Source organism: Rhodococcus daqingensis (assembly GCF_042665615.1).
Lineage (GTDB): Bacteria > Actinomycetota > Actinomycetes > Mycobacteriales > Mycobacteriaceae > Rhodococcus_G > Rhodococcus_G daqingensis.
Genome location: NZ_JBHTCS010000013.1, coordinates 1 through 56,164 on the forward strand (window position 1 = coordinate 1; position 56,164 = coordinate 56,164).

General features: G+C 69.4%; 49 protein-coding genes and 1 pseudogene. 25 read left to right on the plus strand and 25 right to left on the minus strand.

What is annotated here, in order from left to right:
• A partial coding sequence (locus ACFQS9_RS11455) for an amino acid adenylation domain-containing protein (protein ID WP_378404645.1) occupies window positions 1–12,637 on the minus strand: 12,637 nt, incomplete at its 3' end.
• Window positions 12,638–12,862: 225 nt separating this feature from the next.
• Between ACFQS9_RS11455 and ychF the strand changes: the two genes are divergently transcribed.
• Both ychF and ACFQS9_RS11465 read left to right on the plus strand, forming a co-directional pair.
• Window positions 12,863–13,942: a redox-regulated ATPase YchF gene (gene ychF / locus ACFQS9_RS11460; RefSeq protein ID WP_378404648.1), complete on the plus strand. Its 1,080-nt coding sequence runs from the start codon at window positions 12,863–12,865 to the stop codon at window positions 13,940–13,942.
• A gap of 211 nt (window positions 13,943–14,153) precedes the next feature.
• On the plus strand, window positions 14,154–15,089 hold the full coding sequence (locus ACFQS9_RS11465) for a glycoside hydrolase family protein (RefSeq protein ID WP_378404913.1): 936 nt from the start codon (window positions 14,154–14,156) through the stop codon (window positions 15,087–15,089).
• 30 nt (window positions 15,090–15,119) lie between these two features.
• Here the strand turns inward: ACFQS9_RS11465 and ACFQS9_RS11470 are convergent, their stop codons facing one another.
• From ACFQS9_RS11470 to ACFQS9_RS11480, 3 genes are all read right to left on the minus strand, one after another.
• The gene (locus ACFQS9_RS11470; protein ID WP_378404650.1) at window positions 15,120–16,415 is read right to left on the minus strand and encodes an HNH endonuclease; all 1,296 of its coding nucleotides are present in this window, start codon (window positions 16,413–16,415) and stop codon (window positions 15,120–15,122) included.
• A 64-nt stretch (window positions 16,416–16,479) separates the two neighbouring features.
• Window positions 16,480–17,457, minus strand: coding sequence for a pseudouridine synthase (locus tag ACFQS9_RS11475; RefSeq protein WP_378404652.1), 978 nt, complete (start codon window positions 17,455–17,457; stop codon window positions 16,480–16,482).
• 30 nt (window positions 17,458–17,487) lie between these two features.
• Complete coding sequence (locus ACFQS9_RS11480) at window positions 17,488–18,117, minus strand: TetR/AcrR family transcriptional regulator (RefSeq protein WP_378404654.1); 630 nt, start codon at window positions 18,115–18,117, stop codon at window positions 17,488–17,490.
• Window positions 18,118–18,272: 155 nt separating this feature from the next.
• Here ACFQS9_RS11480 and ACFQS9_RS11485 point away from each other — a divergent pair, with 155 nt between their 5' ends.
• Window positions 18,273–19,094 carry a thioesterase family protein gene (locus ACFQS9_RS11485; protein ID WP_378404656.1) on the plus strand — a complete coding sequence of 274 codons (822 nt, stop codon included), beginning with the start codon at window positions 18,273–18,275 and terminating at the stop codon, window positions 19,092–19,094.
• A gap of 45 nt (window positions 19,095–19,139) precedes the next feature.
• On the opposite strand, the gene ACFQS9_RS11490 is transcribed toward ACFQS9_RS11485, so the two are convergent.
• The gene (locus tag ACFQS9_RS11490) at window positions 19,140–19,280 is read right to left on the minus strand and encodes a hypothetical protein (RefSeq protein ID WP_378404657.1); all 141 of its coding nucleotides are present in this window, start codon (window positions 19,278–19,280) and stop codon (window positions 19,140–19,142) included.
• 557 nt (window positions 19,281–19,837) lie between these two features.
• On the opposite strand from ACFQS9_RS11490, the gene ACFQS9_RS11495 reads away from it, so the two are divergent.
• A complete protein-coding gene (locus ACFQS9_RS11495; RefSeq protein WP_378404659.1) occupies window positions 19,838–21,520 on the plus strand; it encodes an alkaline phosphatase D family protein in 1,683 nt (560 codons plus the stop codon).
• A 27-nt stretch (window positions 21,521–21,547) separates the two neighbouring features.
• On the opposite strand, the gene ACFQS9_RS11500 is transcribed toward ACFQS9_RS11495, so the two are convergent.
• The 3 genes from ACFQS9_RS11500 to ACFQS9_RS11510 form a co-directional block, all read right to left on the minus strand.
• A complete protein-coding gene (locus ACFQS9_RS11500) occupies window positions 21,548–21,964 on the minus strand; it encodes a hypothetical protein (protein WP_378404661.1) in 417 nt (138 codons plus the stop codon).
• A 102-nt stretch (window positions 21,965–22,066) separates the two neighbouring features.
• Entirely contained in the window at window positions 22,067–22,879 is an 813-nt protein-coding gene (locus ACFQS9_RS11505) for an alpha/beta fold hydrolase (protein WP_378404663.1), read from the minus strand.
• Window positions 22,880–23,038: 159 nt separating this feature from the next.
• Window positions 23,039–23,902, minus strand: coding sequence for a cutinase family protein (locus tag ACFQS9_RS11510; RefSeq protein WP_378404664.1), 864 nt, complete (start codon window positions 23,900–23,902; stop codon window positions 23,039–23,041).
• Between the two features lie 91 nt (window positions 23,903–23,993).
• Between ACFQS9_RS11510 and ACFQS9_RS11515 the strand changes: the two genes are divergently transcribed.
• Window positions 23,994–24,359, plus strand: a complete 366-nt coding sequence (locus ACFQS9_RS11515) for a VOC family protein (RefSeq protein WP_378404666.1) — start codon at window positions 23,994–23,996, stop codon at window positions 24,357–24,359.
• A 7-nt stretch (window positions 24,360–24,366) separates the two neighbouring features.
• On the opposite strand, the gene ACFQS9_RS11520 is transcribed toward ACFQS9_RS11515, so the two are convergent.
• The gene (locus ACFQS9_RS11520) at window positions 24,367–24,852 is read right to left on the minus strand and encodes an SRPBCC domain-containing protein (RefSeq protein ID WP_378404668.1); all 486 of its coding nucleotides are present in this window, start codon (window positions 24,850–24,852) and stop codon (window positions 24,367–24,369) included.
• A gap of 2 nt (window positions 24,853–24,854) precedes the next feature.
• Complete coding sequence (locus ACFQS9_RS11525; RefSeq protein WP_378404915.1) at window positions 24,855–25,106, minus strand: ArsR/SmtB family transcription factor; 252 nt, start codon at window positions 25,104–25,106, stop codon at window positions 24,855–24,857.
• Between the two features lie 39 nt (window positions 25,107–25,145).
• On the opposite strand from ACFQS9_RS11525, the gene ACFQS9_RS11530 reads away from it, so the two are divergent.
• The 4 genes from ACFQS9_RS11530 (at window position 25,146) to ACFQS9_RS11545 (ending at window position 27,255) form a co-directional block, all read left to right on the plus strand.
• Window positions 25,146–25,358: a DUF4287 domain-containing protein gene (locus tag ACFQS9_RS11530; protein ID WP_378404670.1), complete on the plus strand. Its 213-nt coding sequence runs from the start codon at window positions 25,146–25,148 to the stop codon at window positions 25,356–25,358.
• 34 nt (window positions 25,359–25,392) lie between these two features.
• Entirely contained in the window at window positions 25,393–25,980 is a 588-nt protein-coding gene (locus ACFQS9_RS11535; RefSeq protein ID WP_378404672.1) for a methyltransferase family protein, read from the plus strand.
• A gap of 76 nt (window positions 25,981–26,056) precedes the next feature.
• The gene (locus ACFQS9_RS11540) at window positions 26,057–26,656 is read left to right on the plus strand and encodes a ClpP family protease (protein ID WP_378404917.1); all 600 of its coding nucleotides are present in this window, start codon (window positions 26,057–26,059) and stop codon (window positions 26,654–26,656) included.
• A gap of 2 nt (window positions 26,657–26,658) precedes the next feature.
• Window positions 26,659–27,255, plus strand: coding sequence for an ATP-dependent Clp protease proteolytic subunit (locus ACFQS9_RS11545; RefSeq protein ID WP_378404674.1), 597 nt, complete (start codon window positions 26,659–26,661; stop codon window positions 27,253–27,255).
• A gap of 17 nt (window positions 27,256–27,272) precedes the next feature.
• Here the strand turns inward: ACFQS9_RS11545 and ACFQS9_RS11550 are convergent, their stop codons facing one another.
• Entirely contained in the window at window positions 27,273–27,647 is a 375-nt protein-coding gene (locus tag ACFQS9_RS11550) for a helix-turn-helix domain-containing protein (protein WP_378404676.1), read from the minus strand.
• Between the two features lie 167 nt (window positions 27,648–27,814).
• Here ACFQS9_RS11550 and ACFQS9_RS11555 point away from each other — a divergent pair, with 167 nt between their 5' ends.
• The 5 genes from ACFQS9_RS11555 to ACFQS9_RS11575 all read left to right on the plus strand — a co-directional run bounded on the left by ACFQS9_RS11555 (window position 27,815) and on the right by ACFQS9_RS11575 (window position 33,857).
• Complete coding sequence (locus ACFQS9_RS11555) at window positions 27,815–28,291, plus strand: SRPBCC family protein (protein WP_378404678.1); 477 nt, start codon at window positions 27,815–27,817, stop codon at window positions 28,289–28,291.
• Window positions 28,292–28,366: 75 nt separating this feature from the next.
• A complete protein-coding gene (locus ACFQS9_RS11560) occupies window positions 28,367–29,785 on the plus strand; it encodes a WS/DGAT domain-containing protein (RefSeq protein ID WP_378404680.1) in 1,419 nt (472 codons plus the stop codon).
• A gap of 298 nt (window positions 29,786–30,083) precedes the next feature.
• Entirely contained in the window at window positions 30,084–32,030 is a 1,947-nt protein-coding gene (gene htpG / locus ACFQS9_RS11565) for a molecular chaperone HtpG (RefSeq protein WP_378404682.1), read from the plus strand.
• 101 nt (window positions 32,031–32,131) lie between these two features.
• The gene (locus tag ACFQS9_RS11570; protein WP_378404684.1) at window positions 32,132–32,482 is read left to right on the plus strand and encodes a hypothetical protein; all 351 of its coding nucleotides are present in this window, start codon (window positions 32,132–32,134) and stop codon (window positions 32,480–32,482) included.
• Window positions 32,483–32,513: 31 nt separating this feature from the next.
• Window positions 32,514–33,857 carry an MFS transporter gene (locus ACFQS9_RS11575; RefSeq protein ID WP_378404686.1) on the plus strand — a complete coding sequence of 448 codons (1,344 nt, stop codon included), beginning with the start codon at window positions 32,514–32,516 and terminating at the stop codon, window positions 33,855–33,857.
• Between the two features lie 15 nt (window positions 33,858–33,872).
• Here ACFQS9_RS11575 and ACFQS9_RS11580 read toward each other — a convergent pair whose 3' ends face one another.
• From ACFQS9_RS11580 to ACFQS9_RS11590, 3 genes are all read right to left on the minus strand, one after another.
• Complete coding sequence (locus ACFQS9_RS11580) at window positions 33,873–34,493, minus strand: hypothetical protein (RefSeq protein ID WP_378404688.1); 621 nt, start codon at window positions 34,491–34,493, stop codon at window positions 33,873–33,875.
• A 163-nt stretch (window positions 34,494–34,656) separates the two neighbouring features.
• On the minus strand, window positions 34,657–36,354 hold the full coding sequence (locus tag ACFQS9_RS11585; protein ID WP_378404690.1) for a fumarate hydratase: 1,698 nt from the start codon (window positions 36,352–36,354) through the stop codon (window positions 34,657–34,659).
• 56 nt (window positions 36,355–36,410) lie between these two features.
• Complete coding sequence (locus ACFQS9_RS11590) at window positions 36,411–37,022, minus strand: DNA glycosylase AlkZ-like family protein (protein WP_378404692.1); 612 nt, start codon at window positions 37,020–37,022, stop codon at window positions 36,411–36,413.
• A gap of 53 nt (window positions 37,023–37,075) precedes the next feature.
• Between ACFQS9_RS11590 and ACFQS9_RS11595 the strand changes: the two genes are divergently transcribed.
• The 4 genes and pseudogenes from ACFQS9_RS11595 to ACFQS9_RS11610 all read left to right on the plus strand — a co-directional run bounded on the left by ACFQS9_RS11595 (window position 37,076) and on the right by ACFQS9_RS11610 (window position 40,967).
• Window positions 37,076–37,897, plus strand: a complete 822-nt coding sequence (locus ACFQS9_RS11595; protein ID WP_378404694.1) for a CPBP family intramembrane glutamic endopeptidase — start codon at window positions 37,076–37,078, stop codon at window positions 37,895–37,897.
• 62 nt (window positions 37,898–37,959) lie between these two features.
• Window positions 37,960–39,363: pseudogene (locus ACFQS9_RS11600) on the plus strand (chloride channel protein); the annotation flags it as partial.
• Between the two features lie 51 nt (window positions 39,364–39,414).
• The gene (locus tag ACFQS9_RS11605; protein ID WP_378404919.1) at window positions 39,415–40,023 is read left to right on the plus strand and encodes a CBS domain-containing protein; all 609 of its coding nucleotides are present in this window, start codon (window positions 39,415–39,417) and stop codon (window positions 40,021–40,023) included.
• Window positions 40,020–40,967: an antibiotic biosynthesis monooxygenase gene (locus ACFQS9_RS11610; RefSeq protein ID WP_378404696.1), complete on the plus strand. Its 948-nt coding sequence runs from the start codon at window positions 40,020–40,022 to the stop codon at window positions 40,965–40,967. Before ACFQS9_RS11605 ends, ACFQS9_RS11610 begins: the two co-directional genes overlap by 4 nt.
• Before the next feature lie 61 nt (window positions 40,968–41,028).
• Here the strand turns inward: ACFQS9_RS11610 and ACFQS9_RS11615 are convergent, their stop codons facing one another.
• From ACFQS9_RS11615 to ACFQS9_RS11625, 3 genes are all read right to left on the minus strand, one after another.
• Window positions 41,029–42,165 (minus strand): NADH:flavin oxidoreductase, encoded by a 1,137-nt coding sequence (locus ACFQS9_RS11615; RefSeq protein WP_378404698.1) that lies wholly within the window; start codon window positions 42,163–42,165, stop codon window positions 41,029–41,031.
• Window positions 42,166–42,214: 49 nt separating this feature from the next.
• On the minus strand, window positions 42,215–42,577 hold the full coding sequence (locus ACFQS9_RS11620; RefSeq protein ID WP_378404700.1) for a PLD nuclease N-terminal domain-containing protein: 363 nt from the start codon (window positions 42,575–42,577) through the stop codon (window positions 42,215–42,217).
• A gap of 142 nt (window positions 42,578–42,719) precedes the next feature.
• Window positions 42,720–42,947: a maltose regulon activator MalT gene (locus tag ACFQS9_RS11625; RefSeq protein ID WP_378404702.1), complete on the minus strand. Its 228-nt coding sequence runs from the start codon at window positions 42,945–42,947 to the stop codon at window positions 42,720–42,722.
• 263 nt (window positions 42,948–43,210) lie between these two features.
• Between ACFQS9_RS11625 and ACFQS9_RS11630 the strand changes: the two genes are divergently transcribed.
• On the plus strand, window positions 43,211–43,936 hold the full coding sequence (locus tag ACFQS9_RS11630; RefSeq protein WP_378404704.1) for a DUF1906 domain-containing protein: 726 nt from the start codon (window positions 43,211–43,213) through the stop codon (window positions 43,934–43,936).
• Between the two features lie 21 nt (window positions 43,937–43,957).
• Here ACFQS9_RS11630 and ACFQS9_RS11635 read toward each other — a convergent pair whose 3' ends face one another.
• Window positions 43,958–44,782 (minus strand): oxygenase MpaB family protein, encoded by an 825-nt coding sequence (locus tag ACFQS9_RS11635; RefSeq protein WP_378404706.1) that lies wholly within the window; start codon window positions 44,780–44,782, stop codon window positions 43,958–43,960.
• A 90-nt stretch (window positions 44,783–44,872) separates the two neighbouring features.
• On the opposite strand from ACFQS9_RS11635, the gene ACFQS9_RS11640 reads away from it, so the two are divergent.
• A complete protein-coding gene (locus tag ACFQS9_RS11640; protein WP_378404708.1) occupies window positions 44,873–45,505 on the plus strand; it encodes a TetR/AcrR family transcriptional regulator in 633 nt (210 codons plus the stop codon).
• Between the two features lie 10 nt (window positions 45,506–45,515).
• Here ACFQS9_RS11640 and ACFQS9_RS11645 read toward each other — a convergent pair whose 3' ends face one another.
• Complete coding sequence (locus tag ACFQS9_RS11645; protein ID WP_378404710.1) at window positions 45,516–45,962, minus strand: hypothetical protein; 447 nt, start codon at window positions 45,960–45,962, stop codon at window positions 45,516–45,518.
• A gap of 48 nt (window positions 45,963–46,010) precedes the next feature.
• Between ACFQS9_RS11645 and ACFQS9_RS11650 the strand changes: the two genes are divergently transcribed.
• Window positions 46,011–47,252, plus strand: coding sequence for an MFS transporter (locus ACFQS9_RS11650; protein ID WP_378404712.1), 1,242 nt, complete (start codon window positions 46,011–46,013; stop codon window positions 47,250–47,252).
• 179 nt (window positions 47,253–47,431) lie between these two features.
• Here ACFQS9_RS11650 and ACFQS9_RS11655 read toward each other — a convergent pair whose 3' ends face one another.
• From ACFQS9_RS11655 to ACFQS9_RS11665, 3 genes are all read right to left on the minus strand, one after another.
• On the minus strand, window positions 47,432–47,944 hold the full coding sequence (locus ACFQS9_RS11655) for a nuclear transport factor 2 family protein (RefSeq protein ID WP_378404921.1): 513 nt from the start codon (window positions 47,942–47,944) through the stop codon (window positions 47,432–47,434).
• A 74-nt stretch (window positions 47,945–48,018) separates the two neighbouring features.
• Window positions 48,019–48,354 carry a hypothetical protein gene (locus tag ACFQS9_RS11660; RefSeq protein WP_378404714.1) on the minus strand — a complete coding sequence of 112 codons (336 nt, stop codon included), beginning with the start codon at window positions 48,352–48,354 and terminating at the stop codon, window positions 48,019–48,021.
• An 80-nt stretch (window positions 48,355–48,434) separates the two neighbouring features.
• The gene (locus ACFQS9_RS11665) at window positions 48,435–49,193 is read right to left on the minus strand and encodes an Rv1157c family protein (RefSeq protein ID WP_378404716.1); all 759 of its coding nucleotides are present in this window, start codon (window positions 49,191–49,193) and stop codon (window positions 48,435–48,437) included.
• A gap of 359 nt (window positions 49,194–49,552) precedes the next feature.
• Between ACFQS9_RS11665 and ACFQS9_RS11670 the strand changes: the two genes are divergently transcribed.
• Window positions 49,553–50,815 carry a mannosyltransferase gene (locus ACFQS9_RS11670; RefSeq protein ID WP_378404923.1) on the plus strand — a complete coding sequence of 421 codons (1,263 nt, stop codon included), beginning with the start codon at window positions 49,553–49,555 and terminating at the stop codon, window positions 50,813–50,815.
• Here the strand turns inward: ACFQS9_RS11670 and ACFQS9_RS11675 are convergent.
• Entirely contained in the window at window positions 50,757–51,047 is a 291-nt protein-coding gene (locus ACFQS9_RS11675) for a 4a-hydroxytetrahydrobiopterin dehydratase (protein ID WP_378404718.1), read from the minus strand. The genes ACFQS9_RS11670 and ACFQS9_RS11675 overlap by 59 nt on opposite strands.
• Window positions 51,048–51,077: 30 nt before the next feature.
• Here ACFQS9_RS11675 and ACFQS9_RS11680 point away from each other — a divergent pair, with 30 nt between their 5' ends.
• From ACFQS9_RS11680 to ACFQS9_RS11690, 3 genes are all read left to right on the plus strand, one after another.
• Entirely contained in the window at window positions 51,078–51,479 is a 402-nt protein-coding gene (locus tag ACFQS9_RS11680) for a (deoxy)nucleoside triphosphate pyrophosphohydrolase (RefSeq protein ID WP_378404720.1), read from the plus strand.
• 209 nt (window positions 51,480–51,688) lie between these two features.
• Window positions 51,689–53,050 carry a lipase family protein gene (locus ACFQS9_RS11685; protein ID WP_378404722.1) on the plus strand — a complete coding sequence of 454 codons (1,362 nt, stop codon included), beginning with the start codon at window positions 51,689–51,691 and terminating at the stop codon, window positions 53,048–53,050.
• A 104-nt stretch (window positions 53,051–53,154) separates the two neighbouring features.
• Window positions 53,155–54,366 carry a lipase family protein gene (locus tag ACFQS9_RS11690; protein ID WP_378404725.1) on the plus strand — a complete coding sequence of 404 codons (1,212 nt, stop codon included), beginning with the start codon at window positions 53,155–53,157 and terminating at the stop codon, window positions 54,364–54,366.
• Window positions 54,367–54,393: 27 nt separating this feature from the next.
• Here ACFQS9_RS11690 and ACFQS9_RS11695 read toward each other — a convergent pair whose 3' ends face one another.
• Window positions 54,394–54,570: a hypothetical protein gene (locus ACFQS9_RS11695; protein WP_378404727.1), complete on the minus strand. Its 177-nt coding sequence runs from the start codon at window positions 54,568–54,570 to the stop codon at window positions 54,394–54,396.
• A gap of 135 nt (window positions 54,571–54,705) precedes the next feature.
• The gene (locus ACFQS9_RS11700) at window positions 54,706–56,112 is read right to left on the minus strand and encodes an FAD-binding oxidoreductase (protein WP_378404729.1); all 1,407 of its coding nucleotides are present in this window, start codon (window positions 56,110–56,112) and stop codon (window positions 54,706–54,708) included.
• Window positions 56,113–56,164: the final 52 nt, after the last annotated feature.

A 56,164-nucleotide genomic window follows, 5' to 3' on the forward strand; every position in this document is an offset into this window, starting at 1 on the left:
CGATCATGGTTTCGATGCCGGGGATGTGGGGTGGGCGTCCGGAGACGGTGGTGCCGAAGACGACGTCGGTGCGGGAGGTCATGGTGCCCAGGACGATTGCCCATGCGGTCTGGACGATGGTGTTCAACGTCAGGTTGTGGTCACGGGCCACCGCGCGTAGCGCATCGGTCTGGTCGGTGCCCAGCGAGGTGACCCACTCCGCCGGTGGCCCGGAGGATGTCCGTGTGCGATCGATGCCCGGGAGCATCGTTGGTGCGTCGATGCCGGCCAGCGCCCGTGACCAGGCAGTCACGGAGGTCGCATTGTCCTGTCCCGCAAGCCATGTCAGGTAGTCGCGGTAGGGGGTGACGCGGCGGAGTGCGGTGGTGTCGCCGTCTCGGGTGTAGAGGGTGAGGAGTTCGCTCAGGAGCAGGGGCGTGGACCAGCCGTCGAGGAGGAGGTGGTGGTTGGTGATGACGAGGCGGTGTTCGTCGGTGCCGGTCTTGATCAGGTGCAGCCGTAGTAGTGGTGGGTGGCTGGGGTCGAATCCGGTGGCGCGGTCGGTGTCGGTGATGGTGTGGAAGGTGTTCTCGCGCAGGGCCGGATCGAGGTGTGTCAGGTCGGTTTCGGTCCAGGGGAGTTCGGTGTGGTCGGTGATGATCTGGACGGGTTGGCCGTCTGGGGTGTGGGTGAAGGCTGCGCGGAGGTTGGGGTGGCGGTCGAGGAGTGTTTGTCCGGCGTGGTGGATTCGGGTGGGGTCGATGGTGTCGGTGAGGGTGAGGACGAGTTGGACGGTGTAGGCGTCGGTCGCTTCTTTGGAGAGTTCGGAGTGGTAGAGCAGTCCGGCTTGCAGGGGTGAGAGGGACCAGATGTCGGTGAGGGTGGGGTAGCGGTGTTCGAGGTTCTCGATGGTGGGTTGGTCGAGGTGGACGAGGTCGAAGTCTGAGGGGGTGTGTCCGCCGGTGTGGGATTGGTCGGCGAGTGTGGTCAGTGCGGTGGTCCAGAGTTCGGCGATGTCGGTGACGTCGGCGGCGGTGAGGACACCGGTCGCGAACGACCATGTCGCCCTCAATTGTTGATCGTTCGGTGAGCCGACCGTCGCTGCGTTGATGCTCAGGGCAGCGGACGCGGGCATGTCGGAATTCTGTGTGCCGGTCAGTGCGGCCTCCTCGACGGGCATCCACATGGCGGGGTGCCTGTGGTCGGCCGTCGCGGTGATGCGGCCGAGGTAGTTGAAGGTGATTTGGGGTGTGGGGAGGTGTTGGAGTTGGTGGGTGGTGTGGGGGTTGAGGTAGCGGAGTTGGCCGTAGCCGATGCCGTGGTCGGGGATGGTGTGGAGTTGTTCTTTGATGGTTTTGAGGGCGGTGGTGGCGGCGGGTCCGTTGGTGTGGGCGTTGTGGAGGTCGATGCCGGTGAGGTCGAGTCGGGTGGGGGTGATGGTGGTGAACCAGCCGATGGTGCGGGTGAGGTCGGCTCCGGGGAGGGCGTTTTCTTCGCGGCCGTGGTTTTCGAGGTTGATGAGGGTGTGGGGTGTGAGGTGTCCGTGGTGGTGTCGCCATTGGGTGATGGCGAGGGCGAGTGCGGTCAGGAGTGCGGTGTCGACGGTGGTGTGGAAGGCGTTGGGCAGGGTTGTCAGGAGTGTGGTGGTGGTGTCGGTGGGGAGGGTGGTGGTGATGGTGTCGGTGGTGGCGTGGGTGTCGAGTTGGGGGTCGAGGGGGCGGGGTCCGAGTGGGGGGTCTGGGGTGGTGAGGATGTGACGCCAGAGGTCTAGTTCGTGGGTGCGGGTGGTGGCGGTGTCGGTGAGGGCGTGTGCCCAGCGGCGCATGGAGGTGCCGGTGGGGGGTAGGTGTGGGGTGTGGCCGGCGTGGATGTGGGTGTGTGCGGTGGCGAGGTCGGAGATGAGGATTCGCCAGGAGACGCCGTCGATGATGAGGTGGTGGGCCACGATCAGGAGGCGGCCGGTGGTGCCGGTGTCGAACCAGACGAGTTGGATCATGGTGCCGGTGGTGGGGTCGAGTCGGTCGGCGGCGGATTCCATTTCGGTGGTGGCGAGGGTGGTGAATGCCGGTCCGGTGGTGGTGTCGACGGGGATTCGGTGCAGGATCGTGGTCGCGTCGATGGTTCCGGGGGGTTGTACTTGCATGCCGGCTTCGGTGTCGGGGGTGGTGGGGAGCAGTGTGGCGCGGAGCATGTCGTGGTGGTCGAGCACAGCCTGCACGGTGCGTTCGAGATCGGGACGGGTGATCCCGGTGGGCAGGGTCAGGAGAACGGCCTGGGACAGGCGCCCGAAGGGGGAACCGTGCTCGAGGATCCAGCGCACGATCGGGGTCAGCGGGATCTCGCCGATTCCGTAGTCGGGAGGCTCGGACAGTTCGGGCAGTTGATTGCGCGCGGACGATTCCGCCATTGCGGCGAGGCGTGCGATCGTCCTGTGCTCGAACACATCCCGCGGTGTCAGGTGCACCCCCGCCATGTTGGCGCGGGCCACCAGCTGGATGGACATGATGCTGTCGCCGCCGAGCGCGAAGAACGAGTCGTCGACGCCCACCGCGTCCAGACCCAGCACCTCGGCGAACACGCCGGCGAGGGTGGCCTCCACCTGCGTCGCGGGTTCTCGGGCGGTGGCTGCCCCCGTGGGCATCTCGGGTGCGATCAGTGCAATCCGATCGACCATTCCGGTTGCGGTCCGGGGGAGTTCATCGAGAATCGTCAGTGTGGAGGGGACCAGGTACGAGGGGAGCGTCGTCCGGAGCGACTCCAGAATGTCAGCGGGGTCTGGGGATGAGCCTCCGGGTGCGTTTCCGGAGTCGGCGACGACATAGGCACACAGCCGTCCGCCGCGGGCCACGACGATCGCGTCGCTGATGCGGTCATGGCGCAACAGTGTCGATTCGATCTCGCCGGGCTCGACGCGGTGGCCGCGGATCTTGACCTGGAAATCGCTGCGGCCGAGGTGCTCGAGCGAGTGCCCGTCTCGGCCCGGGGTCTTCGTCCATCGGGCGATATCGCCGGTGCGGTACATCCGCTCGCCGCGGCGGTAGGGATTCGCGACGAACCTGGTCGAGGTGAGGGCGCTGCGGCCCAGATACCCGCGAGCGAGACCGGGTCCCGAGATGTACAGCTCGCCCGGAACGCCCTCCGGGACGGCGCGCAGGCGCGCATCGAGCAGGATCTCGGTGAATCCCATCGACGGACTGCCGATCGAGATCTGGTCGCCGGGGACAAGCGGCGCGCTGACGGAGGAGACGACCGTGGTCTCGGTCGGGCCGAAGCAGTTGAAGAATGCGCGCTCGGCACCCCATTGGCGGACCAATCCGGGTGGGCAGGTCTCGCCGCCGGTGGCAACGCAGACCAACTCCTCCAGACCCGACGGGTCGACCGAGGCCAACGCTGCGGGCGTGACGAAGGCGTGGGTCACGCGCTCGGCGGACAACAGTCGCGAGAGTTCGGCACCGCCGATGATGCCCGGCGGCGCGATCACCATCGTCGCCCCTGCGGACCAGGCCATGGCCATCTCCAGAATCGACGCGTCGAAACTCGGTGACGCGAAATGCAGGGTTCGCGAGGTGCCGGTCAGACCGAAGCGTCGGCGTACGTCGGCCATGAGGTTGGCCAGGCCGCGGTGGGTGACCAGCACTCCCTTCGGGAGACCGGTGGACCCGGATGTGTAGATCAGGTAGGCCGGGTGATCGGGGTGCAGGGGCCGCGGGCGGTCGGCATCGGTCAGTGGTGCGTCGGACAGCGTCGCCATGCGCGCGGCGACCACCGGGTCGTCCAGGCTCAACCAGGGAACACCGTTCGGCGAATGGCCGCGGTGAGCGTTCATCGTCAAGGTGACGCCGGCACCCGAGTCGGCGAGCATCCGTTCGATCCGGTCGAGTGGATACGTCGGGTCCACCGGCATGAACGCGGCGCCTGCTTTCGCCGTCGCCCACACCGACAGCACCGACTCGATCGACCGGGGCATCACGAGTGCGACCACCGACTCCGGGCCCACGCCGGCAGCGATGAGCAGGCGTGCCAGTCGATTCGAACGGGCGTCGACTTCGCCGTAGGAAACCTCACGGCCCCCACAGACGATGGCCGTCGCACCCGGTGCGGCGGCGGCCAGCAGATCCGGCAGCGGCATCGGCTCGGCGGAGGCAGCGCCGACCGCGGGTACGAACGCGGCGTGCTCGTCGGCGGAGACGAGGTCGATATCGCCGATCGCCCCCTCGGGGTCGGAGGTGACCGCCTCGATGATCCGCACGAAGCGATCGGCGAATCGCCGGGCGGTCGGCTGATCGAACAGGTCGGTGGCGAAGACGAACTCGGCCGAGAGACCCTGTGGCGTGCCCGCCTGGTCGACGTTCTCCGAGAGGGCCAGCTGCAGATCGAAATTAGCCGTGCGAGAGTCGATCCCCGTGATCGTGACGGACAGACCCGGCAACTCCAGGCGCGCGCGCTCTCGGTGCCGGAACTCGAGCATGACCTGGAACAGCGGTGAGTAGGCCATCGACCGGGAGGGATTGAGGACCTCCACCACCCTTTCGAACGGCACGTCGGCGTGAGCGAACGCCGACAGATCGGTCTCCCGCACCTGTTCGAGCAGGTCGCCGAAGGACGCCGACGGATCGACGCGGGTGCGCAGCACCAGCGTGTTGACGAACATCCCGACCAGTCCGTCGAGCGCGGCGTCGCCGCGACCGGCGATCGGCGTGCCGATCGAGATGTCCTCGGACTCGCCCAGCCGCGACAGCAGTATCGCCAGCGCGGCGTGGGCCACCATGAACACGGTCGAACCGTGCTCGTGCGCAATCTCCACCGCGCGGCGATGCGCGGCCGCATCGACCGCGAACTTGACCTGATCTCCGCGAGCCGACCGTTGGGGGGTTCGCGGCCGGTCCGTGGGCAGCGCAATGACCTCCGGAGCTCCGGAGAGCGTCTGTGCCCAGTACCGGATCTGGGTGGACATCAACGAGTTCGGGTTCGAGGAGGATCCGAGGACGGCACGCTGCCAGAGGGTGTAGTCGGCGTACTGCACGGGCAGCGGGGGCCAGTCCGGATCGCGACCGCCGGTGCGCGCCGCGTACGCGGCCGCCACGTCCCGGGCCAGCGGCCCGAGTGACGACCCGTCCGAGGCGATGTGATGGATCGCCACCGCGAGGACATGCTCGGTGGGGCTCAGCTGAAACAGGCTGGCACGCAGGGGAACCTGTGTCGACACGTCGAAGCCTGCCGAGGCGACCTGCAGGATCCGCGCCCGTAGATCGTCATCATTCGAGACCGGAATCGGGGCGCTCAGCACGCTCGCCCCGGCCGGCAGGACGACCTGAACCGGGCTGCCGTCGACGAGCGGGTAGATGGTGCGCAGCGTTTCGTGTCGGTCGACGACATCGGCGACGGAAGCGCACAGCGCGTCGGTGTCGAGCGCGCCCTCGATCCGAACGGCCATCGCGGTGTTGTAGGTCGGTGACGACGTGTCGTACTGGTTGATGAACCACATGCGTTGCTGCGCAAACGACACGGGTACGCGGTCCGGGCGACGGCGTGCACGGAGCCGGGGTCGTCCGGGCGTCGGACCGCTTTCGGCGATGGCGCGCGATAGTGTCTCCACCGTCGGCGCCTCGAACAGGCTGCGCACCCCGATCCCGGTGCCGAGCGCGGCGTTGATCCGCGCCACCACCTTCGTCGCGATCAGGGAGGTGCCGCCGAGTTCGAAGAAGTTGTCGTCGAGACCGATTCGCCCCGTGGCGAACCCTTCCCTGCCGAGCACCTGTGCGAACACCTCGGCCACGGACTCCTCGAGCGGGGTCCGCGGCGCCCTGAACTCCGCGGCGTGGGCGACGAATTCCGGCACGGGCAGCCTCGCGCGGTCCACTCGGCCGTCCTGGTTTCGGGGAAGGTCGTCGAGGACGACGACCGCGGCAGGCACCAGGTGCGCAGGCAGGAGCGTCCGCGCGAACTCGATGACCGCGGCGGGCTCGAGGGCGCGGCCCGGTGCCAGAGCCACGTACGACACGAGCGTGATGACGCCGGACAGTTCGGTGTGGTCGAGGGTGGCCGCGGCCGCGACCGCGGGGAGCCCGGTGAGCGCAGCGTCGATCTGACGGAGATCGATGCGGTAGCCGCGGAGTCGGGGCGCGAAGTCGCAGCGCGCCAGGATCTCGATGCCCCCATCCGGGGTCCATCGCGCCAGGTCGCCGGTGCGGAACATGTGTTCGCCCGGGGCACCGAACGGGCTCGCCACGAAACGGGCTGCGGTAGCCCCGCTTCGACGGTGATAGCCGCGAGCGAGTTGGGCGCCGCCGACATACATTTCGCCCTCGACGCCCGGCGGGACGAGGCGCAGTCGGCGGTCGAGGATGGCGATCCTGCGACCGGGCGCGGGAAGCAGGGCTGTCCGGGACGCGGGGTCGACGCCCGAGTGCGCGATGGTCCCGACGGTCTCGACGCTGCCGTACCCGACGACCAGTTCCCGTGCCGACCGGGCCCAGCGCGCGGCCAGTTCGGTGTCGAGCGCTTCGCCGCTGAGGAGGACCAACCGCAACGCAGGTCCGCCCGGGTTGTCCTGCGACTCGGGACCGCCGGCCAGGACGCCGAACGCGGTCGGGGTCTGGCTCAGCACGGTCACCCGTTCACGACGGAGCAGGGCGCGCAGCCGTGCGGGCGATCGTGCGGTGTCGTAGTCGACGATCACCAGCCGTCCGCCGTGCAGGAGCGCACCCCAGAGTTCCCACACCGAGCGGTCGGACGAATGGGAATGGGTCATGGCCCAGGTGTCCGAGCTGTCGAACCCGAACCGCGACCGGGTGTCCGCGAAGGCCGCGAGCACGCCTCGGTGGGTGATGGACACCGGCTTCGGTCGGGCGGTCGAGCCGGCCGTGTAGACCAGGTAGGCGACGGCGTCGGGGAGCGTGGCCGCCTCGGCGACGGGCAGGCCGGACAGGCCCGCGAGTTCGGCGACGGTGTCCGGGGCGTCGAGCAGCAGCGTCTGTCGGCCGGTCAGGGGGAGGTCCGCGGCCACGGCCCGGGTGGAGATCACGGATCCCGGCTCCGCGTCGGCGAGCACGCTCGCGATCCGATCGCCCGGCCATGTCACGTCCACCGGTACCGCGCACCCCTTCGCCGTCGCGACCGCGATCAGCACCGCGACGTAGTCGATCGACCGCGGGAGTGCCACCGCCACCACGGTTTCCGGTCCGATGCCGCGGCTGGTCAGCAGGCGGGCCAGCCGGTTCACCCGAGACGCCAGGTCCCCGTAGGTCAGGGTGTGATGTGCGTCTGACACGGCAGGCGCCTCGGGTGACCGCGCCGCCATGGCCGCGAATCGCTCGGCGAGGGTCCCCGCCGCCATCTCGGTGCCGGGGCTGTCCCAGCGGGCGAGCAGGGCACTTCGTTCGGCTTCGTCGAGGATCTCGATGTCTCCGATCGACACCTCGGGATCGGCGGTGACCGTCTCGAGGACGCGGACGAACCGGTCGGCGAGGGCGCGCATGGTGGATCGGTCGTACAGGTCGGTGGCGAATCGGAGGCCTGCCCGGATGCCCGCGGGAGCACCGCTGCCGTCGAACTGTTCCGCCAGGGAGACCTGCAGTTCGAACTTTGCTGTCGCCTGGTCGTGGGCGATGGGTGTGATGTCGAGGTCGGGGAGTTCGAGGCCGTGACGCTCGAGGCCCACCGGTGTGGCGTCACCGGGCAGGATGTTCTGGAACTCGAGGAGTACCTGGAAGAGCGGGGTGTGCGCCGTCGAGCGCTGCGGGTCGAGCACCTCGACGAGCCGCTCGAACGGGAGGTCGGCGTGGCCGAAGGCGGCCAGGTCCGTGTCCCGGGTTCGGCCCAGCGTCTCGGCGAAGCTGATGGCGGGATCGAGGCGGGTGCGCAGAACCAGGGTGTTGACGAACATGCCGACCAGGTGGTCCAGCGCCTGCTCGCCGCGGCCCGCCACCGGGGTGCCGATGCTGATGTCGCCGGACCCGCTCAGCCGTGCCAGGAGCGAGGCGAGGGCCGCATGGACCGTCATGAACAGCGTTGACGTGTGCCGGCGGGAGAGGGCGCGTAGCGCGGCGTGGAGCTCGGGGTCGATGCGGAACTCCAGGGTGGCGCCGCGCAGCGATTGTCGTTCCGGCCGAGGACGATCGGTCGGCAGCGCCAGCGATTCCGGGAGCCCGGCGAGGGTTGCGGTCCAATAGTCGAGTTGGCGTGAGGCGACGCTGTCCGGATCGGTTTCGCTGCCCAGCAGTTCCCGCTGCCACAACGTGTAGTCGACGTACTGCACCTCCAGCGGCGCCCAACTCGGTGGGTGTCCCGCCGTGCGCGCGGCGTACGCGACGCTCACGTCGGCCGCCAGGGGCCCAGCGGACGCGCCGTCGGCCGCGATGTGGTGGACCACCAGCGCCAGCACGTGGTCGGTTTCGCTGAGCCGGAAAAGGCCGCCGCGCAGGGGCGGCGCGGCGGACACGTCGAAGCCGGAGGAGCAGATCCGCTCGAGCTGGTCGGCCAGGTCCGCCGCGTCCACCGAGACCGGCGTCAGGTCCGGGACGGCCACTGCGGCGGCCACGATCACCTGGTGGGGACCGTCGTCCGAGGTGGGGTACACGGTGCGCAGCGATTCGTGCCTCTCGATGACGTCGGTGATCGCCGCCAGCAGCGCCGGCGTGTCGAGGTGCCCGCGCAGCCGCACGATGAGGGGGATGTTGTACGCGGGCGACCCGGTGTCGTATTGATTGATGAACCACATGCGTTGCTGCGCGGGGGACAGCGGAAGCTGCGCCGGCCGCGGTGCTCGCCCCAGGACGGGGCGGGCTCGCCCGTGGACCCCGCTCTGCTCGATGCGCGCCGCCAGCGCGGCCACCGTGGGTGACTCGAACAGCTCTTGCACCCCGACGTCGACGTCGAGCGCGGCGTTGAGCCGAGCCACCACCCGCGTCGCGGTGAGCGAGTTGCCGCCGAGGTCGAAATAGTTGTCGTCGACAGCGATGCTGTCGTTGCCGAGGACCGTCGCGAGGACGGTCGCGATGGTTCGCTCGGTGGGTGTGCACGGCAACCGGCCGCCGGACGGGCGTTCGAAATGCGGTTCGGGGAGGGCTCTTCGGTCGAGCTTGCCGCTGGTGGTCCGCGGAATCCTGTCCAGTTCCACGATCGCGGCCGGCAGCATGTGCCGGGGCAGGATGCCCGCGAGGTGCTGGTTCAGGTCGGCCATGTCGAGGCGGGCTCCTGTGGCGGGCAGAACATAGGACACCAGCGCCATGTCGCCGGATGGGTCGGGGCGACCGACGGTTGCGGCGAACCGGACCGAGGAGTGTCCGGAGAGTGCCGCGTCGATCTCGCCGAGCTCGATGCGGAAGCCCCTGACCTTCACCTGAAAGTCACTGCGCCCCAGATACTCGAGGGTGGGAACGGTGCCGCTCGCCCCGACTCGCCACCGTACGAGGTCGCCGGTCCGGTAGATCCGTTCGCCGGGAGCCCCATGGGGATCGGCGACGAACCGTGCCGCGGTCAGCGCGGCGCGGCGGTGGTACCCCCGGGCGAGGGCAGGTCCGGCGAGGTACAGCTCGCCCGGTATGCCCGGGGCTACCGGATGCAGCCGTTCGTCGAGGACCACCGCGGAGAAGCCGCGGGTGGGACCGCCGATCGTCACCGGACCGCCGGACGTCAGGGGCGCACTGAGGTTGGACATGATGGTGGCCTCGGTGGGGCCGTACGCGTTGACCACCCGGCGAGCGGGGGCCCACCGCGCAACCAGGTCCGGGGGACACGCCTCGCCGGCGATGGCCAGGGATCTCAGTGACCCGAGTCCTCGATCGTCCAGCGTCGCCAGGGTCGTCGGGGTGAGGATCGCGTGGGAGACGCTGGCCTGGATGAGGAGCCGCGACAGCTCGGAGCCGCCGAAGACGTTGGGCGGGATGACCACAACGCGCGCCCCGGCGCTGAGGGCCGTCAGCAACTCGAAGAGGGCGGCGTCGAAGCTCGGGGACGCGAAGTGCGCCACCCGTGCGTCCGGAGTCACCACCAGTGCTTCCCGTTGCTGGGTGGCGAGATCGGCGAGTCCGCGGTGGGTGACCACCACTCCCTTGGGCATGCCCGTCGAACCGGACGTGTAGATCAGGTAGGCCGGGTGATCGAGGAGCAGAGGTGATCGCCGGTCGGAATCCGTCAGAACTGAGCGGGAACAGGATCGGATCCGGTCCTCGACGGCCGCGGCGCCCAGCTCGATCCAGGGCACCGAATCCGGAAGCCGGGCGCGGTGGGCGTCGGTGGTCAGGCCCAGCACTGCCCCGGAATCCGTGAGCAGGTGCGCGATTCGGTCCGCCGGATAGGTCGGATCCACCGGCACGAACCCGGCGCCGGACTTCGCGACCGCCCACACGCTGAGTACGAACTCGATCGAGCGGGGCAGGGCAAGTGCGACAAAGGTTTCCGCTCGCGCGCCTCGATCGATCAGCATTCGGGCGAGTTGATTGGATCTCAGATCGAGCTCGCGGTAGGTGATGTCGCGTCCGAGTTCCGAGAGCGCGACGGCGCCCGGGGCCAGGCTCGCGGCGTCGGCCAGGAGATCCGGGAACGATCGCGCGGTGATGCCGGGGTCGCCGCGCGCCGGAACCAGACCGGCGAGGTCTGTGGGCCCCAGGAAGTGGAGGTCGCCGACCGGCGTGCCCGGGTGGGCCGTGGCGGCGTCGAGGACGCGGACCAGGCGGTCCGCGAACCGCCGCACGGTCGTCGGCTCGAACAGCGCGGTGGCGAAGGTGACGGTGAGGTCGATTCCCGCGGGAATGCCCGCGCTGTCCCACCGCTCGGCGCAGGTCAGCCGCAGGTCGGGTTCGTACTCTCCATAGCGTCCGGCCGCTGCTGCGGAGGATCCGCCGTCGGCCGTGCACTCGAGGCCGACCTGGAACGGGGGCGGGTCGGCGGGCGATCGTGCGAGCGCGGCGAGGATGCGTTCGAACGGCACGTCGGCGTTCTCGGACGCGGCCAGGGTGGTGCCGCGTACCCGCGCGAGCAGGTCCGCGAACGTGCGCGTTCCGTCGACCTCGGTGCGCAGGACGATCGGCCGGTCGTGGGCGGGTGTCGCGAGCACGATGTCGCCGGTGCCGCTCAGGCGGGCCAGCAGCGCGGCGAGGGCCGCGTGGGCGACGGGAAACACCTCCCCGCCCAGTCGCCGAATGCGGCCGTGCAGTTCCGCCCCGATGTGGACCTCGATGCGGTCGTCGGGTGTGGGCCGAACAGTCGGTCGCGGGTGATCGGTCGCGAGCGCGGGTTGCTCGGGGAGCCCGGCGAGCGTCGTCGTCCAGTATTCGAGCTGTGCCACCTCGCGCCGGCGGTGCGCGCCCCTGGCCGCGGAGGCCGGGTGAAGCGCCGCCACCCGGGCGTCGGGATCGGCGGCGAGGAACTCCTCGAGAAGGGCGATGAACGCCCGATGGTGCGTGCGGATCTCGTCCGCTCGATAGCGGTTCGGATTGCCGCGGAACTCGAGGACCGTCCGCTCGGGGGTGCCGCTGCGATACACGTTGACGAGCAGGTCCTCGACCGGGCCGGAGGTCACCACGTGGAACTCGCCGACGAGATCGCCCAACACGATCCGGGGGCGGAACAGCATCACGTTGACCATCGGGGCGGACAGCCGACGGGCCGATCCCGGCGCGAGGGTTTCCCGGCGGATGTCCTCGAGGGTGAATCGCTGGTGCCGCAGCGCGCCCATCACTTCCAGCTTGGCCCGGTGTGTCGCCGTGTCGAGCGTGTCGTCGGGCAGAACGTCCAGTTGCAGCGGCGCGACGCTGACGAGCATGCCGCCGGATTGTTGCAGCGTGGCCGTCGTGCGCCCGGAGACCGGAAGGTTGATCAGCACCCGGTCCGTGCCGGTCATGCGCGACAGGTAGCAGGAGAAGGCCGCGATCACGAGGGCGGCCGCGGGTGCGCCGAAGATGTCCTCGGATTGCTGGAGTCGCTGGGCGGCGTCGGCCGAGAGCGTCGCGACCTCGAGCGTGCTGTGCGCAACCGCGGGCGCGACGACCGAGGACAGGGTCGTATCCCCGCCGTAGCTTTCGACGCGTTGTGTCCAGTAGGCGCGGTCGGACTCGAATCGGCTCGACGACCGGTACCGCTGATCGATCGAGAAGAGGGTCTGCAGATCCGCCGCCGGGTTCGGCTCCGGCTCGCGCCGCTCCGAGGCCGCCGTGTACAGCGCGGCAATCCGGTTCACCAGGGTCATGCCCGCGTATCCATCCAGGGCAACGTGGTGAATTCTGCTGTACCACAGGTAGTCCCGCTCGCCGACCTGCAGAATCGACGACTCGACCACTCGGTCTCGGCTCGGGTCGAGCGGGGTGGCGTAGTCGCGGGCCATCCACGCGTGGGCGGCCGCGGTCGGATCGGGTGCACCGCGGAAGTCGACGTATCCGGCCGAGTTGTCGATGGTGGGGTCGAGGGCCTGGAACGGTTCGCCGTCCGCCTCGAAGAACCGCAGGTAGGGCGATTGAAACTCGCGCCCGGCCGTGATGGAGGCGGCGTTCAGCAGATCCAGGTCGAGGTCTCCGTGGATTTCCACGTATTGGGCGACGCAGATCGGCACCTCTGGAGCCAGCTTCTGGGCAAGCCACATTCCGCGCTGTGCCGACGAGAGCGGGAAGGCCTCGGCGGGGACATCGCGAGCGTTGCGGCCGGTCGACCTTGCAGAATCCACGCAGGATCCCTTTCAAGAACGACCCAGGGTCATCGGGGAGTCACCTCGTTCCATCGGCGAGGTGGTTCGGCGCGGCTCGGGTCCGGTGATTCAGTGTATTCGCGCAGATCAGTTCGCGTCCGCGTGCTGTCTTCGCTCTCTTCGTCGGTGGAACTCGTGCCTGTATATCGCCAGGTCGAGGGTCACCGTTACCCCAGGTCGGCCGGGCCGTAGACTCTGGAGACCGTGAGCCTTACCCTCGGAATCGTCGGACTGCCCAACGTCGGCAAGTCCACCCTCTTCAACGCGCTGACCAACAACGACGTGCTGGCCGCGAACTACCCGTTCGCGACCATCGAGCCCAACGTCGGCCTGGTCGAGCTGCCCGATCCTCGGCTGTCCAAGCTCGCCGAGATCTTCGGTTCCGAGCGGCTGCTGCCCGCGACCGTGTCCTTCGTCGACATCGCCGGCATCGTTAAGGGTGCCTCCGAGGGCGCGGGCCTGGGCAACAAGTTCCTGGCCAACATCCGCGAGGCCGACGCCATCTGCCAGGTCGTTCGCGTGTTCGCCGACGATGACGTGGTGCACGTGGACGGTCGCGTCGACCCCGCGTCGGACATCGAGGTGATCGAGACCGAGCTCGTCATCGCCGACATGCAGACGCTGGAGAAGGCCCTCCCGCGCCTGGAGAAGGAAGCGAAGAAGAACAAGGAGCTCAAGCCGCTGCACGAGGAGGCGCTCAAGGCTCAGGCGTTCCTCGACGAGGGCAAGACTCTGTTCAGCGTGAAGGACAAGCTCGACTTCGGGCTGCTGCGCGAGCTCAGCCTGCTCACCACCAAGCCCTTCCTCTACGTCTTCAACGCCGACGAGGCCGTGCTCACCGACGAGGCGAAGGTCGCCGAGCTGCGCGCCTCGGTCGCCCCGGCGGACTCGGTGTTCCTGGACGCGAAGGTCGAGCAGGAGCTGCTCGAGCTGGACGAGGAGGACCGCCAGGAGATGCTCGACTCGATCGGCCAGTCCGAGCCCGGCCTGCACGCCCTCGCCAGGACCGGCTTCCACACCCTCGGACTGCAGACCTACCTGACCGCGGGCCCCAAGGAATCGCGCGCCTGGACCATCCACAAGGGCGACACCGCCCCGCAGGCCGCCGGCGTCATCCACACCGACTTCGAGCGCGGCTTCATCAAGGCCGAGATCGTCTCCTTCGACGACCTGGTCGCTGCCGGGTCGATGAACGCCGCCAAGGCCGCCGGCAAGGTGCGCATGGAGGGCAAGGACTACGTGATGGCCGACGGTGACGTGGTGGAGTTCCGCTTCAACGTCTAGCGCCACGCCGCGAACGGGCGGTTTCCGGGACAAACGCCGAGTGCGGTCCCCGGAAACCGCCCGTTCGGCGTTAACGACCTGGTGGCGACACCACACCGCAGTCGGTAACGATCCGGTCCGCCTGCGGTCCAAGCTACGCGTGCTGCGCATGCTGGGCGTGGATACTGCACCGGTGACGCTCACCAAGCGAACCAGCTTTTCGGCCATATCGATGGTGATGCTCGTTGTCGCGGGGCTGCTGGTCGCGGCCTCGGGGAGCAGTGGCGCCGCACCGCCGTCAGACTGGCGATACACGATGGTGGCGTTCAGCAACGCCAGCGACCGCGACATGGATGTGTACGAGTCGCCGGACGGTTCGGGATTCCAACCCTTCCGGCTGTCGGCGTATCGGCCCCCGTCAGGGGTGGTGCGTGACCCGAGCATCTTCCGGGACACGGACGGGTTCTACTACGTCACCTACACGACAGTCGACGGGGCGAACATCGGCTTCGCGCGCAGCAGTGACCGGATCAACTGGACGTACCTGGCTTCCTGGCCGGTCCCGTTCTGCTGCGCCTTCCTGCCGGGCACCGGGGATGGCACCGGCTCGGCGAGCCCGCCGGGTTCCTCGGGGTCGGCCGGGTTCAGCGACGGCCCGTCGCTGTCGCCGTTCACCACGAAGGCCTGGGCGCCCGAATGGTTCGTGGACGGCGACCGCGTCCACGTCATCCTGTCGATGTCGACCGGTGGAGGATTCGTGCCGTATCTGATGACGGCGCTGGAGCCATCGCTCCGGTTGTGGAGCCTGCCCGTCCCGCTCGACGGGATCGGCGCGGACCACATCGACACCACCGTGGTCAAGGTCGGATCGACCTATCATGCGTTCACCAAGAACGAGACGAAGAAGGTCATCGAGCATGCGGTCGCGTCGTCGGTGACGGGCCCCTATTCGTTTGTCCCGCCCGGGAATTGGGGTTCGCTGGTGGAGGGTCCGGCCGTGGTCCAGTTGCCGAACGGTGCCTGGCGGATGTACCTGGACGCCTACACCGAAGGTAAGTATCTCTATTCCGACAGCACAGATGGGCTGAGCACCTGGTCGCCTGTGCAGGAGCTTCCAGGCCTTTCCGGGACGGTGCGCCATGTCGGCGTGATGCGAGAGCCGGCATGAGCTGACTCGGTCCGTGAGCATCGTCCTCCCTCACGCGACCGCGGGCCTCGGTGCCGGGGGAGCGAGGCTGTGGTGGATGTGTCCGGTGGGGGTGGTGATCCGGACGCGATGTCTGCCGCCCAGGGAGTCGAGCGTCGCTGTGTTCCATCCGGGGGCCTGTTTGGCGTAGTTGCATGCCTCGCACAGCCCCTGGCCGTTCGCGAACGTGGTCCGTCCGCCGTCGGCGGCGGGGTGGATGTGGTCGATGTGCCGCACGGGTGCATCGCACCAGGGGGTTCGGCAGATGGGGTCGCGGAGCCGGATCAACTCGGCCAGGGAGGCGGGGAACAGGCGGGTGTTCCGGTCCATGGCGATCACCGCGCCGGTGTCCGGGCGCGTGTACACCCGGCGAAGCTCGGCGACACCGGCCGTCGCGGCGGCGTGGACGAGTTCCCGTGCCACGTCTGCGGGGATCGGTCCGTAGCCGCGGACGTGTGCCGCCTCGTCGTCACCCCCGAACAGCGTGCGGTCGGACACCGTCAGGTGCACTCGAACAGGTGTGGCCGGCGCAGCGGTGTCGTCGGTCGATGCGGTGACGATGCGGGCGACGAGGGTGTCCGCCATGATCTGCCCCCGGGTCCGCTGGTCGCCGGTGGCGGTTGTCGACGCGGCCGCTGCGGCGAGGGCCGCGTGGCAGGCGACGCCCTCCGCCATGGGGAGCAGTGCCGTCACGTAGGCCATCGTGTCCGGGGCCGGCCGGATCGATACGCGCCGCTCGGCATGCGCCTTGGCTTTCCGTCGAACCCAGACCCGCTTGTCCGCCTCGTACGCCATCTGGCGTGCGCTGGCGACGGTGTCCTTGTCGCTCATCTTCTCGAGTCGTTCGGGATCGGCGGCGAGCTTCCGGTCGATCTCGGCTCGGTCTTCGATTGAGAGGCAGGCGGTTTCACGTGCGATCTGGGTGGCGCGCCACTCGGTGATCCATCCTCCGCGTAGCGCACCGAGGGTGTGTGGAAGCTCAGAAGTGAGTGCGGTTGCCAGGCCGAGATGAATGCCGCCGCGGTGCGGGGACTCGCGGCGGGCCAGCGCGATCTGCGAGGCGATGCCACGATCCCGACGTTCGCGCGCCGCTCCCGCATCGGTGGCCGCGCGGCGTAGTTGCTTCGCAAAATCGGAGGTGACCTGAGCCTGAAGGCCGGCCGCAGCGCAGGTGAGTCGTTCGAGAGCTCGGAGCAGATCGATGCGTTCTGGCTGCTCGTCCGGGCCGTCGGCGTCGGCGAGCCGGTGGATCCACCGCTCCACCGCGGCGGCCGTGACCGCCTCGCCTCCCGCCCGATGTTCGCTCATGTGTTCGATTGTATCGGGTGTCACCGACAAATTTGGTGGTTCCGGGGTCTCTCGTGGCGCCCGGTCAGCGTCCCGACATGGGCGCCTCGCTCAACGTCCGGCGGGTGACGAACCGGCGCGGCATCCCCGACAGCGGATCGGTGAATTCCAGTTCCCGCGCGAGCAATTGGAGTGGGAGGGAATGATCGTCCGGCGCCTCGGGCAGCAGGTCGGGATAGCGTCGGTCGCCGAGGATCCCGGCGCCGAGCGCTGCCAGATGCACGCGCAATTGGTGCATCCGTCCGGTGTGGGGACGCAGGACCGTGTGCAGCACCGCACGTCCGGAGGCGCTCACGCCGGTCCCGCGCACCTCGACCGCCGTCTCGGCGTTGGGCTCACGGACGTCGTCGACGACGACCCGCAACTCGCCGCGCCGAGACTCGATGTGGTTGCGGTAGACAAGGGGAACGGCCCGCCCGGCGAGCGCCGGCGAGTTCTGGTCCCACCCGGGCGGTCGCGCCGACACCGCCTCGTAGACCTTCACGACCCGTCGCTTCTCGAACAGCGACTGGTACGCGCCGCGCGTCGCGGGGCGGGCCGAAAACATCACCAGGCCCGCGGTCCCGCGATCGAGTCGATGGATCGGCGCCAGGTCCGGGTTGTCGAGGCGGACCCGCAATCGGACGAGCGCCGACTCGCGCAGGTAGCGCCCGCTCGGGGTGGTCGGGAGGAAGTGCGGCTTGTCGATCACGACGAGGTCGTCGTCGACGTGCAGGATCTCCTCGTGGAACGGCACCGGGTCCTCCACCGGCAGATCGCGGTAGTACCAGACGAACGGGTGCGCGCCCAGTGTCGTACCGCGACTGATCGGACTGCCGTCGGTGCCCACGATCTCGCCGGCGTCGAACCGCCGGTACAGGTCGCCGGAGTCCAGGTGGTCGAACCTCGTGACGATGTACTCGGCGATCGTCGGCCACGGACCGGACGTCGGGACGCGCAGCCGCGTCGGTCCGACCCCGTCCTTGGCTGGTAGCGGTGAGGGCATCGGCACGCGTGTCATCATCCCACCGGCTCTGGCCCTCGTCGTATCCGGTCAGGCGCGCACGAACAGGCGCAGCGCCTCCTCGACCACGGCATCACGGGTGCGGCCGTCGGGGTCGGTGTCCGGGCGCAGCCAGATCGAGGCGTGGTTGAGGATCCCGTGCAGGCAGTGCAGGGCCACCGACGGGTCGGGGCAGTCGAACTCGCCCGCATCGACGCCGAGATCGACGACGCGGCGGAAGAGCTGGTCGTGGCGACGGCGCATCGCCTTGATCAGCTCGCCGTGGGCCGGCGGCCACGGTGCGGGAAACGAGAACACCTTGCCGACCTCGGGGTAGCGCACGGTGAGGATGTGCAGCTGCTCGGCGATCAGGGTGCGCAGCTGGTCGGTCGCGGATCGGTCCGTCGCCCCGTCGAGCGCCTCGCCGAGGCTTGTCAGTACGTCGGAGGTGAGCTTCTCCAGTGCCTCGGCGACCAGTGCGTCCTTGCTCGGAAAATAGTGGTACAGAGTCGCTTTCGCGATATCGGTGCGCTCGGCCACGTCCTCGAAACGCATGCCCTGGTATCCGCTGCTGGAGAGGATCTCGAGCGCGGCGGAGATCATCTCCGCCTTACGGCGATCGCGACGGCGGGCGGCGCGTCCCGCAGGGGCGGCCGGTTCCCCGTCCACGGTCGAAGTCATCGGCAGATCATATCGGGCATCCGGGCCGGGAAGACCTGCCGCGACGTGGGCGGGATCGGCGATTCGACTCCTGGTAGATACAACCAAAGGGGCGATCAGTCGACTCAATAGGATAAAGTTCGACCCTAGGGTCGAGAAGGTGAAAGGTGCGTCCGATGACTGAGACGACAGGACACGGGGCCGGCTACTTCGAGCGGGTCGGAGCGCGCCGGTTCGCCCCGACGTCACATGCGGGCGGCGCGTGGGCTGCCGATGAGCAGCACTTCAGCCCGTTGGCCGGGTTGGTGGTCCACGAGATCGAGAGAACGCGAGCGAGCGAGGGACGTCCCGCGCTGCCGATGGGACGCATCGGATTCGACATCCTCGGTCGAATCGCGTTCGAGGAGTTCGACATTCACGTCGAGACCGTCCGGCCCGGCCGGACCATCGAACTGGTCCGGGCGACCGTCGTCATCGCTGGCCGTGCCGTGGTCAGTGCCCAGGCCTGGTTCCTCGCCGACCTCGACACCGCCGTCGTCGCCGGAGGGGAGCCCGATAGGCTGCCGGACCCCGAGTCCGCCTCGCGGTGGTCGATGGGCTCGGTGTGGCCCGGCGGCTACGTCGCCTCGCTCGACACCCGGCAGGTCGGCACGCCGAGCGCTGGGCGCGCCACGGCCTGGGCGTCGACGTCGGTGGATCTGGTGGTGGGCGAGCGGGCCGGCAACCTGGCCTCCTTCCTCGCCCTGGTCGATACCGCGAACGGCGTCGGAGTGCGACAGGACCCCACCGAGTGGATGTTCCCGAACCTGGACCTGACCATCCACCTGTACCGCCAGCCCGAGGGCGGGTGGACAGGGCTCGACACGACCGTCACATTCGGCTCGACGGGGCAGGGGCTGACGAGCACGATCCTGCACGACGTCCACGGTCCCGTCGGCTGCGCGCAGCAGATCCTCACCGTCCGTCCGCTGCCGGTAGCCGCGGTTCAGACGAGTTAGGGCGCCGGGCCTCGCACCGCCTGACGCGCTCTCGCACGTCCTCCGTCAGCTCAAGCCAGCCTCGGAGAGCCTGTTGTACAGTCCGACCATCCCGAACGCCACGACGGAGAGCGGCCCCATGATCGGATCTCCGGCCATCGCGCCATCTTCGAGCCACTTCACGATTTCGATCGAGCCCGAGCCCATGTCCTCACTCCTTCGTGTCACGCTGACTGGTATCCGGTGACGGTGTCGCCATCACGCGGGGTGAAGCTACCGGCAGCGGGCCCGGTTTCGAGGGCGAATGCCCGACATGGCACCCCTCTTCAGAAGTCTGGGTTGGAATCAGGGCGTGACCACACGACCTGACGCGCTCTCGCACGTCCGTCAGATCACGGCACCCTCGAAGAACACGCTGTACAGCCCGCCCACGACGAACGCCACGACGTAGAGCGGCCCCCTGATCGGATCCCCGGCACTCGCGCCCTCTTGAAGCCAATTCATGATCTCGATCGAACCCATGTTCCCCCACTTCTGATGTCGCGCTGACGGGTATCCGGCGACCCTGTCGCCATCACGCGGGCGAGGCTACCGGCAGCGGGCCCGGTTTCGAGAGTGAATCGCGGTGTCGGGCAGCCCCACGACCCGACCTTCCCTGGGTGGATCGAGGCGTCATTCGGTGAACGACGGAGAAACAATCGCGGAACGGGCCGTGGACGTCTAGTGTCATCTGGAATTTGTCCCTACCGCACCTGAGGTGGCTTGTGTCCTTTCCGCCCACCAATGTCTCCCGCCGCGCCTTCCTGGCCGGCCTGTCCGTACTCGGCGGCGCGAGCCTGCTGCCCGCCACCGCGAACGCCACCCCCGTCCTGCGCCAGGCTCCCGATGGCGGGGCGGGACTGATCCGCAACCCCGAGTTCGGCAACGGCGTGATGGCCGGGGTGCCGCGTACCGACGGCGCGACGTTGTGGACGCGCGTCGGTGCGGGGGGTGGCACCGGCAGCGCCGGGACCGGCAGTCTCGGGACCGGCAGCCTCGGGACCGGTAGTGCCGGGAGCAGCGCCGCGGGCGGCGAGTTGGCGTTGATCGTCTCGAACCGCGAGGACCTGTCCAGCCCGGTTCTCGCCGAACGGGTTCAGGTGCGTGAAGATGCCGACGGCACAGTGCATTTCGATGTGAACGGCCTGGCGCCGGGTGAGACCTACTACTACCAGTTCCGGGGTAACGGGGGCGAGTCGCCGGTCGGCCGGTTCCGGACGCTGCGGCCCGCCGATTCCAACGAGCCGGTCCGCATCGGTTGGTTCACCTGCCAGGGCTTCGAGGAGGGCTACTACGCGGCCCACCGGCATCTGGCCGCGGAGGACCTGGACTTCGTCGTGTGTCTCGGCGACTACGTGTACGAGTTCACCAAGCCGGGCGTCCGGGGCGTCGAGACCAACGCGTTCCCGCAGACCATCGACGCCATGCGGGACAAGTACCGCAGGTACCGCACCGACGCCGATCTGCGGCTGATGCACAGCCAGCACGCGTTCATCCCGATCTGGGACGACCACGAGTTCCGCAACAACTACAGCAAGGACGGCTGGTCGTTCCCGGTGGTCTCGGACATCGACGGCGCGATCGGGTTCCAGCAGAAGAAGCAGTGGGCGTGGCAGTCGTGGTTCGAGCACATGCCGGTTCCCCGTTTCGCCAACGACCCGACGCGCACCTACCGCTCGCTCCGCGTGGGCAAGACGGTGGAGCTGTTCGCGCCGGACACCAGGCAGTACCGCGACCGACAGGCCTGCGGCGATGCCGAACTCGCCGTCTGCGCCGAGGCCGATGCGGCGGGCCGGACCATGCTCGGAGCGACGCAGAAGCGGTGGCTCCTCGACGGGCTGACCGGATCGGATGCGCGATGGAAGGTGATCGCGAACGCCAACATGATGATGGGCATGGCGGTGGCGGACGACGGCGCCCGCGCCTACATGGACACCTGGGACGGCTATGGCGCCGAGAGAACCGAGATCCTGTCCACCGCGGCCCAATCGGTGGAGAACCTGGTCCTGGTGACCGGTGACGACCACGACGGATGGGCGGGCGAGCTGTGGGACACCGGATTCGCGCCGGGCACGTCGACCGGCGCCCAGGTGAACGCGCCCGGCACCCGGCGGGCCGGTGTCGAGTTCGTCGTCCCGTCGGTCACCTCCTCCAACACGGGGGACGGCGGCGCCACCGGCAGCAGTGACACGGGCGCGGCGCGGGCCGAAGAGGCGAGCAGGCGCGCCAAGAACCCGCACCTGCGGCACGCCGACATGGTCGACCACGGCTACGGAGTCCTCGAGGTCGACGCGGCCGAGGCGCGCTTCCAGTTCCGGTCGGTCGACAGGCTGAATCCGAATTCGGGCGTGCAGACGACGAAGGCGCTGCGCACCCCGGCCGGGCAGTCGGTGATCGACACCCTGTGACCTGCCTCGGGGCCTGGGCGGTGACCGTTACGGCACAAAGACGGTGGCGATTCCGGGGGTGATGATCCCGGCCACCGGATTGAGGACGACGGCGACCTGCCCGGTTCCGGTGTTCAACGTCGCCGCGGCCGGAATCCCGTTCAGGCCATCCGACAGGTGGGTGGAACCGGTCGCGCCGGTCGACAGGTTCATCCACTGCACCTGGGAGGAGAGCGGGCAGCCCCAGCGGCCGGGATTCCCGCCGGTGATCGTGACGACACCGGGTTGGTCGCCGACCACTGCCGCGCACCGAGGTGCGGGAGCGTCGAAGCTCCCGTTCGGATTCCCGTACGGGGCCGGATTGATCTGAAATGGAACTGTCGCCGCCGCCGCAACCCCCGCGGTCGACGACGCGAACGCCGCAACGAGCAGCCCGCACATGCCCAGCCTACGAACGAGATTCATCATCGATCCCCTCTGTGCTGAAACCCGACCCGAACAGAACCAGCCTACGGATGCATCGTCCTGGCGCTGGGATCGCGGTCTCGGACAGGGGCGGGGCGGCCGCTAGGTGGCGTCGGCGGCCGCGACGATCGTGTCCGCCACGGCGCGCGGCTGGGAGACCAGCGAGACGTGTGAGGCCTGGATCTCGCTGGTGTGGGCCCCGATCCGGTTCGCCATGAACCGCTGGGAGGCGGGCGGGATCACGGTGTCCCCGGCGGAGACCAGATACCAGGACGGGGTGTTCGACCACGACGCGGGCCCGGACGGTTCGAGGTTGGCCCACACCGCGATCGATTTCTGGTGGGCGAGCATGGTCGCGGCGGTGCCGGCGCTGACGTCCGGCGCGAACACCTGGTGGAACGACGCGTCGGCGATGTAGCCGTCGAGGTTCTTGCCGCCGATCGCGTGCGCGTCGTCGACGAGCTTCACCTGCAGCGCCGGCGGGAGGAGTTGGCTGCCGGGGAACCGGATCGGGTCGAGCGCGAGCATCACGGGTTCGCCCTGCGCCGGGGCGAACGCCGCGACGTAGACGAGTGCCGCGACGTTCGGGTGCTGGGTGTTGGTGATGACGGCGCCGCCGTAGGAGTGGCCGACGAGAACCACGGGGCCGGAGATCCCGGCGAGCGTCTTCTCGATGGCGGCGGCGTCATAGGAGGGACCACGCAGCGGGTTGTCGGGCACCACGACCGGGTAGCCCCGCGCGCGCAGGTCGGCGGCGACGCCGTCCCAGCTGGTGGTGTCGGCAAATGCGCCGTGCACGAGCACGATGGTCGGGAGCGGCTTCGCGGTTGCGGGGTTCACCACCATGGCCGCGGCGGTTGCGAGCAGCGCGAACACCGTCAGCGCCGATCGTGCGAAGTGGACGATTCTTCTCATGACACGCCCCCAAGGGTGAAGCCGATACCGTCCTGCGGGGCCGCAGCCCGCGCGCAGTAACCGCGATCCCAGGCCCGGGCGACGCGCGGCCGTATCCGGGTGCTTTCGTGAGGATATCCGTCGGGCGGGGTCCGCGGCGGCGGAAGGGTGATTCCGTGGTCAGGCGGCCGGGCTCACGGCGCGTGCCGCGCCGAACGTCGCCTGCACCTGGATCCACTGCGCCAACACCTGGCACCCGGTCAGTCCTCCCGCGTCGAGCGGTTCGCTGGCGTACGCGACGTGCCGGCCGCCCCTGGGGTTGCTCAGCCGCACGCCGCGCCACGCCAGGCGCGGTGGCAGGTAGCCGAGCACCTCGAGCAGTGCGGTGCGCAGGCGCCGCAAGTCCGTCCGCCACTGCCGGAAGCCCAGTCGGGTCTTGGTAGCGTTCTGGAAGCTGTTGTTGCGGAGCAGTTCCCAGAGCTTTCGGAGCCAGCTGCACGGGTCTCGGAGCGACATCCAGCGGGTGAGGTCCGCGACGTCGCGCACGAAGCTGTCGTCGCTGGCGTTGCAGATCATGTCGTCGGGGTGCCCGACCCAGAGGACGGGAATCGAGTCCGGAATCGCCGGTCCCGAGCCCGCGACGCCGTGCCCGCGGCAGCCGGGTACCGCGCCCTCCGGTTGTTCGGGATCGGAGATCAGGCCGACGGCGGCGATGGCGTCGGCGGCCAGTCGCCCGGCCGCGACGTGCCCGAGCACCTCGCGGATGACCGTGCAGCCCTGCGAGTAGCCGATCAGCATCACCGGGCCGCCGGCCTCCGCGACGGCCTCGATCACCCGGCGCACGCCGACCTCGGTGCTCTGCCGGTAGCTCAGCCCGCCGACAGCGACCGGACCGTAGGACGCCGGGTAGCCGACCCAGCGGGCCACGAACCGCCCATCGAGGGCGTCGGTGACCTCGCGCAGCAGCCCGGACACCTCGGTGCGGCGGTCGTCGGGATGCGATTCACCAGTGCCCCCGACGGCGAGAACGGTGATCAGCGACATGCGTCCACGATGCCCGCGCCGGGTAAGGATCCGTTCAGGGGCGCCTGAGAAGATCCTGGCAATCGGCGCCCGGTGACTTAGTGTCGATCACATGACCCGGCCCGCTATCGGTATGGAGTACACCGTCCTGGACTGCCCCGATCCGGCCGCATTGGCCGGCTTCTACGGCGCGGTGCTCGGCTGGGAGCTCGGGCGGTCGGACGACGACTGGGTGGTCCTGCAGGGGCCGGGGGCGCTCCGGCTGGCGTTCCAACTCGCGCCCGACTTCGTCCCGGTCGACTGGCCGGCCCAGGGCGTGCGGATGCACCTGGATCTGCGGATCGACGACATGGATGCCTCCACGCGGTGGGTGCTCGGGCTGGGCGCGGAGCTCGTCGAGGGACCGGCGGAGCACCCGGACTTCACGGTGTTCCGGGATCCGGCCGGTCACTACTTCTGCCTGTGCCTGAACGACTGAGCGGCGGTCAGCCGGCCTGCGCCAGCAGCGCGTCGAGCGCCGCGTAGGAGGCGTTCATGCCGTCCTCCATGCCGGACTGCAGCATGCCGTCGCGTTCGGCTGTGGTGAAGTACTGGCTGTCGATGACGACCTTGGTGCGGCCGTCGCCCAGGTCCACGAACTCGACGGAATCGATGCACACGTGCGCGGGCATGCCGTCCCACTCGAAAGAGTAGATCAGCCGGTCCTTCGGGGTGATCTCGCGGAACCGCCCCTCGAAGCCGTCGGATCCGCCCTCGTGGTGCTCGACGAACCGCCAGTGCCCGCCGCGCTCGAACTCCCAGCGCTCGATGTCGAGCGGGTTTCCGCGACCCCACCACTGAGCGAGCTGCTCGGGTTCGGTGTACGCGGCCCAGACCCGGTCGCGGGTGGCGTTGAAGACGCGTTCGACGTGGATGTCCCGGTCGCCGGGGGTGGACACGGTCGCGGCGGCGGGGGTGTGGTGCGTGGTCATCGTTACTCCTCCATGCGGTTGAGGAACTGTCCGAGACGGTCCAGGCGGCCCTCGATCTCGAGCTGGTGACCCCTGATCCAGGCGGCCTCGCGGTCGAGCGGGTTCGTGCCGAGTCGGCAGTGGCGCACGCGGCCGCGCTTCTCGGTCACGACCATGCCAGCCTCTTCGAGGAGGCGCAGGTGCTTCGTGATACCGGTGAGGGTCATCCCGAAGCGCTCCGCCAGCTCGCTGACCGTGATTTCGGCGGTGTCAATGGCGGGGTCGGCGGGATCCCCGGCGGTAGCGTCATACGCATGACTGAGCCAGTGAAGGGTCCGGCCTCCTACTTCCCCTCGATCGAGAAGAAGTACGGCCGGCCGATCGCGGAGTGGAAGACCATGATCCGGTCCTCGGACCTGACCAAGCACCTGGAGCTCGTCGGCTGGCTCAAGACCGAGCACGGGATGGGCCACGGGCACGCCAACGCCCTGGTCAAGCACACCCTGGACGAGGACGCGGCCGGCTAGGTCGGCCGCGGACGCGAGGGATCAGGAGGCTGTCGTGCTCCCACTGTTCGCGTCCGACCCCGTCGCCGGAGCGGTCCTGGCCGCGGCGTTCGCCGCATTCGTGTTCTCCGAGTTCTGGATCGGGCGTACCCGGCCCGGCAGCGCCGAGCGGGATCAGGACGCCCGCAGCGGGCTCGCGGTCGGGCTGGGACTGCTGGTCGCCTACGGCGGCGGTCTCGCGGTCAGCCTGCTCGTCACCGCGACGGTGATCACCACGGGTGCCATCTGGTATTTCGTTGCGGGCCTGGCGATCGCGGCCGCCGGACAGGGCCTGCGCCTGCGCGCGGTGCGCGAACTCGGGGCCGCGTTCACCTTCAAGGTCCAGGTCGCGGAGGGGCAGACGGTGGTGGACACCGGCCTGTACCGGTGGATCCGGCACCCGTCCTACACCGGCGCGCTGATCTGCGCGCTGGGTTTCACCATCGCGTACACCAACTGGCTCGCCCCGCTGGCGGTGCTCGGGCTGGTGCTCGGTTACGTGGTGCGGATCCCGCACGAGGAGCGGACGCTGGCCGAGGGCCTCGGCGAGCCGTACCGGCAGTACATGCGCCGCACCAAGCGGCTGATCCCGTTCGTGTTCTAGGCGCTGACCGGATCCGTCTGCCCTCGGCAGACAAATCGATTCGTCACCGCGCCAAGCGGATACAACGGAATGCATGATCGCGACACCATCCCTGACCTATCGAGACCAACTCACCGACCGGCTGTTCCGGCAGCGCACCGTGCTGCTGACCGGTGAGGTGAACGACGAGATGGCCGAGCGGGCCTGCGCCGAGCTGGTGCTGCTCGCCACGGCCGACGCGGACCGCGACGTCGTCGTATACATCAACTCGCCCGGCGGCTCCGTGCTGGCCGGGCTCGCCATCTACGACACCATGAAGCTGATCCCCAACGACGTGGTGACCGTCGCGCTGGGGTTCGCCGCGAGCATGGGCCAGGTCCTGCTCGCCTCCGGCACCCACGGCAAGCGGATCAGCCTGGCGCACAGCCGGATCATGATGCACCAGCCATCGGCCGGCATCGGCGGCACGGCGATGGACATCGCCATCCAGGCCGACAACTGGGAGTACATGAAGCGGCAGTCGGAGGAGATCCTGGCCGCGGAGACCGGCCGCACGGTCGAGGAGATCGCCGCCGACAGCGACCGGGACCGGTGGTTCACCCCCGAGCAGGCGCGCGAGTACGGGATCGTCGACCACGTGGTCGGATCGTTCGCGCAGATCGCGCCGTTCGCGACCGCACAACGGATGGGGCTGTAGTCATGGCGCAATACGCGATCCCCAGCGTCATCGAGCGGACCCCCGCGGGCGAGCGCTCCTTCGATGTGTTCAGCCGCCTGCTCAACGAGCGGATCATCTTCCTGGGCACCGAGATCGACGACGGTGTGGCGAACGTGGTGATGGCGCAGCTACTCCACCTCGAGGCGGAGGCGCCGGAGCGGGAGATCGGCCTGTACATCAACTCGCCGGGCGGGTCGACCACCGCGATGCTCGCCATCTACGACACCATGCAGTTCCTGCGCCCCACGGTCGCCACCTACTGCATGGGTCAGGCCGCGTCCGCCTCGGCGGTGCTGCTCGCCGCGGGCGCGCCGGGGCGCAGGCACGTACTCGCGCATTCGCGGGTGCTGCTGCATCAACCGTCCGCGCGGGGCGAGGGCACCATCTCCGACCTCGCCCTGCAGGCCGCGGAGGTGCTGCGGGTCCGGGCGCAGACCGAGGAGATCCTCAGCGCGCACACCGGCCAGGATGCGAGCCGCCTGCGCAGGGACACCGACCGGGACCGGATCTTCACCGCCCAGGAGGCGCTCGACTACGGCCTCGCGGACCAGATCATCGTCTCCCGGGACGCGGCGTAGCGGACGGCGCCCGCCGATCAGGCGGCCAGCAGCTCCACCCGCGGCGCACCGGTCACCGGGCGCTGGCCGGTGCGTCGCGGGGCCGACAGCCGCCGGACACCCCGGGCCAGCAGGTTTTCCAGCGGCAGGCCGAGGGCGTCGCACACCGAGCGCAGCATCTCCGACGACGGCTCCTTGCGTCCGCGCTCCATCTCGGAGAGGTACTGCTTGGACATGCCGACCTCCCGCGCCACGTCGTCGAGGGTGCGGTCCTGATCGCGACGCTCGTCGCGCAGGATCTCGCCGTAGACCTTTCGCAGCAGGGGAGCGGGCCCGTCGCCCCGGTCGGGGCGTCGGCCGTCACGTCGCCTCGTGGCGATGTCGACGACGATCGGGCGGTCGGGGGCTGCCATGTGCCGAGTCTCGCACCGCCACGCGGTCGCCGTCGCGTTGTTCACGCACGGCGGACACCGCGCACGCGGATCCCGGTGAGCCCGCGTGTTCGGTGGCGACCGACCGTTGCGGGGTGGAGAATTCGGCGAGAGCCCGGCCATCGGGCGCAACGGAAACGGAGACCTGCATGGCACCCGAGAGCAAAGACAGCTTCCTCGTGGAACGCTCCCTCGACGTCGCCGCCAGCCCGGCCACGCTGCACGCACTGATCGAGGACTTCCACCGCTGGCCCGACTGGTCGCCGTGGGAGGAGCTCGACCCCACCATGACCCGCACCTACGGCGGGGCCGATCGCGGGGTCGGCGCCACCTATTCCTGGTCGGGCAACCGCAAGGCCGGTTCTGGGTCGATGGTCATCACCGAGTCGGTGCCAGGGCAGAAGGTGGTGCTGGACTTGGCGTTTCTGAAGCCGTTCAAGGCCCAGAACGTCACCACTTTCCTGCTGGAGCCGAGCGGCGCCGGTACCACGGTCCGCTGGCAGATGGCCGGCACGAAGAACTGGTTCTTCAAGATCTTCGGGTTCGTGTTCAGCATGGACAAGATGGTGGGCAAGGACTTCGAGAACGGCCTCGCCAAGCTGAAGGCCCTGGCCGAGGCGGGTTAGGGGCCCGCCGTCGGGACCGAACGATCCCGCCGCGGTGACGGTGACGGTCGGTGATACCTTCCGTCGGTGCCGCGGATGAGTCCCCCTGATGCGCAGACGTACTGGATCTCCACCAAGATCCACAGCGATCAGTACCTGCTCTACTGCTTCGCGGACCCGGCCGACTCGATGGCCGCGATGCGCGCGTCGCTCATCGCGCGTGCCGCGTTCGTCACGGACCTGCGGATCAGAGTGCGTGAGGTCCCGTTTCACGCCGACTACCCGCACTGGGTCCCCATGGACATCGGCGTCGATCACGTCCAGGTGCACGCGCCGCTCGGGAGCTGGCAGGACATCCCGCCGGCGGTGGGGGAGCTGCTGACCGAACGTCTGGACCCGTGCGAATCACCGTGGCGGTTGCACCTTTTCGCGGTCAGTCGCGGTGCGCCGCGGTGCGGTGACTCGCCCGCGGTGGTGGCGGTGCTGCAGGTCGCGCATGCCCTGGCCGACGGCCGGGTTGCCTCGGCGCTCGCCCGAGCCCTGTTCGGCGGGCGGGCCGCGGCGATGCTGCAGGCGCCCGGACCCACGCCGTGGCGACCGGCGTGGGCGCTGGCCCTGGCGGCCGCCCGGCTGCCGGCCCAGCTGGCCTCCCTCGTCGCCGCGGCGGTGCCCGCTCACCGGACGCACCGGGCGCTCGAGCACGACACCGCCGCGGGGGTGCTCCCGCCGCAGCCGCCGAGCCGGCCCAAGGGACCGACCAACGCCCGGCCCGACGATCGCCGGTCGGTGCGGATGGTGGTTCGCGATGCCGCGGACCTGCGCGGGCCCGGCGTCACCGTCACGGTGGGGGCGATGACCGCGATCTCGGTGGCGCTGTCCCGGTATCTGCGGGCACACGGGAGCGAGGTGCCCGGCGACCTCGTCGCGGAGGTGACGGTCGCCAAGCCGGGGCGGGCGCGGGCGCGGAACCATTTCCGCAACGTCGCCGTCGACCTGCATCCGGGCGTGGCCGACCTTCGTGAGCGCGCCGAGGCGATCGCCGAGTCGATGGCGTCCCGCCGGGCTCGCGGTGAGCACCCCGCCGCGGCGGCCGCGGACCGCGCACTGCGCTCGGTTCCCGGACCGCTGGTGCGGTGGGGCGTCGAGCAGTTCGATTTCGGTGCGATCCCCGAGACCGTCACCGGCAACACCGTGGTCTCCAGCGTCGACCGCGGCCCCGCCGACCTGTCCCTCGGCGGCGGCCCGGTGCGATTCACGGCAGGTTTCCCGGCGTTGTCGCAGTTCATGGGCCTGACGCACGGCGTGCACGGCATCGGCGACACCGTGACCATCAGCGTCACCACCAGCCCGGCCGTGCTGGCCGACGTCGATGCCTACGAGGCGATGCTGCACGACGCGATCGACGAGGTCAGGGCGACACTTGGGTCAATCGGGTGGCGAGCAGCGCCGTCCCCCGATACCCTGCATTCGGTGTCGGAAGATCCGGCGATGTCGGTGAACCCGGCAGAACAGTGACGACTCGACGAGTCATCGAAGGAGTCCCAGATGTCGACGTACATTTATGATGCACTGGTTCCCTATGTCGGGCCGGCCGAGGCCGCGAACCTGGCCGCCGCCCTGGCCGTCGGGCCGTAGGGTCCACAAATCATCACGTGAGGCCCGGTGGAGCGTCCGCTCCGCCGGGCCTCACGCATGTTCGGGGCCGGGACGGGCTCGGGGAATGCCCGGGCGCGCGGCGTCGGCGTAATATGCCGACGACGAATCTGGTGTCGAGGCCCGACGTCGAGGGCCTCGGCTGTCGAAGGGAATCGGATTGAACGCGCACATCGAGCAGCTCGAATTCCAGGCGGAAACCCGCCAGCTGCTGGATCTGATGGTCCACTCGGTCTACTCGAACAAGGACTCCTTCCTCCGTGAGCTGGTCTCCAACGCCTCGGATGCGCTGGACAAGCTGCGCCTCGAGGCGTTCCGCGACAAGGACCTCGACGTGGACACCTCGGATCTGCACATCGAGATCGAGGTGGACAAGCAGGCACGCACCCTCACCGTCCGCGACAACGGCATCGGCATGTCCCGCGAGGAGGTCGTCGACCTGATCGGCACGCTGGCCCGCTCCGGGACCGCGGACCTGCGCCGCAAGCTCCGCGAGGCCAAAGACGCAGCCGCAGCCGGGGCATTGGGCGCTTCCGAAGAGCTGATCGGGCAGTTCGGCATCGGCTTCTACTCGACCTTCATGGTGGCGGACAAGGTCACGCTGCTCACCCGCCGCGCGGGCGAGAGCCAGGCCACGCGGTGGGAGTCGAGCGGCGAGGCCACGTACACGATCGAGACGGTGGACGACGCGCCGCAGGGCAGCTCCGTGACCCTGCACCTCAAGCCCGAGGACACCGAGGATCACCTGCACGACTACACCTCCGAGCGCAAGATCAAGGAACTCGTCAAGCGCTACTCGGACTTCATCGCGTGGCCGATCCGCATGGACATCGCGCGCAGCGTGCCGGGGGAGGACGGTGCCGAGGCGACGGTGACCACCTCGACCGAGACGATCAACTCGATGAAGGCGCTGTGGGCGCGATCGAAGGACGAGGTCTCCGAGGAGGAGTACCGGGAGTTCTACCGGCACATCGCGCACGCCTGGGACGACCCGCTCGAGACCATCCCGATGAAGGCGGAGGGCACCTTCGAGTACCAGGCGCTGCTGTTCATCCCCACGCACGCGCCGTTCGATCTCTTCCAGCGCGACGCCAAGACCGGCGTCCAGCTCTACGTCAAGCGCGTGTTCATCATGGACGACTGCGACCAGCTGATCCCCGAGTACCTGCGCTTCGTCAAGGGTGTGGTGGACGCGCAGGACCTCTCGCTCAACGTGTCCCGCGAGATCCTGCAGCAGGATCGGCAGATCCGGGCCATCCGGCGACGGCTCACCAAGAAGGTGCTGTCCACCATCAAGGACATCCAGGCCGAACGCCCCGACGACTACCGCACCCTGTGGACCCAGTTCGGTCGCGTGCTCAAGGAAGGCCTCCTGTCCGACACCGACAATCGTGATGCGCTGCTGGGCATCTCGTCGTTCGCATCCACCCACAGCGAGGACGAGCCGACCACCCTCGACGAGTACCTGACGCGGATGAAGGACGGCCAGGAGCAGATCTACTACGCGACGGGCGAGACGCGGCAGCTGCTCGAGAGCTCGCCGCACATGGAGGCCTTCCGCGCCCGCGGTCTCGAGGTGCTGCTGCTGACCGATCCCGTCGACGAGATGTGGGTCGGCGCGGTGCCGGAGTACGAGGGCAAGTCCTTCCAGTCGATCGCCAAGGGCGAGGTCGATCTCGATACGGAGGAGGACAAGAAGGCCAAGGAGTCCGAGCGCGAGGAGCAGGAGAAGGACTTCGCGGGCCTGCTCGCCTGGATGACCGAGACGCTCAGTGAGCAGGTCAAGCAGGTGCGGCTGTCCACGCGGTTGACCACGTCCCCGGCGTGCATCGTGGGCGACGCGTTCAGCATGTCGCCGGCCCTGGAGAAGATGTACCGCGCCTCCGGGCAGATGCTCCCGCCCACCAAGCGGATCCTGGAGCTCAACGCGGAGCACCCGCTCGTCACGGCGCTGCGGACGGCTCAGGCCGACCGCGACGACGATCCCGCGCTGGAGGAGACCGCCGAGTTGCTGTACGGGATGGCGCTGCTCGCCGAGGGCGGCGAACTCGACGACCCCGCGCGGTTCACCGGCATGCTCGCCAACCGCCTGGCCCGAACGGTGTAGTGGGTCGGCCGATTCCGATCGGCCGACACCGACCCCGGCGCGCCGCGTCGATCTCGTGGGATCGAGAATCGGTGCCGCGCGCCGGGGGCTACAGTGCGGGTATGTCTGTCGTATACAACGTATTCGTCGCCATCCACCTGCTCGGCATGGCCGCCATCGTCGGTGGCTACTTCGCGGTTCTGGCGGAGCCGCGGGTGTCCGAGGTCATGGTGTGGGGTGCCCGGGTCCAGTTCCTGACGGGCCTGATCATCGTCGGGCTCGGCGAGGGCGCGCTGGACAAGGACTACAACCACACGAAGATCGCGGTCAAGCTGGTGCTCTCGCTCGCTGTGGTCGCGCTCGCCGAGATCGGTCGGGGCAAGCAGAAGCGGGGCGAGGGGAACCCGAACCTGGCCCATGCGGCCGGTGGCCTCGCGATCGTCGCCGCCCTGGTCGCCGCGCTCTGGACGTAACACCGGCAGGACCGGCACCAGGCAGGTCGCGGTGAATCCCGAAACCAGAACCCGCGCAGAGCGACTCGACGAGCTCCCGCTCACCCGTCGGCACGGCAGGCTGCTGCTCGGCTCCGGGATCGGGTGGGCGCTCGACGCGATGGACGTCGGCCTCATCTCCTTCGTGATGGCCGCGCTGGCCGTGCACTGGGACCTGAGCAAGACCGAGCTGTCCTGGGTCGGGTCGATCGGCTTCGTCGGGATGGCCATCGGCGCGAGCGTCGGCGGGCTGCTCGCGGACCGCATCGGTCGCCGACAGGTGTTCGCGGCAACCCTGCTCGTCTACGGCCTCGCCACCGGCGCCACCGCGCTGGCGGGCTCGCTGGCGGTGCTCATGCTGCTCCGCTTCGTCGTCGGGCTCGGGCTGGGTGCCGAGCTGCCGGTCGCGTCGACCCTGGTCAGCGAGTACGCGCCACGAAAGCAGCGGGGCCGCATGGTCGTTGCGCTCGAGGCGTTCTGGGCGGTGGGCTGGATCCTGGCCGCCCTGATCGGCTACTTCGTGGTCCCGCTCGGCGACGACGGCTGGCGCTGGGCGCTTGCGGTCGGCATCGTCCCGACCGCCTACGCGGTGGTGGTCCGGTTGGGCCTGCCCGAGTCGGTGCGCTTCCTCGAGAGTCGCGGCAGGCATGCGGAGGCGGAGGCGGCGGTGCGGTCCTTCGAGGACTCGGCGCGGATCGGCGGGGCCCCGGCGCCCGACGCCGAGCCCGACCGCGATGGGCCGGTCCCGCTCGCCTCCGACGCGGTGACCGAGTCCATCTGGTCGCCTCGGCTGGGGCGGCGGACGGGTGCGCTGTGGGTGATCTGGTTCTGCATCAACCTGTCCTATTACGGCGCCTTCATCTGGTTGCCGAGCCTGCTGCTCGGACAGGGCTTCGACCTGGTGAAGTCGTTCCAGTACACGCTGGTCATCACCCTCGCCCAGGTGCCCGGGTACGCGGTGGCGGCCTGGCTGATCGAGGTGTGGGGCCGCCGCGGCACACTGGCGACCTTCCTGATCGGGTCCGCGGTCGCCGCCGGCCTGTTCGGGCTGGCGGACTCGCCGACGCAGATCGTCGCGGCGGGTATGGCGTTGTCGTTCTTCAACCTCGGTGCGTGGGGCGCCCTCTATGCGATCGGCCCCGAGCTCTACCCGACCACCGTGCGGGCATCGGGTACCGGCGCGGCGGCGGCGTTCGGGCGGATCGCGTCGATCATCGCGCCGTTGATCGTGCCGTGGCTGTTGACCGGCGGCGGCAACGGGCTGGTATTCGGAGTGTTCGCGGTGTCTTTCGGGCTCGCGGCGCTCGCGGCCCTCGCACTGCCCGAACTCAAGGGGCAGGCGCTGGCCGAGCGCTGACGAGTCGTCCTCCTCTCAGGCCATTTCCGGCACGTGCAGGTGTGCGATCGCGAGTTCGAACTCGCAGACCTCCAGGATCTCGCCGCCCATCTCACGGACGGCCGCCGCCCGGATCTCCTCGGCCATCTCGCGGTTGTGTTCCATCGCGTCGTGGCTGTCGAAGGTCACCGAGGACACGGCCCGTCCCGCGGCGTGGTCGACGAGCAGGCTCGCGCTGCAGAAGCCCTCGAGGTCCTCCATCGACGGCAGGGACACCATCTTGTAGACGTCGATGGCGTGGTCCATCTTGCCGGGCTCGAGCTTGATCCACACGACCCGAACGCAGGCGCCATGGCTCGAACGATGATCGCGGTGCAGGACCGCGATGTCCCACCGCTCCACCTTCGTGGTGCCGCCGAACACCTTGGCGGCATCCTCGCGGAGCTTCAGGACGTGACCCTCGCTTCCGCGGAGGGACTCCTCGTCCATCCAGGAACTGGTGGCGATGCAGCGACCCGAGTCGTGGTCGACGAGCAGGGACAGCCCGGCGCACCCCTCGAGGTCCGCGAGGGCGGGCATCACCGTGTCGCGAATGTGCTTGATCCCTGCGTCGATGAACGACGGGTGGGCCTGGATAGTGGTAGAGCGTGCGAACACGATCCACCTCCTTCTCTCGAGGCAGCACCCCGGTGGCGCCACCGGTCAACCCCCCTCCTGCCTCACCTTCCTCCCACCGGCTGCGCATGGCAATGGTCGACGGCAACGAGAAGGCCCGGCGGAGCATGTGCTCCGCCGGGCCTCGTCGTTCGCAGGTCTCAGCTCACAGGCCGGGACGCTTGCCCACCGTCAGGGTGACCTCGCCGGTGTGCGCGAAGAAGTCGTTGCCCTTGTCGTCGACCACGATGAACGCCGGGAAGTCCTCGACGTCGATCTTCCAGACCGCCTCCATGCCGAGCTCTTCGTACTCGACGACCTCGACCTTCTTGATGCAGTCGAGCGCCAGCCGCGCGGCGGGCCCGCCGATGGAACCGAGGTAGAAGCCGCCATGGGTGTTGCAGGCGTCGGTGACCTGCTTGGACCGGTTGCCCTTGGCCAGCATCACCATCGAGCCACCCGCGGCCTGGAACTGCTCGACGTACGAGTCCATCCGGCCGGCCGTGGTGGGGCCGAACGAGCCGGACGCCAGGCCCTCGGGGGTCTTGGCCGGACCGGCGTAGTACACCGGGTGGTCCTTGAGGTACTGCGGCATCTCCTCGCCGGCGTCGAGGCGTTCCTTGATCTTCGCGTGCGCGATGTCGCGGGCCACGACCAGCGGGCCGGTCAGCGACAGCCGGGTCTTGACCGGGTGCTTGGACAGCTCCGCGAGGATCTCGGGCATCGGCTTGGTGAGGTCGATCTTGACCGCGGCGCCCTTGCCGGTGCCCGAGATGCCGTCGGTCTCGGCGTCGAGCTGGGTGTCGGTGACCTCCGGCAGGAACCGGCCCGGGTTGAACTCGAGCTGCTCGAGGAAGATGCCCTCGGGGGTGATCTTCGCCTTCGCCTGGCGGTCCGCCGAGCAGGAGACGGCGATCGCGACGGGCAGCGACGCACCGTGGCGGGGGAGCCGAACGACGCGGACGTCGTGGCAGAAGTACTTGCCGCCGAACTGGGCGCCGATGCCGATCTTCTGGGTGAGTTCGAAGACCTTCTTCTCGAGCTCGTGGTCACGGAAACCGCGACCCGTGATCGCGCCCTCGGTGGGCAGCTCGTCGAGGTAGTGCGCGGACGCGTACTTGGCCGTCTTGAGCGCGAACTCGGCGGACGTGCCGCCGACGACGATCGCAAGGTGATACGGCGGGCAGGCCGCGGTACCGAGCGAGCGGATCTTGGCCTCGAGGAACTGCATCATCGAGTCCGGGTTCAGGATCGCCTTCGTCTCCTGGAACAGGTACGACTTGTTGGCGCTTCCGCCGCCCTTGGCCATGAACAGGAACTTGTACGAGTTCTCGTGGCCCTTGGCCGTGTCCGCGTACAGCTCGACCTGCGCGGGCAGGTTGCTGCCGGTGTTCTTCTCGTCCCACATGGTCACCGGGGCCATCTGCGAGTAGCGCAGGTTCAGCTTGGTGAAAGCGTCGTAGACGCCGCGCGAGATGGCCTGCTCGTCGTCCCCGGGGGTCAGGACCTGCTGGCCGCGCTTGCCCATGACGATGGCGGTGCCGGTGTCCTGGCACATCGGCAGCACCCCTGCCGCCGCGATGTTCGCGTTCTTGAGCAGGTCGAGGGCGACGAACTTGTCGTTGTTCGAGGCCTCCGGGTCGTCGAGGATGCTCGCGAGCTGCGTCAGGTGGTCGGTGCGCAGGTAGTGCGAGATGTCGTGCAGTGCGGTCTCGGTGAGAAGCCGCAGCGCCTCGGGCTCGACTTGCAGGAAGGTGCGACCGTCCGGTCCCTCGACCGTGGACACCCCCTCGGTGGTCAGCAGCCGGTACTCGGTGTTGTCGTCACCGATCGGCAGCAGGTCCTCATAGAGGAAGTCGGCCATCATCTCTCCTGAACAGGCGGCGTGCGAGGGGCAGCCTCAGGTTAATGGTGTGCCGATCACCCCTCCTCGACGACCCCGACCAGCGTGACGCCGCGGTGGGCCGCCAGCGCCTCGGCCTGCCCGTCGATGTCGTCCCGCAGGCGGGCGGTGAGCTCGATCCACGGGGTGATCTCGATGGTGAACTTCTTGCCGGCGGCGCGCGGGCGCCACAGGCCCACGACCTCGCCGCCGACCGTGATCGCGCCCGGTCGGCCCAGGGCTGGCCACAGCGCCCCGCGTCGGTCCGGGTCGGCAACGAGGAGCTCGCGGTCCCTGAGTTGCAGGTACGGATCGAACGGGCCGAGAAGGCGGACGGAGTCGTCGGGCGGCGTCGCGAGCAACACAGGGAGATCGTCGGCGAGGATCGACACCAATCCGCCCTGCAGCGCCGCGAGCCGAAATGGCATCTCGTACAGGTGGATGGCATTGCATGGGCGGCAGAACCGCAGGTAAGGCTCGCCGACCTGCTCGGTGAGGGCGGCCGACACGGTGCCCTTGACGGTCGGCTCGGCGACGATCTCGCGCATCAGCTCGGCGACGGTGCGCAGGGCGTCGAGCGCCGGGACCCCGGCGGCTTTGAGAGGCCGGTTGGCGTCGAAGATGCGCTTGCCGGCGTCGGACTCGGACAAGTGTAGGACCGCGGGCTCAGGTTGGCGGGCCGCCGATCCGTACACTGGGTGCAATGCATTTTCGGGACCTCGGCGGCGCGCTGGCACCACTCACCTCCCGGCCGGTCGCGGTCGGCGTGGATGGCGTTGCTGGGCCCGACGCGGACGCCGCCGCTCCCACGCGCGCCCACCCCAGACTGCACGCCTACGTCGACGTCGTGGTCGTGGTGCTGGTCCTCGTGGGAACGAACCTGATCGCCCACTTCACCAACGCCTGGGCGAGCGTCGCCACCGTGCCGATCGCCGCGGTCGTGCTGGTCGCCCTGACCCGTCGTAGGGGACTTGGCTGGTCGGAACTGGGCTTGTCGCGGCGGCACTGGCGTACCGGATCGCTCTATGCCCTCGCCGCGGTCGGGCTGGTCGTCGCGGTGGTCGCGATCGGGGCCCTGCTCCCGATCACCCGGCCGTTCTTCATGGCGGACCGCTACGCCACCATCTCGGGCGCGCTCATCGCGTCGATGATCGTCATCCCGTTGCAGACCGTGATCCCGGAAGAACTCGCGTTCCGAGGGGTGCTGCACGGCACCCTGGACCGCGCCTGGGGAGCGCGCGGGGTGTTCGCCGCGGGGTCGCTGCTGTTCGGCCTGTGGCACATCGCCTCGTCGCTCGGGCTGACGAGCGGCAACCGTGGGCTGACGGGGATCCTCGGCGGCGGGGTGTGGGGGCAGGTCCTCGGGATCGCGGGCGCGGTGCTCGCCACCGCCGCCGCGGGCTTCGTGTTCACCTGGCTGCGGAGCCGCAGCGGCAGCCTGATCGCGCCGATCGCGCTGCACTGGTCGCTCAACGGGGCGGGTGCGCTCGCCGCCGCCGTGGTGTGGCAGATGTCCGTGGCCTGACGCCACCCCTCGGTGGGCAAACAGCCATCGGCCCGCGTAGGCGCTGACTAGGCTGGCCCACTATGACGGCCGGCGACCGCCGGCTTCTCGCGGCGACCGGGCTGCGCTCGGCCGAGACCGCCGCGGGTCGCTGGCTCAAGCACACGAGCTACCTGAAGAAATGGCTGGTGCTCGGCGTCGCGATCGGCATCATCGCCGGACTCGGGGCCGTCCTCTTCTACCTCGCGCTCTCCGAGGCCACCCACCTGTTGCTCGGCGTGCTCGGTGGCTACACACCGCCCGAGGCCGCGGGGGAGGGCGGCGGCGCGGGCAGCGGCCACTCGACTCGCCCGTGGGCGATCCCGATCGTCGTCTGTCTGGGCGGGCTGGCCTCCGGGATCATCGTGTTCACCTTCGCCCCGGAGGCCCAGGGACACGGGACCGATGCGGCCATCGAGGCCATCCACCGGAACCCCCGGATGATCCGAATGCGCGCGGTCCTGGTCAAGCTCGTCGCGTCCGCGATCATGATCGGCTCGGGCGGCTCCGGTGGCCGCGAGGGGCCCACCGCCCAGATCTCCGCCGGATTCGGGTCGCTGCTCGCGCGCAGGCTGGACCTGACGCCGAGGGACGGCCGGATCGCCGTCGCGGTCGGCATCGGATCCGGCATCGGCGCGATCTTCGGGGCGCCGCTCGGCGGCGCCCTGCTCGCCGCGTCGATCGCCTATCGGGACGACTTCGACTTCGACGCGGTGATCCCGGGGTTGATCACCTCGATCGTGAGCTACACCGTGTTCGGCTCCCTGCTCGGCTTCGCCCCGCTGTTCGGTTACGCCGCGGCCGACTACCGCTTCGACGAGCCCCTCCAGCTGGTGTGGTTCGCGGGGATCGGCGTCCTCGGCGGCCTCGTCGGGCTGCTGTACAGCAGGGCGTTCTACGGCACCGTGGCGGTGGCGAACCGGGTGCCCTGCAGTCGGATGGTCAAGCCGGCGATCGGCGGGCTCCTGGTCGGGCTGATGGCGCTGGCCCTGCCCGAGGTGCTCGGCAGCGGGTACGGCTGGGTCCAGCAGTCGTTGGACCGGACGGGTCTGATGGCGATCCCGCTCTGGGTGGTGGTCGCGCTGCCATTCGCGAAGATCCTCGCCACCTCGCTGTCGATCGGGTCGGGGGGATCGGGCGGCATCTTCGGGCCCGGGATGGTGATCGGCGCCTTCACCGGCGCGGCGGTGTGGCGGCTGCTCGAGCCGATCGCGCCCGCGGTCCCGGACTCGCCCGCGCCGTTCGTCATCGTCGGGATGATGGCCTGCTTCGGCAGCGTCGCCAGGGCGCCGATCGCGGTGATGCTGATGGTCGCCGAGATGACGGGCAGCCTCACCATTCTCGCGCCGGCCATGGTCGCGGTGGGGCTCGCCTACCTGATCGTGCGGCGATCGGGGGAGACGATCTACCGGGCCCAGCTGGGCACCCGCGAGGATGCGCGCGCGGCGCGGCTGCTGCTGGGGTTGCCGCTGCTGGGACGGGTGGGTGTCGCGGAGGTGATGACGGCGCCGAGACTCGTCCTCGTCGGGGGCACCGACGTCGCCGATGCACGCAGGCGGCTGCGCGATGCCGACGTGCCGGGGGCGCCCGTGGTCGACGACGAGGGGCGCTTTCTCGGCGCGGTCTCATCCGCGGAACTCGCCGTCGCGCAACCGGATACGACGCTCGCGCGACGAGCCGACGCGGGCGCGCCGACCGTCGACGTCACGGCGAACCTCGACGAGGCCCTGGAGGCGTTGCCCGACGAGGTTCGGTGGCTGACCGTCCTGGACGAGCGCAGGCGGGTGCGCGGCATCGTCGCGGTGCCGGACATCGTCCACGGCTATCGGGCCGAGATCCTGGCCGAGGAGCGTCGAGTCGAGCGGGTCGGGTCGCACGTCGAGGTGCTCGAGGTGCTCGCGGGCGAGGGTTCGCCGGTCTTGGGGAAACCGCTGGGGGACAGGGCCCTTCCGCCGGGTTCGCTGGTCGTCTCGGTTCGTCGGGGCGACGCGGTGCTGCCGGGCACCGCCTCGACCCGCCTGCGGGCGGGCGACGCGGTCACCATCCTGGTCCCGCCGGACCAGCGCGAATCGGTTCGCCGAACGGTCGAGGGGCGAGTCGACCGATGAGCGCCGCCACCGCCGTCACCGTGTTCCACCGGACGCCCGACGGCGCCGCCTTCCGCAGCTGGGCTGACGGCGTGGGTGCGGCCGCCGGGGGCGTGGACGGTTTCGTCGATGCGAGGGCCGCCGCGTACGAGGAGCCCGAACTGGACTGGGCGGTGTCGGTGACGTTCGATTCCGAGGAGCGCCTGCACCGCTGGCTGGACTCGGCCGCGAGGGCGCGGCTGATCGCGGAGGGCGAGACCCGGGGATTCCGCAGGGCGAGCTCGGATCTGATCCTGCTCGAGGGCGGCCTGCCGCCCGGCACCGCGGTCTTCGAGCACTCGGTTGCGCCGGGGCGGGAGGGGGCCTTCGAGGCCGCTCAGGTGCGGCTGTCCGCGTTGATCGCCACCTTCTCCGGCTTCGAGGGCACGACGGTGCTGCGGCCGGCGGGTCCGGGCGTCTGGATGTCGGTGCTCCGGTTCCGCACCGACCGTCAACTCGCCGAGTGGATGGGGTCGAAGCAGCGCGCCGAGGCGCTGCCGGAGCTTCGCTCACAACTGGTGGAAGACTTCTCGGTGGTCGCGCGGAGCACGCCGTTCGGTTCGATCCTGCGGGTGCAGGACGGCAGGACGCGGATCACGCCGCAGTGGCGGACCGCGATGCTGGTCCTGCTGGTGCTCTACCCGACCGTGATGACGCTCTCGCGTTTCCTCGGGCCGGTGTTCAGCGAGTGGGGCGTGCCCCCGTGGCTGTCGATGTGGCTCAGCCAGATCCTCAGCGTCGGCCTGATGACCTGGCTGTTCATGCCCGCCGTCACGCGATGGTTCCGGCGCTGGCTCGATCCCGTCGACGGTGCGGGGCCGCGCGTGGGGCTGATCGGGGCGGCGGTGGTGGCCCTGGTCTACGCGGCGACGCTGACGCTGTTCGCGTCGGTGCACTGGCTGCAGTTCTGGGACTACATGGACTGAGGGGCGGGCGGCTTCCCGCTCCGTCGAGTGACGGAGCGGGAAGCCGCCGGCCGATGGTGTGTCAGCGCAGCACTTCGCGGTGCTCGTTCGCGTACGGGATGTGCTCGTCGATGCGGCCGTCCCGCAGCTTGTTCACCCATTCCGGGTCGGCCAGCAGCGCCCTCCCGACGGCGACGAGGTCGAACTCCTGGTTCTCGTACTGCTCGAGCACCCGGTCGATGCCGACGGTGTTCGAGGCGGCGTCGGCGGAGAACGCCGTGGTGAACACCTTGTCGAGCCCCACCGAGCCGACCGTGATCGTCGGCAGCCCGGACACCTTCTTCGTCCATCCCGCCAGACCGAGCTTCCCGTCGGAGCCGTCGAGTTCGCCGAACGCCGGTTCCCAGTGTCGGCGGGTGGACGCGTGCAACACGTCCACCCCGGCGGCGACCAGCGGGTCGAGTACCTGCTCGAGCTCGGCGGGCGACTGCGCGATCTGCGCGTCGTAGTGGTTCGACTTCCACTGGGAGAATCGATAGACGATCGCGAAGTCCTCGCCGACGGCGGCGCGGATGGCCGCGACCACCTCGGCGGGGAACCGGGTCCGCGACCGGAGCGAGCCCCCGTAGCCGTCCGCGCGCCGGTTGGTGCCGGCCCAGAGGAACTCGTCGAGCAGGTAGCCGTGCGCGCCGTGCAGTTCGATGCCGTCGAATCCGACGTCCTTGGCGTTGACCGCGGCCGCGACCCACGCCTCCCGCAGATCGTCGAGCTCTCCTGTCGCCAACGGCCGCCCGACCGGGGAGCCGTCGAGGCCGAGCCCGGACGGGCTGACGGAGGTCGCCTCCGGGTTGAGCCGGGCACCGTCTCCGCGCTCGGCGCCGAGGTGCCACAGCTGCGGGATGATCGCGCCGCCCTCCGAGTGCACGGCGTCGACGACGGCGCGCCAGCCGGCCAGGCTCTCGGTGCCGTACAGGCGGGGTACGCGGGTGTGCGGGCCTGCGGCCAGGTCGGGGATGTATGTCCCCTCGGTGATGATCAGGCCGACCCCGCCCGCCGCGCGTCGCCGGTAGTACTCGGCCACGTCCTCGCCGGGGATCCCGTCCGGGGAGAAGCCCCTCGTCATCGGCGCCATGGCGAAGCGGTTGTTCAGTTTCAGCGACTTGACCGCGAAGGGTTCGAAGAGTCCGTCGACGGGCAGGGGGACAGGTGATTCGCTCATGACTCTCGGCAACTACATGCAGGTGCACATTTATTCCGGCGCCGGCCGGCTAGGGCTCGCGTTGCTCGCGCTCGATCCGCTGCTGCTTGGCGATCCGGCGCTGCTCCTCGGCCCGCTCGCGACACTGCCGCAGGAAGGCCTCGTCGTCCTCGGGGTTCTGCGGGATCTGCCGACCGGGTCGGTCGTACTCGCTGTACGCGGAGGGATGCGTTCGGCTCTGCGGACGCATCGGGCCCTGGGGGCGGCCGAGGATCAGCCACAGCAGGGACCCGACGGTCGGGATCAGCAGCACGATCAGGATCCAGCCGATCCGGGGGAGGTGCCGTACCGCGTGGTCCTCCGCGGTGAGGACGTCGACGATGCAGAAGATCCACAATGCGAGCATGACGAGACCGAAAGCCGCGTACGGCATGAAAATGTCCTCCCCTGGTACAGCGCAGCGCCGAGTTGCGCCGCGTCACCCGGCCGCGCGATGCGGTACCGAGATGACCCCCGCGGGGGAGGATACGTGCTGGGTGCGCCGATCGTGAGCTTTGCTCAGATATTGCTTCCGTTCAGCCCTCGTCGAGGGCGACCCACTTGCCGAAGGGGGGCGGGCCCTCGCCGTGGACCTTGATCTGCTGCGTGGTGGCGGTCGGGTGTTTGACGTGCATCCATTCGTAGCCGTGCAGCACGTGTTCCTCGGCCGCGGATTCGTCCACCACCACCATGTCGCCGTTGGAGCGCTGCTCGAAGGCGAATCCACTCTCGGGTGCGATGACCCACCACGTCTGATTGCCCATGACCTCAAAGTCCCATCCGGGAGAAGTTGTGCGGACAAGTCCGACGTTACCGCCGATCGCGCGGCGATGGGCGTCCCGATTCGGCGTCGAAGGGGGCGATACGCTGCCACGACGCCGCAACCGGTGTTGCTGGAGATATCAATGTGACTGGCGACACCAGAGTGATCTGTGGTGGAATGCTCGAAACCATCCGAGCCACCGTGGCCCCTCGTCGGCAGTCGGGGCGCGCCGGAGGCGACAGCTATCAGTGATGTGAGGGCGTCGTGCAGGTTTCCCGTCGAGAACTCTTCAAGTACGTGGCCGCCGGATCCGCCGCACTGGGCGTCACGGCGCTCGGATCCAATTCGCTGCTCGCCCAGGCCTCCCCGAACCTCGGCACGCTGATCGACTACGCGGGCGGGGTTCCGTCCGCGGAGGCCATCCTCGCCGCCGGACACGTCGGGGCCATCCGCTACGTCTCGGACCGTCGGCCCGGGGCGGAGTGGATGGAGGGCAAGCCGATGCTGGAGGCGGAGGCGACCGCACTCGCCGACGCCGGGCTGGAGGTCGTCTCCTGCTACCAGTTCGGCAAGGCGGCCACCGCGGACTGGCGCGGCGGATTCGAGGCGGGCGTGGAGCATGCCGAGCGCGGACTCGAGCTGCACCTGGCCGCCGGCGGTCCGGAGAACCGGCCGATCTACGCCTCCATCGACGACAACCCGAGCGAGGACGACTTCACCGAGCTGATCGCCCCGTACATCCAGGGTTGGGAATCGGTTGTCGGGCACGAGAACACGGGCGTCTACGCGAATTCGCCGACCATCGACCTGTTGGTGGCCGAGGGCCTGGGGTCGTTCTACTGGCAGCACAACTGGGGCACGCCGACGGGCTTCGTGCACCCCGAGGCGCATCTGCACCAGTACGAGATCGACAAGCGTGCGGTCGACGGAGTGGGAATCGATCTCAACGCGATCCTCAAGCCCGACTACGGGCAGTGGTCGCTCGCCTAGACCCCGCTCGCCGCGTTCGGCTCAGACCGCCGGTCGCCCGGTGCGCAGTCGGCGTCGCAGGTCCCACATGTAGACGTTGAACGGGAACAGTCGCACGATCCGGGGCATGAACCCGTTCACCCTCGCGACGACGGACATCATCGCGTCGAATCGGCGCTGATCGCGCGCATCCCACGACATCTGCATCTCGTCGCGGAATTGTTGCGGCAGGAATCCAGCCGTGATGAACCGGTTGAGCGGTCCGAGCAGCAGACCCACCGGGCGCGGGAAGAACTCGGCGGACGCGATCCGGTACAGGTATCGGCGCACGGTGTCGTCGATGGACACCTTCGCCAGCGACTCCTCCCAGTACCTGTCGAACGCGGCCCGATCGCTCGGCCACATGCCCTCCTTGACCTGCAGCGTGGTGCCGAGTCGGGCGGCCTGCCGATAGAACTCGTCCGCCTCGTCGTCTGCCATCGGTCCGTGCAGGGCGAGGTGCGTGTCGACGAAGCCCCGGTACAGGCAGGCCGCCACCCACAGCTGCAGCTCGGGGTCGAAGGCGTTGTACTGCACCGGGCTGTCCGGGCCGGACCGGACCTGGCGGTGGGCACGATTGACCTCCTGGCGGTACGCCAGGCGCTCGTCGTCGCTGCCGAGCCCGACGACGGCGAGGTAGGTCAGCGTCGTCCTGGTGCGCTTGATCGGATGCCGGAAGATCTGCCCGCTCTCGACCGTGCTCTCGACGACGCCGTAGCCGACCCCGGGCCGCGCCAGCTGCATGATCACGTTGGCGGCGCCCGCCATCACCGATACGCCGTCGATCATGTCCTCGAACCGGTCCGTCCCGGTCGTGGTCACCGTCATGGGAACCGCCCTCCGTGAGTCGCGCTTGATCTGAGAACGCCTGTGTGCAGATATTAACCGCGGGTACGACGGGGATGTCAAGATGGAGCGGTGACGACCCAGCAACAGCGCGTCTACGGCGGGCTGGACGCAGACCAGCGCGTCGCCGAGCGCAGGCGACGGTTCATCGAGGCGGGGCTCGACCTGCTCGGCGGCGAGGGCGACGCGGAGCCGGCGGTGTCGGTGCGCGGGGTGTGCAAGCACGCCGGGCTGGTGGCGCGGTACTTCTACGAGAGCTTCGCCGACCGCGACGCCTTCGTGGGCGCCGTCTACGATCACGTCGTCGACGACCTCGCCGCCACCACGCACGACGCCGTCACCACCACCGCGGGCGATCAACGGGTCAAGACGCGGGCGGGCATCGCGAACCTGGTCCGCATCATCGCCGACGATCCCAGGCGGGGCCGCCTGTTGTTCTCGCCCAGGCTGTCGAGCACCCTGCTCGCGCAGCGGAGGATGCAGTCGTCGTGGCGCTTCGCCTCCCTGCTCTGGGCGCAGGCGCGCGAGTTCAACGCCGGACGCGATTCCGAGAATCTGCGGCTGCCAGCGCATTTCATGGTCGGCGGACTCGGTCAGGCGTTGAGCGCGTGGCAGAGCGGAGAGCTGACGCTCGACCGCGAACAGTTGGTGGATGCGTGCACCGACCTGTTCGTGTCGGCATTGCGCCAGGCCTCTCCGCGGTAGCGGGCCTCGCTCAGCAGGCCGGCTTGGCGATGTTGTAGATCTGCTGCGCCTGATCGGGGGTGGCCTTGACGCCGTTGTTCTCCGCCCTGGACTCGAGGCCGGCGACGATTTCCTGCTCGGACTGGCCGGCGTCGATGTCGGCGCAGGTCTGCGCGAGGATGTCGGCGATGGCATCGTCGTCGCGGCCCTCGGCCAGATCGGGGTTCGCGACCTTGAACGCCGCGGTGAAGGTCGCCACCTTCGCGCTGTCGAGGGCGCCCTTGACCTGTGCGGCGGCGGTACTGGCCGCGGCGTTGACCGAGGACTGAGCGCCCTCCGCGGCTTCGGCGACCGACGACATCGCGGCGGACGCCTTGTCCTTTGCGGCATCGGTCTTTTCGGTGACCTCGTCCGAACTGCATCCGGCGAGTGCGAGGGCGATGGTGGAGGCGGCGAGCAGTGCTGCTGCTTTTCTCATGCGATCGAGCGTAACCCCGGAACGGACAACGGTGACAGACTTTCCGGCATGGGTGTCCAGGGGTATGTCGCACTGCTGGCGCACCGGCCGGTGCGCAGGCTGATCCTGGTCGGGATGATCGCGCGGCTGCCGCACTCCGCGGCGGGACTGATCCTCACCCTGCACGTCGTGCAGACCCTCGGCAGGGGATACGCGGCGGCGGGCCTCGCCGCGGCGGCCCTGACCGTCGGCATCGCGGTCGGCTCGCCGTGGCGAGGCCGGCTGATCGATCGAATCGGGCTGCGAAAGACCCTGCTGCCCTCGGTGATCGCGGAGGGCGTGCTGTGGCCGATCGCCGCCTTCGTGCCCTACGAGGCCCTGATCGTGGTCGCGTTCGTCGGCGGCGCCTTCGCGCTGCCGATCTTCACCGTGGTCCGCCAGAGCATCAGCGTGCTCGTCGGCGAGTCGGATCGGCGGACTGCGTATGCGCTCGACTCGATCGGCACGGAGCTGGTGTTCATCGTCGGGCCTGCGACCGGGGTCTTTCTCGGCACCCACTTCAGCACCCGGCTCACCCTCATCGCGATCGGCGTGTCCGTCGTGGTGGCCGGGCTGTTCCTGATGTGGTTCAACCCGCCGACCCGCAGCGAGACCGCCGCCGTCGCGGCGGGTGCCGAGGCGGCGGTCGCACCCGCGGTCGACGAGGCGACGGCGGCCACCCTCAGCGCCGCGGCGCGCCCCGGCTGGCTCACCGCGGCCACCGTCGGGGTGTTCGCGGCCTCGGCGGGGGCCACGTTGATCCTGGCGGGCACGGACGTCGGCATCCTGGCCGCCCTGCGGGAGAGCGGGGAGGTGCAGTCCCTCGGCGTCGTGTTCTTCTTCTGGTGCGCGTCCTCGATCGTGGGCGGTCTGATCTACGGCGCGATGCACCGCCCGGTGAGCCCGGCGCTGCTGCTGTTCCTGCTTGGCCTGTTCACGCTCCCGATGGCCTTCGCCAGCTCGACCTTCACGCTGGCGGCCCTCGCCATCCCGGCCGGACTGTTCTGCGCGCCGGTGATGGCGGCGACCGGCGAGGCGATCGCGGACCTGGTCCCGGAGGACCGGCGGGGCGAGGCGATGGGCTGGCAGGGGACCTCGTTCACCCTCGGCGGCGCGATCGGTTCGCCCCTCGCCGGTGCGATGGTCGACCGCGCCGGACCGGCGGCCGGGTTCACCACGGTCGCGGTGGTGGGCATGGTGATCGGCTTGGCGGGGTATGTGGCCAGGCTCTGGGTCGCGGCCGCGCGGGCCCGCCGACACGACCGCGGGTGAGCATCGCGGTCGGGCCCGCTGGCGGTAGCGTCAGCGGAACCGATAACGAAAGAGGACAGACGTGGAAGCAATCATCAACATCCTGTACGCCCTCGCGGCGAACATCTACGACAGCGTGTCCGGCTCGAGCGGATCCGCGGCCCCTCAGGAACCGCAGAACCCCTAGGGAACGACGCGCCCTAGGCGCCGCCCACCGCGGCGAGCCACGTGCGGGCCTCGTCCGGAAGTCCTCCGGACGACTCCGCGCTGCGGCACCATTTCTTGGCCATCTTCAGGAACTTCATCGGGTTGTAGACGTCCTCCTCGCAGGACCACAGCCCGTCGCCCGCGTAGTGCAGGATGGTCAGGTTCGACGCCTCGTGGAGCGTGCCGTCGCCGGGATCGCGCATCGGGTTGCGGATCTCGCAGATGACCCAGCCGCGCTCCTCGTCGATCGTGTGCCAGGCCGCGGGGAACTCCGTCATGTGGTTGCCGGGGAAGCTCGTCATCGTCCGGATCACCCACTCCCGGATCTCTTCCCGGCCGTTGAAGTTCCCATAGGCGTGCTCGATGTAGGTGGCGTCCTCGGTGAACATGTCCGCGAACAGGTTCCAGTCGCCCGTCGCGGTGGCCTTCTCCACGGTGCGCTGATAGCCCTCGAAGGCCGACTCCAGCTCAGCCCTCGTCCACGTCCGGTTTCCGGTCTGGTCCACCTCGGTCACGTGCGTCCTATCGTCGAATTGTCTTGTGCGGCTGTCAGGTTCTGGGTGAGCGGCGTGGGTACCGCTCAGGTCTGGGTGTGCGACGTCGGCGACACCGCGAGGCCGGGTTCTTCCGCCAGCACGTGCAGCGGGCGATCGCCCGGGCTCGCGGTGTCGGCTCGCCAGGACAGCACCGACCATTTCGACAGTCCGGACAGTGCCGAACCCAGGCTGCCGAACGAGCCGGTGGACAGTGCGGAACCGGCCGAGCCGATGGAGCCTATCGAGAGGATCGAGCCGACGCTGCCGATCGAGAGAATCGAGTACGCCGATCCGATCGAGAGGATGGAGCCCTCGGATCGGACCGACAGGATCGAGCGCCGCGCGTGCAGGGACTTCCACGAGTGCGGTACGGAGGCCATCGCTGAGGTTTACCACAGGGCAGACAAAAGCAGAAGGGCCCCTTCGCGATGCGAAAGGGCCCCTCTGACATGACTGCTGGTTACGGAACGACAACCATTCCGACGGTCGGCAGGAAGCTGCAGGTGATCGGTGCGGCGCCCTCGGCCTGAGTGGTGAGGGAACCGGAGATCACCGCAAGGACGCGGCCGCGACCGGTGTCTGCGATGGCGGACAGGGTGGCCGGTCCGTCCGGGTTGATCTTCGACTCGGCGGTCAGGTTCTGGGTCGCCGACTTTTGGTTGTCGATGTTGACCCAGCTGACGGTCAGCGGCGTGGGCTGCACGGCGGCGGGCTTCTTGGTGCCCAGTGCGGTGAAGACGAACCCGGCCTGGCCGGCCTTCGGTCCCGGCGGGGGCAGGTGCGCGGGGCCGGGAACGGCGAGCGCGGTGCCCACCGAGTCAGCGGTCGCGGAGATGCAGCCCTTGCCGAGGGTCGGGTAGAGGAACTGGGCGATCACGGGGCCGGTCTGGGGCGGGAGTTCCGGTCCGCCGCCGCCGCTGCCGTCGAGGAAGGTGATGACCCGGGCGAGGGTCGCCTTCGTCGACTCGGGGAGGTTGGAGGACTCGAGCAGCGTGCGCGCCTGGGCGAGCAGGTCCGCCTGCGGTCCGCCTGCGATGTCGGACGGGCCGGCCGCGGCACCGATGATGGCGGGTGCCAGCGAGGCCAGCGCCTCGATGTTGAGGCCCTCGGGGAGCACGGGCGCGGGCTGCGCCACAGCGTTGGTCGGAGCAGCCAAGGCAGCGGCCGCGGCTATCGCTAGCGCGGTGATCGTTCTGCGCGGTCCTCGCGTACGAAGCACAGTCGTCCCATCCTTATTTCTTCAAGCGTCGGTTGGCCTGCCGGCCCCCAGCGGTAACGAGGGGCCACTCTATGCAGGCCATCAGGCGGTTGTACAGCGTTAGCCGAGACAACCCTGTTATTTCTTTGTCACCCGAGGGTGACGCCGATGGGAGTCTATGACAACGCCGGCCGGGGTGATGCTTGCCCGGTGACCATAGCCTGTGACTAGAGTGAAAATTGAGATTGTTGATGCAACTGTTATCGACATTTCTCGGGGAGGTTCGGCGGCTCCCGCCGCTGCCGTTAGGCTCGCTGTCGAACGCTTCGGGTTCCACCCGTCGGCCCACACCACACGGGAGAACGCGAGACGTGTCCGAGATGCCACCCGCACCGCAGACCGGGGATACTCGTACCGCCTCCCGGTCGGCCTCGATCCTGCGCGTCGCCCCGCTGCTGCTCGCGCTCTCGGTGATCGTGCGGATGGCGTGGACGTTTCTGAGCCCGAACGGCATGAACCTGGTCGACCTGCACGTCTATGTGGACGGCTCGGCTGCACTGCTCGACGGCAGTCTCTACGACTTCACCTACTCGGACCTGACCCCGGACTTCCCGCTCCCGTTCACCTACCCACCCTTCGCGGCGCTGGTGTTCTTCCCGCTGCACTACCTGCCCTTCCCGGTGGTCGGGGCGTGCTGGCAGTTGCTCACCATCGCGGCGCTGTTCCTGCTCATCCGGATGAGCCTGGAACTGCTGCACGGATCGACGGCGCGCGAACCCCGCTGGACCGCGATCGCGCTGCTCTGGACCGCGCTCGGGATCTGGACCGAGCCGGTGCGCACCACGCTCGACTACGGGCAGGTCAACGTCTTCCTCGCGCTCGGCGCGATGGTCGCCGTCCGCAGCACCCGGTGGTGGATCGCGGGCGGGCTCGTCGGCTTCATCGCGGGCATCAAGCTCACCCCCGCGATCACCGGCCTCTATTTCGTCGCCCGGCGGCGATGGAAGGCCGCCGTCTTCTCCGCGGTGGCGTTCGGGTTGACGGTGACGATCAGCTATCTCGTCATCGGGACCTCGGCGCGCGAGTACTTCGAGCACCTGCTCGGCGACGCGTCCCGCATCGGCCCGGTGGGATCGGTGTGGAACCAGTCGGTGCGCGGCGCGCTGAGCCGGGTGCTCGGGCACGACGTCGAGAGCGGCTGGCTGTGGATGTCGGCGGTGGCGGTCGCCGCGTTGCTCGCCTTCCTCGCGTGGCGCGCGCTCGGGGCCGACGACCGGCTCGGCACGCTCGTGGTGGTGCAGCTCTTCGGACTGCTGATCTCGCCGATCTCGTGGTCGCACCACTGGGTGTGGCTGATCCCGATGCTGATCTGGCTCGTGCACGGCCCCCTGGCCGAGCTGCTGGGCTCGAAGATCCTGGCCGGATTCTGGCTGGTGTCGACCCTCATCGGCGTGCCGTGGGTGCTGTCCTTCTTCCAGGACTCGATCTGGCTGATCTCGAGGCCCGGCGTACTGGCCTGGCTCGGCGCCGTGAACGTCGTGGGGGCGGCCGCGTTCTACGGCTGGGTGATCTGTGCCGACAGGGTCAGTCCTCGGCGGCCAGTCGATCGATCTCCCGCGCAAGGCTCACATCCAGCTCGGTGATCCCGCCCTTGAAATGGGTGGCACAGATGAAGGTGAGCGTGCGCCAGCGGATGTCGATGTCCGGGTGGTGATCGCGGCTCTCGGCGGCAACCGCGACCCGATCGACGAGCGCGATGGCGGCGGGGAAGGTCGGGCACTTCACCGTCCGGGTGATCGAGTCTCCCGCTCGCTGCCAGTGCGGTAGCGAGCGCAGCGCCTCGTCGACCTCGGTATCCGACAACAACTCGGCCATGACAATGATGGTGCCATGCACGGAGGCCCGATGGACACGAAAGCGCTGCGAGAGGTCGCGGCGGCGGCGATCATCTCCGACGGTCGACTGTTGCTCGCGCAGCGGGTGGGACCGCCCGAGCTGGCCGGCATGTGGGAGCTGCCCGGCGGCAAGATCGAGCCGGGCGAGACGCCCGCGCAGGGGCTGCGCCGCGAGCTCCGTGAGGAACTGGGTGTCGACACCGTGATCGGCGGTCGAATCGGGGTGGACGTACCACTGCCGGACGGTATGGTCCTGCGCGCCTACCGGGTGTCGCTGCGGGACGGGACCCCTACCGCGCTGGAACATTCCGCGGTGCGCTGGGTGGCCGCGCCCGAGCTGGCGGCCGCCGATCTGGTGCCGAACGACAGGGCCTGGCTGGCCGATCTCGTGGCGACGCTGAACGCGGGGTGAACCGCGCGCGGCATCGGGACGTCGTCAGACACGTTTCGTTTCGGTTGGTTTCGAAATGATCATGATCGAACTGGACGGGTGCTAGGTTTCGGCTGCGGTCTCACACAGGCCCCGTGCAGACCGTGAAAGTGTCTCAAGGCAGTGATTTTTGAGCTTCCGGCCCGCCAACGAAAGGTGTGTGAACGGTGCGACCAAGAACACTCTCCACGATGATGCGAAGAACGGCGGTGGTCGCCGCGGCGGTCGCGGTCGCGATCGCGGCCCCGGGAATGGCGAACGCACAGGCCCCGTCGAACCCGAGTGGTGACCCCAGTCTCGACTGGTTGTACGGACAGAACAGCGACTTCGCCGGTGGCAACGGAAGTCTGGGCAGCGTCGGCAGCAGCGGAAGCGGGTTCAAGGACGCGTTCTACAACCCGCCCGCGAACATCGCCTCCCTGGCGAACGGCGCGATCATCCGCGAGCGTGTCGTCCAGCCGATCCCGATCATCGGCGGACTGACCAAGCAACTCGCTTACAAGTCAACCGATTCCCACGGCAAACCGATCGTCACAGTCACGACCGTGTTCACCCCGGCCGGATGCAACAGCGGCGCAGGCGGTTCGCTCGGATCGCTCAGTGCCGGCTCCTCGGGCGGCGGCGACTGCGTGGGCAAGGGCAAGCTGGTGTCCTATCAGCACGCCACCAACAGTCTCGGCATGAAGTGCCAGCCGTCGGTGATCTTCTCGGAGAACAACCCGATCAACGCGCTGTCCGTTGCGGTCCCGTTCCTGCAGCAGACGCTCGCCCGCGGGTACACCGTGTCCGCGCCGGACACCAACGGCCCGCTCGGCTCGTTCATCGCCGGATACAGCGAGGGCCACTCGGTGCTCGACGGCATCCGTGCGACGGAGGCGCACCTCGGGCTGAGTGCGGACACCGAGGTGGCGCTGGTCGGTCAGTCCGGCGGCGCGCACGCAACCGCCTGGGGCGCGCAGCTCAAGGACAAGTACGCGCCGGAGCTGAATGTCATCAGCGCCGCGATGGCAGGCCCGCCGCTGGACATCCTGGCCACCGGCAACGCCAACAACGGCAAGAATCAGGTCTCGTACCTGTACTTTGCCGCCGTGGTCGGGCTGTTCCGGGAGTTCCCGCAGGAGGCGCAGCCGAACGGCTTCTTCACCGCGGAGGGCAAGGAGATCGTCAAGAAGTACGGCGACGCCTGCATGCTCGGTGAGGGGATGAACGGCTACAGCGGCATCCCGCTGCAGAGCCTGACGAACTGGCCGGACCAGCAGGATCCGATTCCGAGCTGGCCGCCGGCCCTCCAGGTGGGTCTCGACAACCAGGCCGCGAAGCCGGGCGAGATCCCGACCGACATCCCGATGCTGATCATCCACGGCAACGAGGACCAGATCGTGCCGGTCGGCTCGACGACCGCGATGGTCGGCAAGTACTGCGCCGGCGGTGCGACCGTCGACTACCGGATCGTTCCCGGTGGTCACGTGGACACCAGCATCAATCACTGGCCTGACCTGCTCGATTACACCGGCGACCGGTTTGCCCACAAGGCGCCGGGCAATACCTGCTAGGCGCAACTGAATACGGAGCGGGGCCGTCGGGAAACCGGCGGCCCCAATCCTTTTCCGGGGGCACTGATAGCGTTTGCCTGTCGGTCGAGGGGAAGGCAAGGGGCATGAGGCGTTCGACGAGGATGTTGTTGGGTCTGATCGCGGCGACGGCCGCGACACTGAGCGTGGGCGTGGCACCCGCCGCGGCCGCGGAGCCGCTGCCCGGGCCGACGCCGTTGGCGGACAACTGGTTCCAGGGCCCGGCCGACCTGTCGGGGTACGCGAACGGCGACGTGATCCGCAGCCGTCCGGTGGAGGTCCGCTTCCCGGCGAACACCCCGTGGCCGGTGGTCAAGACGACCCAGCTGCTCTACCGCACGTCCGATTCGTTCGGGGCGCCGGTGACCACGACGACGACGGTGATGATCCCCGACCGCCCGTGGACTGGGCCCGGCGCGCGCCCGCTGCTCTCGCAGCAGCAGGCCATGGACGCCCTCGGCCTGGAGTGCAATCCCTCGGTCACCCTGCCCGCGGGCAAGTCCCAGGACCTGGCCCTCATCTCGCCCATGCTCGCGCTCGGCTATGCGGTCGTGACCTCGGATTACCAGGGCCCGGAGATGGCCTGGATCGCGGGCCGGCAGACCGCGCACGGGGTGCTCGACGGCATCCGTGCCGCGCAACGCTTCGAGCCGCTCGGGCTCGCGCAGTCCCCGGTCGTCATGTACGGCTACTCGGGCGGTGGGCACGCGACCGCCTGGGCGGCGGAGCAAAAGTCCACGTACGCACCGGAACTCAACATCATCGGCGCCGCCGAGGGCGGGGTCCCCGGCGACCTGGCCGGGCTCAGCGCGAAGCAGCCCGCCGTCGGCTTCACCGCCTGGGGCATCCTGCTCGGGCTCGGGAGGGAGTACCCGGACAAGGTCCGGCCGCAGGACTACCTCACCCCCGAGGGCATCGAGTTCGCCAAGACGCTCACCGACGGGTGCCTCGCGGATCTGCTCGGCAAGACCAAGGGCGTCAGCCTCGCCCAGCACTCGAAGGTCGGCGACATCCTCGCCATCCCGAGCGTCCGGCAGGTCATCGAGGAGAACTCGCTGGCGCGCACGGCCGCGACGCCGGACATGCCGCTGTTCGTCTTCCACGACACCAAGGACGCGCTGATCCCGGACTGGGGGATGACCGGTGTGGTCCGTGAGTACTGCAACCGCGGGGTGAACGTCCAGTACGCGCCGGGGCTGGGCGTCGACCACGTCGGTGGGGCATTCGTGGGGATGCCGCCCGCCTACAAGTGGCTCGACGACCGGGTCGTCGGCCATCCGACCACGCCCAACTGCTGAGTCCGGCGGGGCAGAGGGAGGAGGGGCTCAGGCGGCGCGCGCCTTCTTGAGCCCCTTCTTCAATTCCTTGCCCTTGACGCCCTCGTTCTCGAGTTTCTTCATCCGCATGATGACGACGGGGCACTTGATGCATCGCGTCTTGCTGCGGCAGCACTTCTTCTTCGGCTTGAGGCTCGAGACCTTCTTCGCCTTGACCTTGCCCATGGTCGGCGCTGCCCTCCTGCTCGCGGAACGATCCGAGTTGCCGGGGTGGGACCCGCGGCACGAACCGAATCACTGCATCCGAGGTTAGCCGCCCGGGGTGGGGCGGCCGTCCGCCGCCCCACTCCCGTCACCCGGTCAACCCCTCGCGAACGGGTGGTTTCCGCGGATCAGGCCGCCCGGGTCGACGTCGCCCTTGAGCCGGCGCAGCCGTGCCAGCGTCTCGGCGTCGAACGCGTCCGCGGCGTCCTCGCCCGCGCCGAGCATGGACAGCGTGGTCGGGCCCGCGGCCCACGGGCGCAGGATCTCCCGCAGCTGCGCCATCGCGGCGCCGACGGGTTCCACCAGCGCCGGATCCGGCAGCATCGCCAGCGCCGTCACCAGATACGGGGCCGCGATCGGCCCGCCGGCCCCGGCGGTCGGGGCCCGCAGGGCCCCGCCCAGGTGCCGCACCAGCACCTGGAACAGCGGCGTGGCCACCCCCGGCCCGGCCAGCCCGAGCACGCGATCGAGCAGCTCGTCGTCGATCGCGGTGACGGCCATCGCGGTGTGGGCAGCGGCCGAGGGCTCCTCCGGTTCCTCGCACACCGTCCCCAGCTCGGAGGGCAGCAGCGGCCGGACGGTGTCGCGGAGCACGGCGGTGCCCGCGGCCCGGATCGGAGCCAGCAGCGCGTTCAGTTCGTCGGGACCGCCGAGGTGGACCGCATCGACGAAACAGAAGGACCGCCCGCGGATCTCCTCGGGCAGGAGGGGCAGCGGCGGGAAGTGCGTCACCGACGCCCACAGGCTCAGGGTCTCCGGGGCGACGCTGGTCACCTCACGGAAGGCGCGCAGCACGTCGCGGGCGTCCTCGGCGGGGAACGCCAGCCGCCCGCCGACGATCCGCGGCGCCGGGAACAGGTCGATCTCGACCGCGGTGACGATCCCGAACTCGCCGCCGCCGCCGCGCAGCGCCCACATCAGTTCGGGGTCCCGATCCTCGGTGACCCAGCGGTGCACACCCTGCGGGTCGACGAGCTCGACCGCGCGCAGCGACGCCGCGCCGGTGCCGAACCGGCGGGAGAACCACGACAACCCGCCGCCGAGGCAGTATCCGACGACCGAGACGACCGGGCTCGAGCCCGCGAGGCCCACCAGCCCGGTGCCGTCGAGGGCCGTCATCAGCGCGCCCCAGGTCACGCCCGCGCCCACCCGCGCGACCCGGGATTGGGCGTCGATCCAGATGTCGTCGAGGGCGCCGGTGCGGAGCAGCACCGCGTCCTCGAGTGCGGTCGTCGCCCCGTGACCGCTGGGCTGCGCGCTGACCCGCAGGCCGCGAGCCCCGGCGAACCGGACGGTCCGCACGACGTCCTGCGCGGTCGAGGCGAGTACCACGGCCACCGGGCGCTGTTCGACGCTCCGGTTCCACGGGGCGGCCGATTCGGTGTAGCCCTCGTCGCCCGGGCGCAGCACGGTGCCGTCGAGCAGTGGGCCGAGATCGGCGAGCGGGTCGGTGACGGAGGGGGCCGGGTCGGTGCTGCGGGGAGATTGCTGTGTGAAGGTCATGGAACGACCGTCGCGGAGCCGGCCGCCGCGGACCATCCCAGTAGTCGGGGAA

Excerpts from the sequence above, each read along its gene's own strand:
- ACFQS9_RS11695 (WP_378404727.1), bottom strand. The coding sequence starts at position 54,570 with ATGGGCAAGGTCAAGGCGAAGAAGGTCTCGAGCCTCAAGCCGAAGAAG.
- ACFQS9_RS11585 (WP_378404690.1), bottom strand. The coding sequence starts at position 36,354 with ATGGCCGACTTCCTCTATGAGGACCTGCTGCCGATCGGTGACGACAAC.
- ACFQS9_RS11620 (WP_378404700.1), bottom strand. The coding sequence starts at position 42,577 with ATGCCGTACGCGGCTTTCGGTCTCGTCATGCTCGCATTGTGGATCTTC.
- ACFQS9_RS11685 (WP_378404722.1), top strand. The coding sequence starts at position 51,689 with ATGATGCGAAGAACGGCGGTGGTCGCCGCGGCGGTCGCGGTCGCGATC.
- ACFQS9_RS11610 (WP_378404696.1), top strand. The coding sequence starts at position 40,020 with ATGAGCGCCGCCACCGCCGTCACCGTGTTCCACCGGACGCCCGACGGC.
- ACFQS9_RS11545 (WP_378404674.1), top strand. The coding sequence starts at position 26,659 with ATGGCGCAATACGCGATCCCCAGCGTCATCGAGCGGACCCCCGCGGGC.
- ACFQS9_RS11660 (WP_378404714.1), bottom strand. The coding sequence starts at position 48,354 with ATGGCCTCCGTACCGCACTCGTGGAAGTCCCTGCACGCGCGGCGCTCG.
- ACFQS9_RS11510 (WP_378404664.1), bottom strand. The coding sequence starts at position 23,902 with ATGTCGCTGATCACCGTTCTCGCCGTCGGGGGCACTGGTGAATCGCAT.
- ACFQS9_RS11645 (WP_378404710.1), bottom strand. The coding sequence starts at position 45,962 with ATGAGAAAAGCAGCAGCACTGCTCGCCGCCTCCACCATCGCCCTCGCA.
- ACFQS9_RS11505 (WP_378404663.1), bottom strand. The coding sequence starts at position 22,879 with ATGAGAAGAATCGTCCACTTCGCACGATCGGCGCTGACGGTGTTCGCG.
- ACFQS9_RS11465 (WP_378404913.1), top strand. The coding sequence starts at position 14,154 with ATGGTGATGCTCGTTGTCGCGGGGCTGCTGGTCGCGGCCTCGGGGAGC.
- ACFQS9_RS11670 (WP_378404923.1), top strand. The coding sequence starts at position 49,553 with ATGCCACCCGCACCGCAGACCGGGGATACTCGTACCGCCTCCCGGTCG.
- ACFQS9_RS11675 (WP_378404718.1), bottom strand. The coding sequence starts at position 51,047 with ATGGCCGAGTTGTTGTCGGATACCGAGGTCGACGAGGCGCTGCGCTCG.
- ACFQS9_RS11625 (WP_378404702.1), bottom strand. The coding sequence starts at position 42,947 with ATGGGCAATCAGACGTGGTGGGTCATCGCACCCGAGAGTGGATTCGCC.
- ACFQS9_RS11680 (WP_378404720.1), top strand. The coding sequence starts at position 51,078 with ATGGACACGAAAGCGCTGCGAGAGGTCGCGGCGGCGGCGATCATCTCC.
- ACFQS9_RS11560 (WP_378404680.1), top strand. The coding sequence starts at position 28,367 with ATGAGTCCCCCTGATGCGCAGACGTACTGGATCTCCACCAAGATCCAC.
- ACFQS9_RS11615 (WP_378404698.1), bottom strand. The coding sequence starts at position 42,165 with ATGAGCGAATCACCTGTCCCCCTGCCCGTCGACGGACTCTTCGAACCC.
- ACFQS9_RS11500 (WP_378404661.1), bottom strand. The coding sequence starts at position 21,964 with ATGAATCTCGTTCGTAGGCTGGGCATGTGCGGGCTGCTCGTTGCGGCG.
- ACFQS9_RS11550 (WP_378404676.1), bottom strand. The coding sequence starts at position 27,647 with ATGGCAGCCCCCGACCGCCCGATCGTCGTCGACATCGCCACGAGGCGA.
- ACFQS9_RS11635 (WP_378404706.1), bottom strand. The coding sequence starts at position 44,782 with ATGACGGTGACCACGACCGGGACGGACCGGTTCGAGGACATGATCGAC.
- ACFQS9_RS11700 (WP_378404729.1), bottom strand. The coding sequence starts at position 56,112 with ATGACCTTCACACAGCAATCTCCCCGCAGCACCGACCCGGCCCCCTCC.
- ACFQS9_RS11570 (WP_378404684.1), top strand. The coding sequence starts at position 32,132 with ATGTCTGTCGTATACAACGTATTCGTCGCCATCCACCTGCTCGGCATG.
- ACFQS9_RS11605 (WP_378404919.1), top strand. The coding sequence starts at position 39,415 with ATGACGGCGCCGAGACTCGTCCTCGTCGGGGGCACCGACGTCGCCGAT.
- ACFQS9_RS11475 (WP_378404652.1), bottom strand. The coding sequence starts at position 17,457 with ATGATGACACGCGTGCCGATGCCCTCACCGCTACCAGCCAAGGACGGG.
- ACFQS9_RS11470 (WP_378404650.1), bottom strand. The coding sequence starts at position 16,415 with ATGAGCGAACATCGGGCGGGAGGCGAGGCGGTCACGGCCGCCGCGGTG.
- ACFQS9_RS11595 (WP_378404694.1), top strand. The coding sequence starts at position 37,076 with ATGCATTTTCGGGACCTCGGCGGCGCGCTGGCACCACTCACCTCCCGG.
- ACFQS9_RS11515 (WP_378404666.1), top strand. The coding sequence starts at position 23,994 with ATGACCCGGCCCGCTATCGGTATGGAGTACACCGTCCTGGACTGCCCC.
- ACFQS9_RS11490 (WP_378404657.1), bottom strand. The coding sequence starts at position 19,280 with ATGGGCTCGGGCTCGATCGAAATCGTGAAGTGGCTCGAAGATGGCGCG.
- ACFQS9_RS11690 (WP_378404725.1), top strand. The coding sequence starts at position 53,155 with ATGAGGCGTTCGACGAGGATGTTGTTGGGTCTGATCGCGGCGACGGCC.
- ACFQS9_RS11520 (WP_378404668.1), bottom strand. The coding sequence starts at position 24,852 with ATGACCACGCACCACACCCCCGCCGCCGCGACCGTGTCCACCCCCGGC.
- ACFQS9_RS11485 (WP_378404656.1), top strand. The coding sequence starts at position 18,273 with ATGACTGAGACGACAGGACACGGGGCCGGCTACTTCGAGCGGGTCGGA.
- ACFQS9_RS11530 (WP_378404670.1), top strand. The coding sequence starts at position 25,146 with ATGACTGAGCCAGTGAAGGGTCCGGCCTCCTACTTCCCCTCGATCGAG.
- ACFQS9_RS11555 (WP_378404678.1), top strand. The coding sequence starts at position 27,815 with ATGGCACCCGAGAGCAAAGACAGCTTCCTCGTGGAACGCTCCCTCGAC.
- ACFQS9_RS11480 (WP_378404654.1), bottom strand. The coding sequence starts at position 18,117 with ATGACTTCGACCGTGGACGGGGAACCGGCCGCCCCTGCGGGACGCGCC.
- ACFQS9_RS11650 (WP_378404712.1), top strand. The coding sequence starts at position 46,011 with ATGGGTGTCCAGGGGTATGTCGCACTGCTGGCGCACCGGCCGGTGCGC.